This window comes from Bacillus sp. OTU530 (assembly GCF_038440375.1).
Map to the genome: position 1 here is coordinate 57,672 of NZ_JASATP010000012.1, position 57,671 is coordinate 115,342.

The 57,671-nt window shown below is 41.1% G+C and carries 52 protein-coding genes, 1 pseudogene and 1 other annotated feature (1 of these 54 only partly in view); of the genes and pseudogenes, 18 read left to right on the plus strand and 35 right to left on the minus strand.

The genetic code is table 11. The features are described from left to right. The 4 genes from pepF to mecA all read right to left on the minus strand — a co-directional run. Positions 1-1,124, minus strand: the 5' portion of a protein-coding gene (gene pepF / locus AAHB12_RS11330) for an oligoendopeptidase F (RefSeq protein WP_129729057.1). The gene continues 700 nt to the left of window position 1, outside the view; only the first 1,124 of its 1,824 coding nucleotides appear in the window; its start codon is at positions 1,122-1,124; its stop codon lies beyond the left edge, outside the window. A 120-nt stretch (positions 1,125-1,244) separates the two neighbouring features. Further along, positions 1,245-2,417, minus strand: a complete 1,173-nt coding sequence (locus AAHB12_RS11335) for a competence protein CoiA family protein (protein WP_165350831.1) — start codon at positions 2,415-2,417, stop codon at positions 1,245-1,247. Positions 2,418-2,479: 62 nt separating this feature from the next. After that, entirely contained in the window at positions 2,480-4,018 is a 1,539-nt protein-coding gene (cls, locus tag AAHB12_RS11340) for a cardiolipin synthase (RefSeq protein ID WP_129729059.1), read from the minus strand. Between the two features lie 262 nt (positions 4,019-4,280). Next, a complete protein-coding gene (gene mecA / locus AAHB12_RS11345; RefSeq protein ID WP_342045391.1) occupies positions 4,281-4,952 on the minus strand; it encodes an adaptor protein MecA in 672 nt (223 codons plus the stop codon). A 396-nt stretch (positions 4,953-5,348) separates the two neighbouring features. Here mecA and AAHB12_RS11350 point away from each other — a divergent pair, with 396 nt between their 5' ends. Beyond that, positions 5,349-6,023: a TerC family protein gene (locus AAHB12_RS11350; RefSeq protein WP_342045392.1), complete on the plus strand. Its 675-nt coding sequence runs from the start codon at positions 5,349-5,351 to the stop codon at positions 6,021-6,023. A gap of 117 nt (positions 6,024-6,140) precedes the next feature. Here the strand turns inward: AAHB12_RS11350 and AAHB12_RS11355 are convergent, their stop codons facing one another. From AAHB12_RS11355 to AAHB12_RS11370, 4 genes are all read right to left on the minus strand, one after another. Beyond that, the gene (locus AAHB12_RS11355) at positions 6,141-8,372 is read right to left on the minus strand and encodes an alpha-galactosidase (protein ID WP_342045393.1); all 2,232 of its coding nucleotides are present in this window, start codon (positions 8,370-8,372) and stop codon (positions 6,141-6,143) included. A gap of 139 nt (positions 8,373-8,511) precedes the next feature. Continuing rightward, entirely contained in the window at positions 8,512-9,327 is an 816-nt protein-coding gene (locus AAHB12_RS11360) for a carbohydrate ABC transporter permease (protein ID WP_342045394.1), read from the minus strand. Continuing rightward, a complete protein-coding gene (locus tag AAHB12_RS11365) occupies positions 9,327-10,199 on the minus strand; it encodes a carbohydrate ABC transporter permease (RefSeq protein ID WP_129729101.1) in 873 nt (290 codons plus the stop codon). The genes AAHB12_RS11360 and AAHB12_RS11365 overlap by 1 nt, the downstream gene beginning before the upstream one ends. 272 nt (positions 10,200-10,471) lie before the next feature. After that, on the minus strand, positions 10,472-11,746 hold the full coding sequence (locus AAHB12_RS11370) for an ABC transporter substrate-binding protein (protein ID WP_342045395.1): 1,275 nt from the start codon (positions 11,744-11,746) through the stop codon (positions 10,472-10,474). Between the two features lie 422 nt (positions 11,747-12,168). Between AAHB12_RS11370 and AAHB12_RS11375 the strand changes: the two genes are divergently transcribed. From AAHB12_RS11375 to AAHB12_RS11395, 5 genes are all read left to right on the plus strand, one after another. Continuing rightward, on the plus strand, positions 12,169-13,908 hold the full coding sequence (locus AAHB12_RS11375; RefSeq protein ID WP_342045396.1) for a cache domain-containing sensor histidine kinase: 1,740 nt from the start codon (positions 12,169-12,171) through the stop codon (positions 13,906-13,908). Then, a complete protein-coding gene (locus AAHB12_RS11380) occupies positions 13,905-15,422 on the plus strand; it encodes a response regulator transcription factor (RefSeq protein ID WP_342045397.1) in 1,518 nt (505 codons plus the stop codon). Before AAHB12_RS11375 ends, AAHB12_RS11380 begins: the two co-directional genes overlap by 4 nt. A 290-nt stretch (positions 15,423-15,712) precedes the next feature. Next, positions 15,713-16,204: a hypothetical protein gene (locus AAHB12_RS11385; RefSeq protein ID WP_129729067.1), complete on the plus strand. Its 492-nt coding sequence runs from the start codon at positions 15,713-15,715 to the stop codon at positions 16,202-16,204. A gap of 217 nt (positions 16,205-16,421) precedes the next feature. Beyond that, positions 16,422-16,535 carry a YjcZ family sporulation protein gene (locus AAHB12_RS11390; protein ID WP_342045398.1) on the plus strand — a complete coding sequence of 38 codons (114 nt, stop codon included), beginning with the start codon at positions 16,422-16,424 and terminating at the stop codon, positions 16,533-16,535. A gap of 452 nt (positions 16,536-16,987) precedes the next feature. Then, the gene (locus AAHB12_RS11395) at positions 16,988-17,188 is read left to right on the plus strand and encodes a hypothetical protein (protein ID WP_129729069.1); all 201 of its coding nucleotides are present in this window, start codon (positions 16,988-16,990) and stop codon (positions 17,186-17,188) included. 96 nt (positions 17,189-17,284) lie between these two features. Here the strand turns inward: AAHB12_RS11395 and spxA are convergent, their stop codons facing one another. After that, on the minus strand, positions 17,285-17,680 hold the full coding sequence (spxA, locus tag AAHB12_RS11400; protein WP_129729102.1) for a transcriptional regulator SpxA: 396 nt from the start codon (positions 17,678-17,680) through the stop codon (positions 17,285-17,287). 411 nt (positions 17,681-18,091) lie between these two features. Between spxA and AAHB12_RS11405 the strand changes: the two genes are divergently transcribed. Next, entirely contained in the window at positions 18,092-18,295 is a 204-nt protein-coding gene (locus AAHB12_RS11405) for a hypothetical protein (protein ID WP_129729070.1), read from the plus strand. Between the two features lie 214 nt (positions 18,296-18,509). On the opposite strand, the gene AAHB12_RS11410 is transcribed toward AAHB12_RS11405, so the two are convergent. The 4 genes from AAHB12_RS11410 to opp3b form a co-directional block, all read right to left on the minus strand. Beyond that, positions 18,510-19,445 (minus strand): ABC transporter ATP-binding protein, encoded by a 936-nt coding sequence (locus AAHB12_RS11410; protein WP_129729071.1) that lies wholly within the window; start codon positions 19,443-19,445, stop codon positions 18,510-18,512. Continuing rightward, entirely contained in the window at positions 19,438-20,481 is a 1,044-nt protein-coding gene (locus AAHB12_RS11415) for an ABC transporter ATP-binding protein (protein WP_342045399.1), read from the minus strand. The genes AAHB12_RS11410 and AAHB12_RS11415 overlap by 8 nt, the downstream gene beginning before the upstream one ends. A 207-nt stretch (positions 20,482-20,688) precedes the next feature. Further along, a complete protein-coding gene (gene opp3C / locus AAHB12_RS11420; RefSeq protein ID WP_129729073.1) occupies positions 20,689-21,693 on the minus strand; it encodes an oligopeptide ABC transporter permease in 1,005 nt (334 codons plus the stop codon). Then, complete coding sequence (opp3b, locus tag AAHB12_RS11425; RefSeq protein ID WP_129729074.1) at positions 21,693-22,622, minus strand: oligopeptide ABC transporter permease; 930 nt, start codon at positions 22,620-22,622, stop codon at positions 21,693-21,695. The genes opp3C and opp3b overlap by 1 nt, the downstream gene beginning before the upstream one ends. 195 nt (positions 22,623-22,817) lie before the next feature. Here opp3b and AAHB12_RS11430 point away from each other — a divergent pair, with 195 nt between their 5' ends. Together AAHB12_RS11430 and trpS are read left to right on the plus strand one after the other, a co-directional pair. Then, positions 22,818-23,192 (plus strand): DUF3899 domain-containing protein, encoded by a 375-nt coding sequence (locus AAHB12_RS11430; protein ID WP_129729103.1) that lies wholly within the window; start codon positions 22,818-22,820, stop codon positions 23,190-23,192. A 45-nt stretch (positions 23,193-23,237) separates the two neighbouring features. Next, positions 23,238-23,448, plus strand: a binding site (T-box leader). A gap of 438 nt (positions 23,449-23,886) precedes the next feature. Continuing rightward, positions 23,887-24,876 carry a tryptophan--tRNA ligase gene (gene trpS / locus AAHB12_RS11435; protein WP_129729075.1) on the plus strand — a complete coding sequence of 330 codons (990 nt, stop codon included), beginning with the start codon at positions 23,887-23,889 and terminating at the stop codon, positions 24,874-24,876. 174 nt (positions 24,877-25,050) lie between these two features. On the opposite strand, the gene AAHB12_RS11440 is transcribed toward trpS, so the two are convergent. Continuing rightward, on the minus strand, positions 25,051-28,203 hold the full coding sequence (locus AAHB12_RS11440; protein WP_342045400.1) for an MMPL family transporter: 3,153 nt from the start codon (positions 28,201-28,203) through the stop codon (positions 25,051-25,053). A 635-nt stretch (positions 28,204-28,838) separates the two neighbouring features. On the opposite strand from AAHB12_RS11440, the pseudogene AAHB12_RS11445 reads away from it, so the two are divergent. Further along, a pseudogene (locus tag AAHB12_RS11445) lies at positions 28,839-29,042 on the plus strand (IS3 family transposase); the annotation flags it as partial. A 34-nt stretch (positions 29,043-29,076) separates the two neighbouring features. Here the strand turns inward: AAHB12_RS11445 and AAHB12_RS11450 are convergent. The 3 genes from AAHB12_RS11450 to AAHB12_RS11460 form a co-directional block, all read right to left on the minus strand. Beyond that, entirely contained in the window at positions 29,077-29,244 is a 168-nt protein-coding gene (locus AAHB12_RS11450; protein WP_165350833.1) for a hypothetical protein, read from the minus strand. Between the two features lie 320 nt (positions 29,245-29,564). Continuing rightward, complete coding sequence (locus tag AAHB12_RS11455; RefSeq protein WP_129729077.1) at positions 29,565-30,311, minus strand: YjbA family protein; 747 nt, start codon at positions 30,309-30,311, stop codon at positions 29,565-29,567. Between the two features lie 307 nt (positions 30,312-30,618). After that, positions 30,619-31,407 carry a DUF2268 domain-containing protein gene (locus tag AAHB12_RS11460; protein WP_129729078.1) on the minus strand — a complete coding sequence of 263 codons (789 nt, stop codon included), beginning with the start codon at positions 31,405-31,407 and terminating at the stop codon, positions 30,619-30,621. 134 nt (positions 31,408-31,541) lie between these two features. Here AAHB12_RS11460 and AAHB12_RS11465 point away from each other — a divergent pair, with 134 nt between their 5' ends. Then, entirely contained in the window at positions 31,542-31,772 is a 231-nt protein-coding gene (locus AAHB12_RS11465; protein WP_129729079.1) for a group-specific protein, read from the plus strand. A 137-nt stretch (positions 31,773-31,909) separates the two neighbouring features. Here AAHB12_RS11465 and fabF read toward each other — a convergent pair whose 3' ends face one another. The 5 genes from fabF to AAHB12_RS11490 all read right to left on the minus strand — a co-directional run bounded on the left by fabF (position 31,910) and on the right by AAHB12_RS11490 (position 36,388). Continuing rightward, the gene (gene fabF / locus AAHB12_RS11470) at positions 31,910-33,151 is read right to left on the minus strand and encodes a beta-ketoacyl-ACP synthase II (protein WP_342045401.1); all 1,242 of its coding nucleotides are present in this window, start codon (positions 33,149-33,151) and stop codon (positions 31,910-31,912) included. Between the two features lie 24 nt (positions 33,152-33,175). Then, positions 33,176-34,108, minus strand: coding sequence for a beta-ketoacyl-ACP synthase III (locus AAHB12_RS11475; RefSeq protein WP_129729081.1), 933 nt, complete (start codon positions 34,106-34,108; stop codon positions 33,176-33,178). 109 nt (positions 34,109-34,217) lie between these two features. Continuing rightward, complete coding sequence (locus tag AAHB12_RS11480; protein WP_129729082.1) at positions 34,218-34,412, minus strand: ComZ family protein; 195 nt, start codon at positions 34,410-34,412, stop codon at positions 34,218-34,220. Between the two features lie 204 nt (positions 34,413-34,616). Further along, positions 34,617-35,474 (minus strand): NAD-dependent epimerase/dehydratase family protein, encoded by an 858-nt coding sequence (locus tag AAHB12_RS11485; RefSeq protein WP_129729083.1) that lies wholly within the window; start codon positions 35,472-35,474, stop codon positions 34,617-34,619. Positions 35,475-35,653: 179 nt separating this feature from the next. After that, positions 35,654-36,388, minus strand: coding sequence for an alpha/beta hydrolase (locus AAHB12_RS11490; RefSeq protein WP_342045402.1), 735 nt, complete (start codon positions 36,386-36,388; stop codon positions 35,654-35,656). Positions 36,389-36,553: 165 nt separating this feature from the next. Between AAHB12_RS11490 and AAHB12_RS11495 the strand changes: the two genes are divergently transcribed. Then, the gene (locus AAHB12_RS11495; RefSeq protein WP_129729085.1) at positions 36,554-36,739 is read left to right on the plus strand and encodes a YjzD family protein; all 186 of its coding nucleotides are present in this window, start codon (positions 36,554-36,556) and stop codon (positions 36,737-36,739) included. 173 nt (positions 36,740-36,912) lie between these two features. On the opposite strand, the gene clpB is transcribed toward AAHB12_RS11495, so the two are convergent. Then, complete coding sequence (clpB, locus tag AAHB12_RS11500) at positions 36,913-39,513, minus strand: ATP-dependent chaperone ClpB (protein WP_342045403.1); 2,601 nt, start codon at positions 39,511-39,513, stop codon at positions 36,913-36,915. 156 nt (positions 39,514-39,669) lie between these two features. After that, the gene (locus AAHB12_RS11505; RefSeq protein WP_129729087.1) at positions 39,670-39,858 is read right to left on the minus strand and encodes a YjzC family protein; all 189 of its coding nucleotides are present in this window, start codon (positions 39,856-39,858) and stop codon (positions 39,670-39,672) included. A gap of 448 nt (positions 39,859-40,306) precedes the next feature. Here AAHB12_RS11505 and AAHB12_RS11510 point away from each other — a divergent pair, with 448 nt between their 5' ends. From AAHB12_RS11510 to AAHB12_RS11520, 3 genes are all read left to right on the plus strand, one after another. Then, positions 40,307-41,116, plus strand: a complete 810-nt coding sequence (locus AAHB12_RS11510; protein WP_342045404.1) for a Cof-type HAD-IIB family hydrolase — start codon at positions 40,307-40,309, stop codon at positions 41,114-41,116. 96 nt (positions 41,117-41,212) lie between these two features. Beyond that, positions 41,213-41,359 carry a competence protein gene (locus AAHB12_RS11515; RefSeq protein ID WP_129729089.1) on the plus strand — a complete coding sequence of 49 codons (147 nt, stop codon included), beginning with the start codon at positions 41,213-41,215 and terminating at the stop codon, positions 41,357-41,359. Positions 41,360-41,361: 2 nt separating this feature from the next. Next, positions 41,362-41,547 carry a DUF3813 domain-containing protein gene (locus AAHB12_RS11520; protein ID WP_129729090.1) on the plus strand — a complete coding sequence of 62 codons (186 nt, stop codon included), beginning with the start codon at positions 41,362-41,364 and terminating at the stop codon, positions 41,545-41,547. Between the two features lie 119 nt (positions 41,548-41,666). Here AAHB12_RS11520 and AAHB12_RS11525 read toward each other — a convergent pair whose 3' ends face one another. Further along, positions 41,667-42,557: a YitT family protein gene (locus tag AAHB12_RS11525; RefSeq protein WP_246040286.1), complete on the minus strand. Its 891-nt coding sequence runs from the start codon at positions 42,555-42,557 to the stop codon at positions 41,667-41,669. Between the two features lie 19 nt (positions 42,558-42,576). On the opposite strand from AAHB12_RS11525, the gene AAHB12_RS11530 reads away from it, so the two are divergent. Continuing rightward, positions 42,577-42,744 (plus strand): DUF3941 domain-containing protein, encoded by a 168-nt coding sequence (locus AAHB12_RS11530; protein WP_205650959.1) that lies wholly within the window; start codon positions 42,577-42,579, stop codon positions 42,742-42,744. Between the two features lie 216 nt (positions 42,745-42,960). Here AAHB12_RS11530 and AAHB12_RS11535 read toward each other — a convergent pair whose 3' ends face one another. Beyond that, positions 42,961-43,818 carry a CvfB family protein gene (locus tag AAHB12_RS11535; protein ID WP_342045405.1) on the minus strand — a complete coding sequence of 286 codons (858 nt, stop codon included), beginning with the start codon at positions 43,816-43,818 and terminating at the stop codon, positions 42,961-42,963. A 147-nt stretch (positions 43,819-43,965) separates the two neighbouring features. Between AAHB12_RS11535 and AAHB12_RS11540 the strand changes: the two genes are divergently transcribed. Together AAHB12_RS11540 and AAHB12_RS11545 are read left to right on the plus strand one after the other, a co-directional pair. Continuing rightward, a complete protein-coding gene (locus tag AAHB12_RS11540; RefSeq protein ID WP_129729093.1) occupies positions 43,966-44,457 on the plus strand; it encodes a YajQ family cyclic di-GMP-binding protein in 492 nt (163 codons plus the stop codon). A gap of 209 nt (positions 44,458-44,666) precedes the next feature. Then, positions 44,667-45,197: a hypothetical protein gene (locus tag AAHB12_RS11545; RefSeq protein WP_342045406.1), complete on the plus strand. Its 531-nt coding sequence runs from the start codon at positions 44,667-44,669 to the stop codon at positions 45,195-45,197. A gap of 274 nt (positions 45,198-45,471) precedes the next feature. Here AAHB12_RS11545 and iolE read toward each other — a convergent pair whose 3' ends face one another. The 9 genes from iolE to AAHB12_RS31765 all read right to left on the minus strand — a co-directional run bounded on the left by iolE (position 45,472) and on the right by AAHB12_RS31765 (position 57,113). Further along, positions 45,472-46,365 carry a myo-inosose-2 dehydratase gene (gene iolE, locus AAHB12_RS11550; protein ID WP_342045407.1) on the minus strand — a complete coding sequence of 298 codons (894 nt, stop codon included), beginning with the start codon at positions 46,363-46,365 and terminating at the stop codon, positions 45,472-45,474. 18 nt (positions 46,366-46,383) lie between these two features. Beyond that, positions 46,384-47,406 carry an inositol 2-dehydrogenase gene (gene iolG, locus AAHB12_RS11555; protein WP_342045408.1) on the minus strand — a complete coding sequence of 341 codons (1,023 nt, stop codon included), beginning with the start codon at positions 47,404-47,406 and terminating at the stop codon, positions 46,384-46,386. A gap of 474 nt (positions 47,407-47,880) precedes the next feature. Next, positions 47,881-48,879, minus strand: coding sequence for an ABC transporter permease (locus AAHB12_RS11560; protein WP_342045409.1), 999 nt, complete (start codon positions 48,877-48,879; stop codon positions 47,881-47,883). A 123-nt stretch (positions 48,880-49,002) separates the two neighbouring features. Next, positions 49,003-50,493, minus strand: a complete 1,491-nt coding sequence (locus tag AAHB12_RS11565) for a sugar ABC transporter ATP-binding protein (protein ID WP_342045410.1) — start codon at positions 50,491-50,493, stop codon at positions 49,003-49,005. A gap of 78 nt (positions 50,494-50,571) precedes the next feature. Next, the gene (locus tag AAHB12_RS11570; RefSeq protein WP_342045411.1) at positions 50,572-51,558 is read right to left on the minus strand and encodes a sugar ABC transporter substrate-binding protein; all 987 of its coding nucleotides are present in this window, start codon (positions 51,556-51,558) and stop codon (positions 50,572-50,574) included. 279 nt (positions 51,559-51,837) lie between these two features. After that, positions 51,838-52,836, minus strand: coding sequence for a LacI family DNA-binding transcriptional regulator (locus tag AAHB12_RS11575; RefSeq protein WP_342045412.1), 999 nt, complete (start codon positions 52,834-52,836; stop codon positions 51,838-51,840). A gap of 1,170 nt (positions 52,837-54,006) precedes the next feature. Beyond that, a complete protein-coding gene (locus AAHB12_RS11580; RefSeq protein WP_129731676.1) occupies positions 54,007-55,035 on the minus strand; it encodes a LacI family DNA-binding transcriptional regulator in 1,029 nt (342 codons plus the stop codon). Positions 55,036-55,265: 230 nt separating this feature from the next. Then, positions 55,266-56,804 carry an alpha-amylase family glycosyl hydrolase gene (locus AAHB12_RS11585; protein WP_342045413.1) on the minus strand — a complete coding sequence of 513 codons (1,539 nt, stop codon included), beginning with the start codon at positions 56,802-56,804 and terminating at the stop codon, positions 55,266-55,268. Between the two features lie 141 nt (positions 56,805-56,945). Continuing rightward, positions 56,946-57,113 carry an AraC family transcriptional regulator gene (locus AAHB12_RS31765; RefSeq protein WP_446715551.1) on the minus strand — a complete coding sequence of 56 codons (168 nt, stop codon included), beginning with the start codon at positions 57,111-57,113 and terminating at the stop codon, positions 56,946-56,948. Between the last annotated feature and the right edge of the window lie 558 nt (positions 57,114-57,671).

Below are 57,671 nucleotides of genomic sequence, written 5' to 3' on the forward strand. Positions count from 1 at the left end.
GTGCCGTATGTACCCGAGGAGTACGCACCGCTTCGTTTCCCTCTGTTTTCGTGTACATCCACCCAACGGTTTTCGTATGCTTCTTTTAAAATTGATACATATTCATCACCAAGCTTCGCAAGCGCCTTTAGCAAAATATCCTGCGCTTCCTCGTACTTAACCTCTATTTTTGCTTCCTTCACAAGCGGCGTGAACAAATCGTACATATGAAGTTCATCGAGCTCAAGGGCACGCTTACGAATCTCAATATACCTATGCAACAAAGGCAGGTGATCATTTACAGTGTTAACAAGCTGATCGTACACAGCTTCTGGGATATTATTATTACTTAGCGCAGCTTGACGCGCTGAATCATATTTGCGAACGCGAGCATAGAAGTTATTTTTCTTTACCGCTCCGCTTAATGTACTTGCAAATGTATTTTTATATTTACCATATGTGTCGTATACCGCCTGAAAAGCATCACGACGCACGCGCTGATCTTCACTTTCTAAAAACTGAATGTAACGTCCGTGCGTGACCTCTACTTCTTCCCCATTTTCATCCTGGATAGATGGGAATTTCAAATCAGCATTATTTAGCATACCAAATGTGTTACTAGATGAGCCTAAAACCTCTGATGCTTGCGCTAGTAACGCTTCTTCACTCTCTGATAACACGTGCGGACGCTGGCGGTTAATTTCATCAAGCGAATGTGAATACACCTTTAGCTCTTCATTTTCCTGTAAAAACGCTTGGATTTTCTCTTCTGGAACTGAAAGAATCTCTGGAACGATATAAGCCATTTCACTAGATGCCTGTGCATACAAGTTTCTTGCTCGATCGTTATACGCTTGATAGAAGGAGTTTGTTGTATCTTGATCGTATCGCATATGAGCGTATGTATACAGCTTACCGAGGCGCATGGTCACTTCATCCTGATATTGAAAAGCTGCAAGCAAATCATTTGCAGAATTGCCAAGCTTCCCTTTAAACTCGCCAAGCTTTGGAAGCATCTCTTTAATTTCCTGAAATTCAGCCTCCCATTGTTCATCCGTCGCAAAAATATCCTCGAGACGCCATGTCGATTCTACAGGTACTTCGTTACGCGCTGGCAATTGCTTTGCTGTTTTTTGTTCCGCCATGTTGATTCCTCCTTTTTTAATTAAGAGCCTGTAATAAGTATTCTCTTCTAGCTGCTTCATTCCTTCCGCACGCTTCTATTATATCCGTTTTTCGGCGGCTGATGTTGCAGACTGCTCATTTCAGAAAAGAAGGAGCGCATGCTTCATTGCCTCCTCATCTCTCGCAAATGCTTCCCCTTCTGTTTGCGGCACAATACTTACCTGCTTTCTTCGATATGTTTGCCCTGACACAAGTTCAATCAGATCGCTGGCGCACAAAAAAGCCATATATTCCTTTAACGTCCTTTTAAAATAGGAAAACGGATAATAAGGGAGAACACGCCTTTGAATAACACTGTGCTGTTCAACATAGCGGACGATTTGCCAAAAGGGGAGGCTCTCTCCTGCTCGCATCGGTTCAATAAGATCAAACAAAATAAGGCTTTGCCAAATGATAGCTGGCGTTTGAATCGCAAGGAGTGAGGGCAGCGGGACACCCGCTTCTGCTGGAAGACGAGACGGAGAAATTCCTTTCGTATACATGTATTGAAAAAATTCTTCGTAGCCGCGGCGCATATGTAAAAACTGGCCCATACGCCAGCGCTTTTTCTTTTGCAGCCATTGCTGCTCCAGCTGTTCAAAGGAAAAGAGGGATGGAGAAAAGATAGAAGAGATGGTGGCTGAAGATATACGATGGACAAATGTATGAGCAAATGATGTGGAAGAGGAAAACGGCAGAAGAGGAGAGCATTTGAAAAATGAAGCATGATCCGGACAGAAATAGAGAACATATGGAATTCTATTCTGTGCAAATAAAGCAGGAAAAGAAGAAAGCCGAAGCCAGTGGGCCGCATAGCGCTTATACTGGTTGCCACCCAGAATCCATAATACGCGTAAGCCCTCGCGCCAATACGAATGAGTTCGTTCCAAAAATCTTTTCGTAGGAATAGGGGAGCATTGAAACTCAACCGCTGCTTGTACATCAGCACGAGTAAGCAGTAAATCAGGACGCTGGCGAATCGAGGGCAAATATACTTCAGGTTCCGTTAAAAAACCTTGGGTCTTAAACCAATGATACAGCATTTCTTTTCCGGCGAGATGGTATGCTGATTCCGGCTCTAAGTCGAGCTTGCACACCATCGTACGCTTATGGGCAAAATGATATTTTTTCCTCGTGCCCAGCTTCAGCTGTACCTCACTTTCACAAACAGGGCAGAAAAACACCTCGCGTTCACGCATCTCCTGCAGCAGCTCCTTGCCAAGAGGCTGCAGTAAGTTAAGGCGTTCTCCGTTTTGTTTTAAGGCTACAAACAAAATACCACACTCCTTTCGCTTGTTAATTTCTATAAACAAAACGAAGAGTCCTTCTTCTTTGATTATAACAGCGGTGACAGGAGGCGATATGTGGATTCAACAATACGCATCACAAGACGTCTCTTGTTAAACTGATCCATATGAATTTCCTTTGAAACGGTCAAATCTTCTTCAAAGTCTTGTACAAGCTTATGAATGCTTGCTGTGTCATATAAAAATGCATTGATTTCAAAGTTCAAATGAAAACTCCTCATATCCATGTTGGCAGTGCCAATAGAAGCGAGAGAGAAATCAACTATTACGATCTTGCTATGCAAAAAACCTCTTTCATATTCATAAATCTTTGCCCCTGCCTCAAGAAGCTCTGGAAAATAGGAACGGGACGCATAAAAAACAGTTCGTTTGTCAGGCTTGCTCGGTACGAGTAAACGCACATCGATCCCGGCCAGTGCAGCTACCTTTAATGCGGCCAGAATATCATCATCTGGAATAAAATAGGGTGTAGCAATCCAAATGGACTTACGCGCTGAAGAAATCATCGCAAAGTACAAATGCTTAATGGTCTCCCATTTACTATCGGGTCCCCCTGCCACAAGCTGCACACCTCCAAGTCCTTCTCCTTCGATGCGCTCCGTACTAAGCAAGATAGAATCCAGAGCTGCTTCACCAGTCATATAAAACCAATCCTGTAAAAAAATCATCTGCAGACTTTGAACTGCCTCGCCGCGTAAATACAAGTGAGTATCTCGCCAAAAGCCGAAATATTTATCTTTTCCTAAATATTCATCCCCGATGTTTAAGCCCCCGACAAACCCTTCTTTACCATCTACGACGATAATCTTCCGATGGTTTCGATAATTAATCTTGTCATTTAAAATAGGGAAACGAACTGGGAAGAACGGAAGCATTTCCACTCCGCCGCTTCTCAGCTTCCCCACATAAGCTTTAGAGAGGCGGAAGCTGCCAACAGCATCATACAAAAATCGAACCTTCACCCCTTCCGCCTGTTTACGAAGAAGAATCTCTTGGATTTCAGTTCCAATTTTATCATCACGAACGATATAATACTCCATATGAATATGATGCTGCGCCTTCTCAAGCACCTCTTTGATAGAAGAAAATGTCTCTTCTCCGTTTGTTAACACCTTGGTTTCAGTCTGGAAGGAAATATTCAGTGAACCAAGACGCGACGCAAGGCGAAATAACAGTTCCTGATGCGTATGCTCCGCTAAAAACTGCTGTTGCCTCTCGTTTTCTTTATATTGTAAAAATGCCTGTTCATCCAGAAGCGCTTTCTTTTGAAACATTCGTTTCCGGCGAAAATTTTGTCCAAATAATAAATAAGCAAAAAAGCCGAAGACCGGGAAAATACCGAGAACAATGAGCCATGTCAACGTTTTAGACGGTTGTCGATTTTCAAGAAAAATCACAAAACCGATAAAAAAAGCCGACAAGGTAAACAACACGCTCAGTACACCAAATACTGAAATGTTTTTATGTATCAAATCTGAATAAAACGTCGCATCATTCACGAGACGAAGAGTAAGAAAAACTGCAAATAATAGAATAAAAAACAAGATAAGTTTTAAAACATTCTTCATATCGTGCCCCCTTTCTAAAGGATAGATTTCCTAGCGTTACTTTCTCTTTTAGGAGTACAGTATAAGGACAATTACGCGTCTGTCTTCGCCCAAAGGCAAAGCTTGCCAATCGGCGAGTTTTCTTTAAAGTGTGTTCACATTTCTCATTGCCTGGTCTCTGTAGTATACTCTCTATGCGGAAAAGCTCCCGCCTGATGAAGCAATCCATTTTGCTTATTATATGCGACAATGAAAAAGCCGATTTCAGTATAAAGAAATCGGCCTACGCTTTTAAAGAAAAGTTTTTGCGGATGACAGATAGGGCACTTTCAGAGATTACGGTTTTACCGTACTCCTGCACACGATGAATGGTCATAGCAGATTCTTCGCCATACTCCATAATAATGCTTAAAATGCTATCCATTTCCTCTTCATCGTGTAACTCTTCATCAAATTCTACATATAAATAGTATCGTCCGTCAAAAACATATAATTCATTTTGAATGTCCTCAAGCGCGATACAATGGCTTAATGAGATGACATCTTCAAAATCTTGAAACTTCACAAGAAACCCTAATGTTCCATCCTGACTTAAGTACGTATAGTCTTCCTGCTCAAGCTGCTGCTCGAATAGAGATTCGATCCGTTCATCAAGCGGAATATCAATCACTTTATCAAGACCAATTGGTAACTCAAGCTTTTGACCATCCTTTGAGATTTGAGCTCTCGTTACAATAACCTCAATTCCTTTTTCAAGCGCCTGTACCTGGATCCAAAGCGGACCGTCGACAAAGAAGTCATCCTGGTCGCGTACTTCGTCCATCATCTCCCAGAATAACTGTTCGCTTTTTTCACGGTTATACCAAATTTCCTCCCGGTTAAAGCCGCGTTCCTCTATATCGATGTATGATATATAAAATTTGACTGTATGATCGTTAATTCTTTCAATATCCAATTCTGCTCTCTCCCTTCCTATTTGGCATATTTGATGAAGGGACCCCCCCTAGACTATGGTGCATTTGTACTATCATATCACGATGCTGGAAAATCCTCTAGGAAATCTTGTACTCTCATTTTATGATAAGAAGCGTCGAAATGGAAATAAAATTACCGCTTTTTTAAAAAACAGACATTTGCCCTACAAAAAACAAGCAGAAAAGGCTGCTCTAGCCATTTCTATGAATCGTTTTTGACATTTCTCTAGCATTTCTACGCCTTTTCTCTCCGCTCGGTTAGCATAAAATTCTTCGACAGACTTAGATCATTTCCTTTTCTTGACAGTTCGTAACGTTGTCCCTTATATTGATTAAAAGTACTGAGACAGAAAACTAATAAACGGGGGACTATACATATGGATTTTGACTTTCTTATGTCGATCCTTATGATTGTAGGCATCGATATTGTTTTAGGAGGAGACAATGCGATTGTCATTGCCTTGGCGAGCCGTAATTTGCCGGAAACTCAACGCAATAAGGCCATCTTCCTCGGCACAGGTTTAGCCATTATTGTTCGTATTTTATTAACAATTATTGCCGTATACCTGCTTGTGATTCCATTTTTACAGCTGATTGGCGCTGTTTTGCTCCTATTTATCTCCTATAACCTGCTTACAGGTGAAGGAGAAGATCTCTCCAAGATTCAAGCAAGTCCTACCTTAATGGCAGCCGTCCGTACAATTGTGTTTGCTGATATCGTAATGGGGTTTGATAATGTCCTCGCAGTTGCCGGTGCTGCACACGGAAATATTATTCTTGTTGTGTTAGGATTAATTGTTTCCATTCCTATCATTATATGGGGCAGCAAGCTCATTTTAGTACTAATGGAAAAGTTCTCTATTCTCGTTTATGTCGGCTCTGGAATTTTAGCATATACGGCCGGCAAAATGGCAACCCATGAAGAAAGACTAGCCAGCTTCCTTGAGGAAAACATCTTTCTGCAGACGGGAATTCCAGCAGCGGCAGTTGTCGGTGTGTTGGTAGCTGGGTATATCGCCAATCAAATTAGGCTAAAGAAAGCGCATAACTGAATGAAACAACATAAGGAATGAACATGTAAATATCCATAATGGCTTAATCCGCACAAAAGAAGGAGAGGGTGTCCCAGAAGATAGCGCATTGCTAGCCTCTTAGGACACCCTTTGTCGTTATTTCACTTTTCTAAGTGTAAATATTTTGGAATCAAAATCTCGTTTATTCATAATAGCTGTATCATCAAAGCCCAATTCTCCCCTGATTGGCGGTGTTAATACAATTCCGATGTTTTCTAGCTCACTGCCTGTATACTGCAAGCCATTTTCTTCAATCTCATATAGAGCACTAGGATCTAATCCTGGAACCCTTACTCTTCGGTAGCCATCATTGGGAATAGACAGCACTTGGAACCATGCTACGATTGCCTGTTCTTTATCTTTTGTTTTTACCATCCACATGGTTTCGTTTTCTTCAAAAGGACTAGCTAAACGGGTAAACTCTCCAAATAATAATAGTTCACGATTTCTTTTGTAGTATTTAATTTGTTCTTTGATTTCTTGCATTTCTTCCTCTGTTAATTTATTTGGATCTAATTCATATCCAAATACACCAAAAAACGCTACATTTGCACGAGTATCAAGTGGAGTAATTCGTCCAACTTGATGGTTAGGAACAGCAGATACATGTGCTCCTATAGAACTAACCGGATAAACCATTGAGGTACCGTATTGAATTTTCAGGCGTTCGATTGCATCACTATCATCACTTGTCCATGTTTGTGGAGCATAATAAAGCATTCCAGGATCAAATCGTCCGCCGCCTGATGCACAAGATTCAATTAGTAAATTAGGGTGCCTTTCCAGTAATTTATCATATAAAGTGTAGACGCCTAAGATATAACGATGCATTAACTCCCCTTGTGATTTTGAATCTAAATAAGCTGAATATGCTTCAGAAATATTCCGGTTCATATCCCATTTAACATAAGAAATGTTCGCATTACTTAAGATGTCATCCATCATTTCAAAAATATGTTCTACCACTTCTGGATTACCATAATCCAGTACATATTGAAAGCGAGCCGGTTTTCTAAAACGCCCTGGTGTCCCGATAATCCATTCAGGGTGTTCCTTCATTATATGAGAGTCACTGTTAGACATTTCTGGTTCGAACCACAGGCCAAACTCCATTCCTAAATCGTTTACCTTCTTCGCTAAACCATCAATTCCGTTGGGAAGCTTTTCTTTATTCACATACCAGTCACCTAATGATGAATTATCTAAATCACGCTTTCCAAACCAGCCATCATCTAATACAAATAATTCCACACCTAACTCACTCGCTGTTTCCGCAATACTGATGATTTTGTCTTCCGTAAAATCCAAGTAGGTTCCTTCCCAGTTATTCATGACCACAGGACGAGCTTTATGTGCCCACTTAGGATTAATTAAATGATTGTTATATAAATCGTGATAAGCGTGACTCATACCATTCAAACCTTTATCTGAAAATACAAGCACTGCTTCTGGGGAATAAAACTCACCATGTGGTTTTAATTTCCATTGGAAGCGGTTTGGATGGATACCAATCATTAAACGATTGACATAGTAGTTATCCACATCCACTTGAGCTAGAAAGTTCCCACTGTACACTAAGTTCATACTATATACATTGCCATGATTTTCTGTAGCTTCTGGATGCGCCAACGCAATAAAAGGATTATGGTGGTGGCTGCTTGCCCCGCGAGTTGAATATACTGCTTTAACTCCTGGTTCAGCTGGAGAACGATAAAAATGTCTTTCCCTGCCCCATAAGCCAGATAGGTGAATGACATCATATTTTTGATCCGGAATATCCACACTGGCGCTTAATAATCGTTCAATTGTAATATTTTCATTACCATTGTTGTGCAGGCGTACTGATCTTGTAATAACAGGAAGAGTATTGAATATCGTATAGTTCAATTCTACTTCCAAACCTGACAATTCATCCTTCATAAAGATAGTTAACGTTTCGCACTCATCTTGATTGGCAAAAGTTGCTGGCATACCAAGAAGCTTTGTTTTTCCCTTAGCTGTTTTATACGAATTATATTCTAGCTCTAATATATGAGAACCATTCTCAAAAGAGACATCAATAGCAGCTTCTCTGAAATCGCCGCCACCACTTGATGGAAATTCTTGTTTAATGCTATCCAAACAAGTAGTTAAGTCATTATCAAACTCGACAACAGATACAGGACGGAAACTTCTTTCAACTAAGCGACTAACAGAATCAGAAAAAACGATTTTACTTCCATAATAAATATGTTCTAACTGCTTATTTTCCATAACACGGAAAATGTAACTAATTTTATCATTCGTTAAGTGAAACGTCTTTTCTTGTTCATTAATAAATATACTCACTTGCTATTCCTACCTTCATGATTTTTTGCACTGTAGAAACGTATAGCCGAATTGAAATATCTTCGCTTGGTATCCTGCAAAACTTAGCAGATACCAAGCGAATTTACAATTCTCACCCATTTAATTGGACAGCCGCATATTATCCTTTTACCGCTCCAGACGATAAACCGCTAATGAAATACTTTTGCAGGAACAAGTATAAAACGATAATTGGCAGCGCTGCTAGAAGTGACCCTGAAGCCACCCAGCCAACATTGTTCGTATATTGAGAGAAGAACGCCGCTAGGGAAACTGTAACCGTCTTTGCCTCTGTGCTTTGCAGGAAAAAGACGGAGAATTGGTAGTCATTCCAAACATTAACCCCTGTCAAAATAGTTACCGTTGCCGTAACTGGTTTTAAAAGCGGCATAATAATTCGGAAGAATAGCCCGAATCGGCTCATTCCATCCATCATCGCTGCCTCATCCAGCTCCTGTGGAATCGTGCTAATAAATCCAGTAAATAAGAAGATTGTCATTGGTAAATTGAAGGTTACGTGCAGGAGGATAATCGCCCAGTACGAGTTCATTCCCCCAATGTCAACGATAAACTTGTAAAGCGGTACTAAAATAGTAAGCGGCGGTACAATGAGCGCTGAAATAAAGATCAAATACATGCTTTTATTCAAACGAGTTTTGTATCTTGCTAACGGATAGGCCGCAAATGATCCTAGAATAATGACAAGGACTACAGAAACCGCTGTGATAATGACATTATTGAAAAAAGCTGACTGCAGATGCGCTTGTTCCCAAACTTCTTTAAAATTATCGACAGACCACGAAGAAGGGAGAAGCCATTTTGAGCTTGTATCCCCCATTCCCTTTAGCGAGGTTGTAAGCAATAGATAAAAAGGAATGATATGGGCAATGCTGATTACAATCATGAGGGGCAGCATCCATGTTTTATTTTTCTTCATCACGCAATCTCCTTTTTTCTTAAATAAACTAATGCTGACATGCTAATGACGGAAATAAGTACAAACATCAGATTCCCTAGTGATGCAGCATAGCCAGCATCCTGACTGGCAAAATAAATTTTATACATCATTGTCGATAATGATTGTGATGCATATCCCGGACCTCCATTTGTTAACGCCACAATGACATCAAATAGCTTCAAACCGCCAATTAAGTTCAAAACAACGTTAATCGTAATCGATGGCATTAATAACGGAAGGGTAACATTCCAGAACTGTCCAAACTTAGAAGCGCCATCTAGTTCAGCTGCTTCATAATAATCGCTTGGAATCGATTGCAAACCAGCTAGATAAATAACCATTGCAATCCCCATATACTGGAATGTGTTTACAAATGTTAAAATCCAAACATTCAGCTTAGGATCTGCTAGTAGGTTGAGAGGTTCATCTTGGAATAGCAAAACAATATCATTCAATGCTCCACCTTTGAATTGAAAGAAAAAGTACCAAATGAATCCCATAATAAGAGGACTGATAATAACTGGCAAATATACAATCGTCCGTACAATTCCTCTGAATTTAATACTTTGATTTAATAAAAGCGCATACAATAAACCGCACACATTTTGGAACAATGTACTTCCGACCCCATAAATGAGCGTATTCTTAATAACTGTTAAAATATTAGGATCAGAAAACATTCTTTGATAGTTCTCCCATCCTACCCAACTGAAGGTTTGCGAATAACCATCCCAGTTTGTAAAAGAAATTTTAAGCCCATTTATGAAAGGGTAAAAAATGAAGACACAAAACAAAAGCAAGGCTGGTAAATACATCAAATTTAACCAGAAAGGGGAGCTTCCCTTAAACATTTTGGCAAATGAGCTTTTCCTCTTTGCCTTTGGCTGTATATAACGTTCTCTAACAGCAATTTTTTCCTCCACTTCTCCCACACTCCTATTTTTAATGTGAGGGTTACCCATCTAAGCAACCCTCACAATTTTTTATTCTATATCCTATCAGCAGGATGAAGACTTCCTTTACACTGTAAGAAAGCATAAATTTCCAGCGAGAAGCGAATTCGACGTAGTCGGAAATTTTAGGAATACAGTATAAGTAGGGCTTGCCAATCGGCGAGTTTTCTTTATTTTTGCTGCTGGCTGTGCAAACGTTCCACTTCTTTCTCCATTTTTTCGGAGAATTGCTTAGGCGTAATCGATCCTGCAAGTAGTTCTTGTCCTTGTGTGCAAAGAACATCCCACATACCGTTTGGCAGATATACACGGTCAAAGTAAGGGAATACACGTGTGGAAGCATACTCTTGATAATATTTTGTCAAATCGCCTAAATCCTCATTAACACCCTTGATGCCTGCAGGTAAGCCTGTAGTTTCTGCCATTGTTTTTAAGTTTTCAGTCTTAGCAAAGTACGCTAATAGCTTTTTAGCTTCTTTAACATGCTTGGAATCCTTCCATACAGCCATCGTATATCTTTCTCCGCCTGAGAACGCTGGTTCATCGCCTGCAACCATTGCTGGTACCGGCATATATCCAACTTTCACCTTCGGATTCATTTCCTTAGCTTGTGTGACAGATTGAGGTCCATCAAATAGAAAGGCCACTTCTCCGTTAGCAAACATTTGAGGTATATCGCTTCGTTTTGCCGTAAGGACGTCTTTGTTAATTAAACCTTTGTCATTCATTTCCTTAAGCTTTTCAGGAAGAGCTGTCCATCCGGACCAATCAAACTTGCCATCTAATAGAGCATCCGCGTAGTTCTTTTCTGGACTAATCAATAAAGGTGTTGCAAAGTAATCAAAGAATTGTCCAATTGTTGATGAATCGATTCCGGAGAAGAAAAACGGTGTAACTTTTCCGTTACTTTCTTTTTTAATTTTCTCACCAGCTGCGATGAGTTCGTCCATTGTTTTAGGTACTGAAATTCCGTATTTTTCTAAGATTTCCGCGTTATAAGTGATGCCATCCTTCGCTTCATTTAACGGTAAAGCATAAACTTTTCCTTGTTCATCAGTAATAACCGGTTTTATTGAATCCGTCAATTGAGATGCCCACTCCTGATCCTTTAAATCAGCTAAATACTTACCGTAGCGGATTTTAGACCAGCCATGCGTGTCGAACACATCTGGTAAATCATTTGCTGCCATTTTAACCTTCATCATATTTTCATAATCCTGGCCTGGGAATTGAATCTCTACATCAATGCTTGGGTTTTCCTTTTCAAAGCTCTCTGTTATTTTTGTCATTGCGTTTTTTGTTTCCTGCTCACTTGCTGAACTGAAAACGGTCAATTTCACCTGATCACCTTTCGCTTCGGTGGATGATTTTTCTCCGCTTGAGCAGCCAAAGAGTGTAACTGCAGATAACATTGTTACGAGAGTAGTAGCAACCTTCTTCTTCATATGAATCCCCCTTAATATGTTTAAGCCATAACGTCTGATAAGGAACGTTTCACTAACTGTAACTTTTTTTCTTTACATCCCCCTATGCTACCGTAAATGCTGCGTTCATTCCATCCGTTATCTCTTGCTTATCTGTATTCTATCACCTTTGAACGCGTTTTCATGTGACGTAAAACTACAATGAAAGCGCTCTTTTCTCCACTCTTCCTTTTCCATCCTTTCCTCCGATGCTCTTGCTATTCTTCCCAATATATGTTTATATGATGGAGAAATTAAATTCCATTTCAATGTAAATATTTACAAATAATTGTTAACATTAATACTATTCTGCTAAACTTATTAACGAAAACGATTTATCACATTTACGCATTTAGGCGGCATAGATACAACCAAACTGGTAATAGGAAGGTGCAGCAGCAACTATGAAACTCGCTTACTCGTTACGATTTAAGCTATCTACATTCTACTTAATCATTATTGTAATTCCTGTTCTTATCATTTCCATCATCATGCCTTATTATTACCAATATTTGATTTCAAAGGAAACAGAGAAGCTGACTGAAAGCACATTGGCATCTTTAAGCAATAATATTAATACTTACCTGGATGACCTATCACGCATTACGATTATTCCTTACCTGAACGAGAATATTATGTTTGCTCTGCAGCAGGTAGCCAGTAATCAATATGAAACAGCGGAACCCTATACGCAGCTCATGGTAAACCGTGCTCTCTATGAATCTCTTCCAAAATATTTACAATTTACAAGAGAAGACATTCTTTCTATGATCATTACAACACGAAACGGTTCTTCCTTTGTCCATTCGCGAAACAGTGGAACCGAGGTTGCTGACTACCCTTATACGGAGCAGGATTGGTATAACCGGGCAAAAGCCAACAATGGCAAGGTTACATTCATTCCAACACATGTCCAGGATTACATCACGAACTCCAAACCAGTTCAAGTATTTTCTGTGGCTCGGCTTATTAAGGATCCGGAGACACAACGCCCTTTAGCTGTAATAATGGCTGATGCTGATATGAGAGCCTTTGAAAAAATAATTAAAGGCATAGATTTAAACAATAAAAGCTCCATTATCACGATTATGGATGACCGTGGGGATTTATTTTTTTCCAGTAAAACTCTATCAGAATCATTGCGTGAGCAAATTCAAGACGAGCCTGAGGTTGTAAAAGATGGCCGTGACTCCTATGTTGTCGTTTCTAAGGTTATACAGCCTTCCAATTGGAAGTTGGTTGTTTTGCTGTCAAAGTCAGAAATTGCCGCTAAAGTTCATTGGATGTTCACCATCGGTATTTTATTTGCCGTAAGCGGAGTTTGCATTACTTTCTTTCTTTTCTTTGTGCTGTCACGTTGGATTCTCCGTCCTTTTCAGGAAATGGTTCGAGTCATGAAGCAAGTAGAGCGTGGTCATTTTGATGTACGTCTGCAAACCCACGGGCAAGATGAAATTGCCCTGCTTGGGAATGCATTCAATACAATGATTTCAAAGGTGAACGACTTGATTGACAGAGAATATCGCGCGGTTCTCAATCAACGAAATGCTGAATATCGTGCTCTGCAATCACAAATTCAACCCCATTTTCTGTATAATACCTTAAATGGATTTATTGGGTTGAACCGGCTGGGAGATCGTAAAACATTAGAAAAAGCAATTTTATCATTAAGCTCCATGCTGCGGTATACTTTAGATCAGGCTGATTGGTCAACCCTTGGTGAGGAGTTCAAGTTCTTAGAAAAATATTGTCATCTTCAGGGAATGCGCTTCCAAGAGCGGATGACAACTCATATCCATTTGGATGATACTGTTTCTAACTATAAAATACCGAAATTACTTCTACAGCCTCTCGTTGAGAATGCGATTATCCATGGCTTGGAAGCATCAGAGCACCCGTGTTCCATTCATATCTCTGCTCACCTAGAAGAGCAAGATGGTCAAGCATTTTTATGCATTTCTGTTAAAGACGATGGAGCTGGGTTTGATATGACAAAAAAGAAAGAAAAAATAAGTGTGGGTCTTTCTAACATTCAAGTGCGACTAAAGATGGCCTATCCCGGCTCTACCTTTACAATCCACAGTCAAGTTGGACAAGGAACAGCTGTTGTAATTCAAATCCCAAAAAAGGAAGTGACCATATGAGAGTTGTGATTGCGGATGATGAAAGTCTAGTAAGAGCCAGTCTTCGAAGCATGCTAGAGGAATTAGAACTTCCCGTATCTATCGTCGGAGAAGCAGCTAATGGTGAAGAAACCCTTGCATTAGTGCAGGAGTATGAGCCTGATCTCGTGTTCATTGACATCCAAATGCCAAAGCTAAACGGCCTAGGAGCGATTGAGAGCGGCAAAAAGCTCTCGCCCCAAACGAGCTGGATTATTCTGACCGGTTTTTCCGAATTCAACTATGCACGTGAAGCCATTCGCCTTGGAGCTGACAACTACTTATTAAAGCCTGTAAGCCCTGAAGAATTGGAAGAAGCCCTGCAAGGATGGCTGAAAAAACATGAAAAACACAAATTATTTCGTAACTCACAGTTTGAGAATCAAATGATAGCTCTCGCCCACAGGCTAAGCTCCATTGAAGATACAAATAATCAAGACACACTCATGGACACCGCTTTTCTTTGTGCTACTTTCTTTATAGATAGTCACCTAGAGGAAAAGCAAAAAGCAGACATACTCTTACAATTCTCTCTAGCTTTAAGACAGTGTGCTTACAGACACATCGGAGGAGACGCAAAAATAGCGATTTATACACGCCCTACAGGAGAGGTATTTACCGTTGGCTGTTGGAAATATACGAAACAAACAGCAGGAAAAACAAAAATCCAAGAGTATTTTGGTGAGATTAATGAGATGATCATCCATTTCTCTAATGAAAATGCGGCCATTACAGCCATCCAAAGTGCCGACTGCTCCTCATTTGAAGATTTTCAGCAGCAAATAAACAAAATACTAGATTTATCTGCCCTTCGAACTATCGGAGGAATTCATAAAAAGTGGGGTATTGAGCAGCTATCCGCTTATCAGACAGACTCACATATAACTGAACTGAGCTGCATTCTCATTCAACTGTCTGACTACTATAAAGCGGAAATCTACCTCAACTATATGAAGACAGTAACTGATTTCGAAAAGGCACTTCTAAATGCAAAGCTGAGCAAACAAAGCAAAGCACAAATTTGCCTTTTTCTTCATTATGCGCTTGGCTGCTCACTCCAAGCAGAAGAAGACGTGAATACCTGGATTCAAAAGCTCCAACATCACGGCAGTCAGCTGCTTGCCCAAAACCAAAAAAATGAAAATCGTCAAACAGACCTTGTAGATCAAGCTATTGCATTTATCGATCAAAATTATATGAACAATATTGGTGTTGGCCAGATTGCAGAACAGCTAAATGTAACGCCTAATTATTTAAGCACTCTTTTCCATAAAAAAACAGGTATTACATTTACAAAATACATTATGAAGACACGTATTCTGAAAGCGAAGGAGTTATTATTAAACGATACTATGCAGGTTCAACAAGTTGCAGAAGCAGTTGGGTATTATAGCACCCGCCACTTTACTAAGCTTTTCACAGAATTCGTCGGCTGCTATCCTTCCGAGTTCCGCAATCAGTTTAAAATGGAGAATACGTCAACTACCACCACTTAAACGTTAACACGTTTTTCCCACAAAGGGACTTCTTTCCGGAAAATCTGTTAAAAAATAATAAAACTTATGAAAAATAAAACCCTGACTTCTTTCTCTACTCTAAAGTGGAAATCAGGGTCTTTTTTGTTCGTATGAGCCCTTACTCTCACTATATACAAGATTTTCATAACGTTTATGGGCACCCGCACAGTCATATAGGTTTTCAGCTACATATTGTACACAAAGTAATTACCTACTGTTTTTGGGGGATAATCGGTCCACACTCGCCTTAAAGCAATGGAGGTATGAAAATGATAAAATTTTATTCCTTTCATGGGACTGTCACCATGATTAGTGATTTTGTTATGGGGCAAAATGGCGAAGGAGAAGGTTGTTATAAATTAATTTCTGTAGAAGACGGGTCGGGAACAATAGTAAATTTCGTGGTTTCACCCACCACTTACTTTGTAGACCATGTAATGGTGGCAGTAGGAGATAGAGTAACTGGATATTATGATGGGAATGCACCTGTTCCTCTTATATACCCACCACAATATCGAGCACTTGTAATGGTGAAAGATAGCCCTTATCAGAATGTAAAAGTAGATTATTTTAATAGTCAGCTGGAGAGCAGTGATGGACAATTACGATTAAATTTATCCCCCTATACCCAAATAGTATTAACAAATGGGCAACCCTTTTCAAGAAGCCTTACGAACCGAAATCTAATTGTTATCTACGGACCTGCCACAACAAGTATTCCCGCTCAAACCACCCCCTATAGAATAGTAGTTTGGTGTTAGCGTTTATTATAGAAAATGCCTGTTACACATAACCTAATAATAGTTGCTATTATGTACACAAAGTTTTATACACTAAACCTAAGAAGCCTATTTACAGTGTGACCTAGCTCAATAATTACCAAAAAACATAGGATACATTATTCACTGCTCTATCTGGTTGTAATGATGCTTCATTACATTGTTCTCAATATATTCATTGTGAAGGAGGAATAAATATATGAGTGGATATGCTCATGGTAATAGCTTCGCTTTAATTGTTGTATTGTTTATCTTATTAATTATCGTTGGCGCAGCTTGTTGGTGTGGTCACGGATACGGATACGGTTGGTAATAAAAAACTATTAAAAAGCTCCTGTGAACGCCAGGCCCCTGTCTCAATAGCAGGAGCTTTTTGTTTGCAAAATAACAAAAATAGCCTTCTCTATAAAAATTGAAGAACTATACTTTAAAAGCAAAAACAGCCCTATTTGGAGACTGTCAGTGGTCGCTTCATAATATTTTAGCAAAACTGCCGAAAACGGCAGATTGCAATAATGCATAAAAACGAAAAGCCTATTAAAATCCATCTGTCAATATTCATACGTTTTCACCCTAAAAAGGAATTAATGTTTATATTATCTTCCTTCTTTTGAAATACATAACTTTCTGTGAAACAAGAAATTAAACATTATTTCTCATTCACATTAGTTTATTTAAAATGGAATTTCTCAGTACCTCGCCATATAATAAGTGATTCTCCCGGGTAACCTAAGGCATGAATATAAAATGAGAGGAGCTATTCAATTGACAGATTTTACGGCAAATGACTCAGCAACAATGAAATCAAAGGTACAATCTAAGGCATCATGGAGCGGAGAACATAGCATTGGAACGGGGCATATGCAGAAGAAACAGGATCAAGAGTTACATAAAGGTAATCCTGTTGTCGAAGCACAAAAACAAATGTCTTCACAACAAACAGTAGGTCTTCCGCCACAGGAGTGAAGCTACGTCTCTCAGCTTGCTGACACTGCTTTAACAGTCTCTTTTTCACCAACATAAAAAGTCGCTTGTCGATTGACAAGCGACTTTTTATGTTGGTTAATTCACAAGCTTTTGAGCTTCACGCAATTGAAACGTTCTTACCGTACGAGGCAAGAAACGACGAATTTCATCCTCGTTATAGCCGACCTGTAATCTCTTTTCATCAATAATGATTGGACGGCGTAAAATGCCTGGGTAATCACGAATAATTTTATATAAATCTTGAAGCGGTAATGATTCTACCTGAATGTTTAATTCCTGAAAAATCTTAGAACGTGTAGAAATAATCTCATCTGTTCCACTCTCTGTCATGCGAAGAATCTCTTTAATTTCTTCAATTGTGAGAGGCTCAGAAAAAATATTCCGCTCACGATATGGAATATGATTTTCCTCTAACCATAGCTTTGCTTTTCTGCAAGATGTGCAGCTTGGCGAACTATACAAAGTTACCATCATTTACTCACTCTCCCTAAGATGAGTACAGTTTTTAAATATTTTACCTAAAATCAGTATCCTGAACTGAGACTCGTTTTCAAATAACAATTACTTTAAATAAGAAACTCTATACACATTATACAATACATAGCCACAGAAATACACATGAAATTCTTTAAAAAAAACGAAAATAACTTATACAAAAACTATACAAATGAGTAGTAATATGAATTTTTTGTAATCATTTGTCACAAATACCCGTGCAGATCTGCATTTTTTAACTCATTTTCCAGAAAAGTTCCCACTGCAAAACTTGCTGGTGTTTAAATGGTGAACCGTTAGCAGTTTCCCCTTAACATTTCTTCCCTTCGCTCCTCATTTCGACTACAATAGAAGAAAGGGATTACATTCAAGCAAGGGGGAATGAAGATGATAGCATACTTCTTTGACTTAGCCATTGTAGCTGTCCTTATTATCGGTATTACAGCCATGATTGGCGTCATCACAAACGGAATTGGCGAAAAAGTATTCGGCGGCAGAAAACGTCGCGAGTTCGTTGACCAATCCGCAAAAACACAAACAGGTTGGAATGCTGTTGGAGGAAAAGGAATTTACCGAAAACGCACCTATTAGATCGTTGTAAAGCCTCTTTCATTCATTGGATAGCAATCCTATAAGGCTTCACGTGACCTGCTTTTTAAATGTTGTCACACAAAAAGGAAAAACTTACTATTATTAAAATTCTATATTTTACCAACCAATACCTTTTTATAAACGTATAAATTCTATGGGGATACGATAATATTGCTGGAAAAGGAAGCCCTCTGACTAAGGGCTTCCTTTTCTATTAGCTATGTATCTCTTGATATTTTCTATACTCCGCTTCTGAGCATAGCACCCAGTGATTGGGGCAAATCTCTCTCATACTCGGTTCTTCACTTCCATAATTATGCTGCGCCGGATCATATACAACACGTTTACGGTTGCGCTCATAGTCCGGATCTGGAAGCGGAATAGCAGATAAAAGCGATTGTGTATAAGGATGAACCGGGCTTTTATATAATTCTTCACTTTCCGCAAGTTCCACAATTTTACCGTGATACATAACCCCAATGCGATCACTAATATATTTCACCATAGACAAATCGTGAGCGATAAATAAATAGGTTAACTCCCTTTCCTTTTGTAGCTTTTTCAATAGATTGACAACTTGAGCTTGAATCGAAACATCAAGCGCCGAAATTGGCTCATCCGCAATAATAAATTCTGGTTCCACCGCTAAAGCACGGGCAATGCCAATCCGCTGTCGTTGACCGCCTGAGAATTCATGCGGATAGCGGTTCGCATGCTCACGGTTCAATCCTACCGTTTCTAGCAGCTCATATACGCGCTTCATACGATCTTCCCTCGATGTTGCTAGACCGTGAATATCAATGCCTTCTGCGATAATATCAGCTACTGTCATCCGCGGATTCAAGGATGCGTACGGGTCCTGGAAAATCATCTGCATCCTGCGGTTAAACCGTTTCAGGTCCGCTCTTGATTTCTTGCCATGCACATTCTCGCCTTTAAACAAAACCTCACCTTCTGTTGCGTCATATAAACGGATGATGGTTCGACCCGTAGTAGATTTACCAGAACCAGATTCTCCTACAAGTCCAAATGTTTCACCTTTATAAATATGAAACGTAACATCATCGATTGCCTTTATAACAGCGCCGTTCGTTTTAAAATATTGCTTGACGTTTTTTACTTCAATTATCTTTTCACGCTTATTATCCATTTCGGTTACCTGCTTTCATCTGACGAATACGGTTTTGAATCATCTCCGGAGCTTCTATTTTGGGAGCATTCGGATGAAGCAGCCATGTTGCGGCATAATGCGTATTACTCACCTGAAACATAGGGGGCTCTATTTCGAAGTCAATTTTCATTGCATACGGATTACGCGCCGCAAATGCGTCACCCTTTGGCGGTTTAATCAAGTCCGGAGGCGTTCCTGGAATCGCATATAACTCCTCATCAGTACCATCTGGACTAGGCATCGATGCAAGCAATCCCCAGGTATAAGGATGCTTCGGATCGTAGAAGATTTCATCAACAGTGCCTACCTCTACAATCTTTCCTGCGTACATAACAGCCACACGATCTGCTACATTCGCTACAACACCAAGATCGTGAGTGATAAAAATAATTCCAGCATCTGTTTTTTTCTGGATATCCTTCATTAGCTCTAAAATTTGAGCTTGAATTGTTACATCAAGCGCTGTCGTCGGTTCATCCGCAATTAACAGTCTAGGATTACACGCAAGCGCCATCGCGATGACAACACGCTGTCTCATCCCTCCAGAAAACTGATGCGGGTATTGATTCACACGTACATCCGGATCGGGGATTCCTACAAGAGCAAGCAACTCCTTCGCTCTTGCATGAGCGTCCCCCTTATTCATCTTTTGATGCTTGCGTAAGCCTTCCATAATCTGATTGCCTACTGTCATCGTCGGGTTTAAGGATGTCATCGGATCCTGAAAGATCATTGCAACCTCTTTTCCGCGAATGCCTTGCATGTCCTGCTCAGCCAGCTTTGTTAAATCACGGCCATCAAATAAAATCGCTCCATTTTTAATACGCCCTGGAGGATTAGGAATTAACCCCATTAAAGCCTTGGAGGTAACAGATTTACCAGATCCCGACTCCCCTACAATCGCTAAGGTTTCTCCCTTTTCCAATTCGAAGTTGACTCCGCGAACCGCATGAACCTCGCCCCCATGCGTATCGAAGGAGACATATAAATCCTTTACTTCAAGTAATTTTCCCATTATATTTTCTCCTTTCTTTTCAGAAAAGCATATATTGGTTTGTTTTCTTAGGAAATTGGGCCGTGTCCGCTTTTCTTGCACTGCAAGAAAGTCTAACTTTTCGGGGGATGTCTAGCTCCCAAGGTCCAAAATGGCAGACTCCGGGCTGAACCTCCGCAAAAGGCAAAAAGCGCCTTTTACTCCGGCCCACCCCTACGCTTTTCTTAATTACTTACGCATTTTTGGATCTAGTGCTTCGCGCAACCCATCTGCCAATAGATTAAAGCTTAAAATAAGCAAACTAATTATAACTGCCGGAATAAACATCGTATGCGGATACGTTTGGATGGACTTATATCCGTCGCTTACAAGAGAGCCCAAGGATGCAAGAGGCGGACGAATTCCAAGACCAATGAAGCTAAGAAATGCCTCTGTAAAAATTGCGCTCGGAATTGTAAACATCGCCATAACGATAATGGAGCCCATTACATTAGGAATCAAGTGTCTCGCAATTAACTTGCCGTTTGTTGCACCTAATGTACGGGATGCTAGTACATATTCTTGATTCTTCAGCTTGAGCACTTGACCGCGTACAATACGGGACATGTTAATCCATCCCGTTACAACCATGGCAAGTGTTAATGGAACAATGCCGGAACCTAAAATAATCACGAACAAAATCACAATGATTAAATACGGAATTCCGTTTAATACTTCGACGAAACGCTGCATGATCGTATCAACTCTGCCGCCATAGAAGCCAGAAATCCCGCCATATGTTACACCAATCAGCATATCGATGACTGCCGCTAATAACCCAATGTAAAGGGAAACACGTGTCCCCTCCCATGTTCTCGTCCAAAGATCACGACCAAGGTCATCTGTACCGAACCAAAAGTCCTCTTTTATGCTGCGCTTTTTATACTGGTCTACTTCGTTAAAGTCCTTACCGTCAAACCAAGGGATAAACTTCAATACTTCGATTCTGGGAGGAAGCTTCGCGCGTCCCAAGTCTTGATCCTTATATGAATACTTGCTCATCGCAGGTCCAAACACTGCAAAAAAGACAACAATAGCGATGATAATCAATCCAAAAATAGCACCTCTATTTTTTATTAAACCACGTCTTGCATCCTGCCAAAATGTTAAGCTGGGACGAGCAATACTTTCATTATCAATCACGCTTCTGTCCGCGGGCTGAAACAAGTCCAGAGACAGGTTTTTTATATCCATCAGTGCTCCCCTCCCGCCAAACGGATACGCGGATCAATTACCCCATACAATAGATCCACAATAAAAATAACAAAAACAAACAATATACTATAAAAGATCGTTGTCCCCATAATAACTGTATAATCATTCAATACAATCGAATTCACAAACTGCTCCCCTAATCCAGGAACTGCAAAAATCTTTTCGATTACAAGCGTACCTGTCATCAAGTTCACCATCATGGGTCCTAAAATCGTAATAACCGGTATTAGAGCGTTGCGCAGCGCATGCTTTACCACAATCGCCAACTGACTAATCCCCTTAGCCTTTGCGGTTAAAATATAATCCGAATTCATAACCTCTATTAACTCTGTGCGCGTAAAACGGGCTACATTCGCTGTTACAAACACAGAAAGAGCAATCGTCGGTAAAATTGTAAATTCAAAGCCCTTCCAAAACGCAACTGGAAGCCAACCGAGCTTAACCCCAATATAATATTGCAATAGTGCAGCGAATACGAATGAGGGAACAGAAATTCCTAGTACGGAAATAACGGTTGCGCCGTAGTCAACACTCGTACTGCTGCGCAGCGCAGCCAAAATACCGAGCAGCAAACCCATTAATGTACCGAGCACTAAAGCTTGCAATCCTAGCTGTGCGGATGGAATAATTCGAGCACCGATCAAATCTGTTACCGGTCGATTATCATATTTAAAAGATATACCTAAATCGCCTTGCATTAGATTCGTCATATAACGCACATATTGCACCGGTACAGGTTCATTGAGTCCATATTTTTCTAAGATGATTTCCTGCTGCTGCTTAGACAGCTTTTCCTGATTCTGGAGCGGAGAACCCGGCAGCAGCTTCATTAAGAAAAACGTAAAGGTTGTAATTAAAAACAAAGTAATGAGCATGTAAACGAAACGTTGAAATATATAACGTCCCACACCAGCACCTCCATATCTTTACGAAATTCCTTGCCTTAAAGAAAATCTTGTTATTTTCTAGTATTTCTCTATTCAATGCAGAACAAACAATACACAAAAATATTCACTAATCTTCGTATGGGAAGAGTTACTATTTGTACAATATAATAGTATGAATATTTTTTAGAATGCTCGGAGGGAACACTTTTGAACCGAATGATAGCTTCGACAAGTGTTATAATAGGAGTGTCTGTTGGCATTTCATGTATAGTCGCGTTGCTTCAACACCAACACTCCTTTTTATTGCCTTTTGTAAACAGCCTGTTTTATATCGCCCTTCCCTTCAGCGTCATCGGGGGATTTCTTTTCCTGCTTGAACGCGGATGGTTTAACATTACAAGATACGCGTTCCGTAAAATGTTTTGGATTGCGCATGCAAAGGAAGCAGCTCTTTTAGAGGAAGAACACCCCAGAGCAGATCGAGAGCTTTTATACCGAACCTATTCCTTTCGTCTCACATACCCTTTCCTTATTACAGGTTTGATTCTTGCCGTTTTATCTATAGGAATTAGCTTTGCTGTATTAGTGTAGCTTGCATCGTATTGGATATTTGCTATAATAAATAGAGAATCTTATAGTCTTGCGATGAGAAAGAAGAGTACATATTGAGGTCATTTCAGAGAGCTTGTGGTTGGTGCGAACAAGTAATGATGCGGTATGGAATGGGCTTTTGAGCACCGAACCGAACTTGAAGTAGGCTTCGGCGTTTCGTCCGGCGTTACCGGATTTAAGTGATTTTGCGTTTGCAAAATAATTAGGGTGGCACCACGGTCCATTCGTCCCTATGTTTGTTAGGGACGAATGGGCCTTTTTTGCACTGTAGGAAAATATAAATTTCCCGCTGGAAGTGAATTCAACGTAGTCGGAAATTTTCGGAATACAGTATAAGGCAACTACACCTCTGTCTTCGCCCAAGGGCGGGGCTCGCTAGTCGGTGAGTTTTCTTTACAGTGTAAGAAAATATAAATTCCCGGCTGGAAGTTCATTCGACGTAGTGGGGAATTGCAGGAATACAGTATAAGGGCAACTACGCCTCTGCCTTCGCCCGGGAAGCAGGGCTTGCCAATCAGCGAGTTTTCTTTATTTCCTAATTAAAAAGGCAGAATCGGCTGCTTACTGATAGAGAGGAAATTCCCCAAAGTAAGCAAGCCAAGCTAGACAATGCCCTGAAACTTATACTTTCTTAAATTCAAATGAAATTTAGGACATAGGGAGGAATTGCAACATGTCAGTTATTTTTTCAGGTATTCAACCAAGCGGCACGATTACAATCGGCAATTACTTAGGCGCTATGAAGCAATTTGTGGAGCTGCAAAATGAACATGATTGTTATTTTTGTATTGTCAATCAACACGCGATTACGGTTCCACAGGATTCGGTAGAGCTTCGCAAAAACATCCGCAGTCTTGCTGCTTTATATGTAGCATGTGGAATTGATCCAGAGAAATCTACATTATTTGTGCAATCAGAGGTACCAGCGCACGGGCAGCTTGGCTGGATTATGCAGTGTATCGCCTATATTGGTGAATTGGAGCGTATGACACAGTTTAAAGATAAATCAAAGGGCAAGGATGCTGTCTCAGCTGGTCTGCTTACTTACCCACCGTTAATGGCAGCTGATATTCTGCTATACAATACAGAAATCGTACCTGTCGGCGATGACCAAAAACAGCATATTGAGCTAACTCGTGATTTAGCAGAGCGCTTTAATAACCGTTACCGTGAAGTATTTACCATCCCAGAAATTCGCATTCCAAAGGTTGGCGCCCGCGTCATGTCTTTAACAGAACCGACGAAGAAAATGAGTAAATCTGATCCAAATCAAAAATCAATGGTGAGTCTTCTTGATGACCCGAAGGCCATCGAGAAAAAGATTAAAAGCGCTGTTACTGATTCTGAAGGTATCGTAAAATACGATAAAGAACAAAAACCAGGCATTTCCAACCTGCTTACTATTTATTCCTCGTTCTCCGGCAAAACAATTGAGGAGCTGGAGGCGCAATACGCAGGAAAAGGCTACGGCGATTTTAAAGGTGACTTAGCGCAAGTTGTCGTGGATGCTATAAAACCAATCCAAGAGCGCTATCATGAGCTGATTGGTTCTCCTGAGCTTGACGAAATTTTAGATCGCGGCGCTGAGAAAGCAAACAAGGTTGCCATGAAGCAGCTTCGAAAAGTGGAAAACGCGATGGGCTTAAGCCGTAAAAGACGATAGTAAGAAAACAATACGAAGAAAACTAAATAACAAAAAAAGGCACAGTCATTTCTGACGTGCCTTTTCTTACATTGTAAAAAAGTATAACTTTTCGGGGTGATGTGTAGCTCCCAAGGTCCACAATGGCAGGCTCCGGGCTGAACCTCCGCAAAAGGCTTGCCTTGTTCGCTTTTCTTACATACGTATATCGCGCTTGCTTTCTTCTCTGTTTAAATTCCGTTCAAACGGGAACCAATTTGCCTTGCCAAACAACTTCACCATAACCGGCACGAAGAACGGCAGAAAGACAAATACATACAGCAGCAAGCCTGAAAGCACAATTGTCGCGATTTGCATTAAGGATAATACACCCGACGGATACAGAGCCGCAAACGTACCTCCCAAAATAATAACCGCGGAGAAGATAACCGGTCCCATGTTGCGCATCGCAAGTAGAATCGCTTCATTTACCGAAGTTCCTTTATACTCGTTGAAGCGGTCCATAAGGAAAATGCTATAATCTACACCAAGAGCCATCAGAAGCACGAAGCCAAAGAATGGCATTGTCCAGTTAATGCCGTCATAGCCAAGAATGTTCACGAAGATAACCTCGTTAATCGCCAGGGAGCTGAAGAAGCAAAGCGCGAGCGATACGATGAGGTACAATGGCATTACGATAGAGCGAAGCAATACAATCAGAATAAGTGTGATACCAATCAGCATGTAAATAACTGTTTGCTTGTAGTCACTGTTGGATGCAGCCAACATATCAGCAGCGCTGGCTGATACACCGGAAACCCCAACTTCTGCATCCTTTAAATCCGTATCTGCCAGCGTACGCTTTACCACCGCTTGGATATCCTTTGTTGCGTTCTGTGCTTCAGCTGAATACGGGTTGTATTTTAATACCACATCAAACTTTGCGACTTCTTTATCCTTGGATAAGTAATTATCGAAAACCTGCTGAAGGTCTCCACTTTCGAGCGCTTCGCTTGGAATATAGAAACCCGCCATTTCTTTATCAGGCGCTTGCGCTAAGCCGCCTAGGTAGCTTTGTGCAGAATGTAATCCGTTTGAAATCTGTCCTAGTCCATCTGTACTTTGACCGAGGCCGCTTTGAAGAAGGGCAAGCTTTTCATTGACTGACGCAAAGCCATCTTTGAGCTGACTCTGTCCATTTTCCAGTTGCGCGAGACCGCTCGAGGCCTCCGGCAATTTTCCAATGACTTTGTTTTGGGCGTTCACTAACTCTGCATTTCCGCTCTCAAGCTTTGCTGCTCCTTCTTCAAGCTTTTGCAAAGCCTGTGCAAGCTGCTCTTGTTGAGCAATTGCAGATGAAATTATTCGTTCACTATCGTTTACTTGGGCAACAATAGTGTTGATCTCTTCGTTCAACTGCTTCACCACATCTTTGATTCCAACAGCTGAACCCAACACTTGTTTCTTTAAATCTTGATATGTCGGGTCCTTCCCTAAATCCTCATAATTTTGTTCGAGGGCTGCAAACATTACCTGCAATTGCTCTACATTCAAATTAATTGCGGCTTGATCTAACATCTCATAAATTTCATTGTATGTACTTCCTAATTGCCGAAGGGCCTTCGCCAGCTTTTGAAACTCTTCAACTTGCTGCTTCGTCTCTGATTGGGACTTTTCTACCTGCTGACGCAGCAGTGCAAGATTGTGCTTTATTTCACTTACTCCTATAGAGCCTTTGCGCATCCCATTCTCTATTTGGCTTAATGCGGTTTGAATCTGTCCTACACCATTTTGCAATTGCCTTGTCCCGCTAATAAGCTGATTTACACCTCCTGCCGCAGAATTCAACTGTGGTGTCGATGCTGCAAGAGAGCTTTTTGCTTCCACCAAACCATCTTTAATTTGATTTAAGCTCTCTGTTCCTTTCCCGATCCCATCATTCAACGTTTTCGCCTGATCCGCCACGTAGAAATTTTCCACTGGATCGCCAAGCGGACGTGTGGCACTTTGGACTTTTTCCACAGAAGAAAGTTTCATGATCTCGCGGCTAACTTTTTCAATTGTCGTCAATGCTTCTTCTGAATCAAGCTTTTCCTTGCCCTCGACAATGACTTGTACAGGCATGACTTTGCCGGGTCCGAAGCTATCTGCAATCGTGTTGAAACCTTTTACAGAGCCATACCCTTCTCCGATTTCATTCAATGAGTTAAAAGAAAGCCTTCCATCATAGCTGACCACTAAAGGCACAACAACAACTATAACAAGCAATAAGGCGTGGAGCGGCTTACGGATCGAAAAATTCCCAAATGCCCCCCATATTTTACTTTCACTATGGCCGCTTGCGGATTTTACTGGCCAGAATAAGCGCGGTCCCAATGTATACATAAATGATGGAACAATTGTCACGAGCGCAACGAGCAGGACAACAATACCAATTGCAACGCCTGTTGCAGATTGATATAAAGAAAATTTTGATAGTGCGATAGATACAAAGCCAATTAAAACAGCCAATGCGCTGAATAAAACGGTTCTTCCGGCAGTTTGATACGTTTTAATGATTGCCTCAGTCACTGTTTCATGCTTCGGCAGCTCCTCCTTAAAACGGCTGAGCAACAAAATACAGTAATCCGTTCCAATTCCAAACAGGGTTGCTACCATGAATATTTGCGTAAAAGTGGAAATCGGGAAATTGAACCAATTTACTAAATATGCCACAATGGCCGCACTTGCTACATAAGATACGCCTACTGTCAAAAGAGGAATAAGCGGTGTCACAATCGAACGAAATACAAGCACTAGCACGAACAAGATAAATATTATCGTAATAATCTCTGCTTTATGTAAGCTATTTTGGGAGCTAACCATAACATCCTCTTCGATAAAGTGTCCTCCTGTGAAATAGTGATCAATCTTGGGGTTTCCGACGGCCTTTTCTAGGTCATCACGAATTTCAGCAATGCTGCGCCCTTTTCGATCTATCTCTATCGAGGTAATAATCGTTTTCTTATCTTTAGAAACGAGCTGCTGGCGAACCTGTTCCCCATCTCGATATGTAGTTATTTTGGCGATACCAAGCTGTTTTTGTTTATTTTGTAATGCATTCAATACTGTATCGACTTCTTTCTCCTTACTTGCGCCGATCCCCTTTTTATCATGAAAAATGAGCACTGCCGAAACTGTATCAGCACCCTCTGCATGATGACGGTCTAAAATCTCATTTGCGATCATGGAGGAATACTTATTCGGGATAGTAATGTTTCCTTTATCGCGGACAAGCTGTTCCATATCTGGCACAAACATCAGGAGAACCGTTAATAACACAGTCCATAAAGCAAGAAACACCCAGCGCATTTTCAATAAAGCCTGCATAGTGTTATTTCCCTTCTCTCGAGTTAATAATTATCCAAAGTTTCTCGTAGTTGCACTTATACTATATTCTTAAAGTTTCTGACTACGTCGAATTCGCTTCTAGCTGGAAATTGATACTTTCTTACAGTAAAATCAAGCTTCCAATTCCTCTAAGTAGAAACGTACGAACCGGCACGCATTTTTCTATCCGTTGCCAATATCGGTTCCTCCTTCTCTGTCGTTCACAATAGGGTAACGTACCGATCCCACAGGCCGACCGTACGAGTTACATATCCTTTTGCGACGAGGCAGTCAACCATTACAGTCTTTACACTGTGATTTACATTATTCCATTCTGACAACAGACTAGAATCACAAAAAATATTATTTCTTAATATAAGGAATTTGAGAAATTGTTTCGAAGTGATGTCTACCTTAAGCTGTTCAGATAGAAGGACCCTTTATTTTGCAAGTTGCGAAAATGAAAATTACTTCATATCGTCGTATTAAGCGCTCAAGTTTTCTCATCCATGGAGTCTGCTCCTTTTTATTGAAGTACAAGATAATTCAATAGTTAAATTAGGCAGCAGTTAAAGTATAAAGATAATTGGTATTTTTTTCAACAAAAAATACCAATTATCTTTGAATTGCACCTCAATTTTGTAGCCAATGGGGGCATAAAGAATTTCTTTGGCCTATTAAAGAATGAGTTACTGTACCTTAGAGGATTTGAAAGCGTGGAGCATTTCAGATAAGAATTGGAGAACTACATTCACTATTACAATCGCAAACAAATTAAGAAAAAATTAAAGGGCATAAGTCCAATATTGAACCGGACTCATACCCAGAAAGCTGCCTAACATTCATGTCTAACTTTTGGAGGCAGTTCGCTTTTTATTTCTTCTTTTTTAGTTCTTGCATAGATTTAATCAAGGCATCGCGTTCACCCGCATCAGATAGCTCTTCGGAAAATTCTTGGTCCTCACGGCGCTTTGCTGCGAACTTGATTTGTCCGGCAGCCGCATTATTATTTGGTGCCGCTTGCTTATTCCAATCTCCCATATTGTCTCACCTCTTTTCCTTTTTCTTAGTATGGGACAACAGAGTAAAACCATTCCTGCTCCATAAGAAAAGCGGGCCTTAGGAGCTAGACACCACCCCGAAAAGTTACACTTTCTTACCTTGCAAAGAAAGAAAACTCACTGATTGGCGAGCCCTGTCTTTGGGCGAAGACAGAGGCGTAGCCCTACTTATACTGTATTCCTAAAATTTCCGACTACGTCGAATTGATTTCCAGCTGGAAATTTATACTTTCCTACAGTAATATAAAAATCCTCCGAAACATATTAGGTTTGTTTCGGAGGATTTTTATTTTTGCTTTTCTAGTTGACTTTCGGCTCTTTTTCCATTTCCCATAGCTTTTCGAAAAATGGTTGTCCTTTTACAAGGCGCGCGCAAAGCTGTTCATGCTTCTCGCTCCAGCCGCGCTGCGCTTCTTCAAACAGACGTCCCCATACTTCTTCAAAGGACATATGCTGCACATCTTGATACGCTGTTGGCTCCCATTCTGTATACCAATAACGAATTTCTGCTGGGTTTCTTGTTGCATATAGCTGATCTAATGCCATAAATAACAATTGCTTTAATTGTCTCTCTTTTCGAGTCAGTCCGCTCATCATATACGGTGACGGAGACAAAATGTGGTGCTCTTTCTTTACGGTCGCTGAATTGAAGGAATAGGATTCCGTTTGTGCATTCGCAATCATGTCATATACCATTTGTTCTTGTCGAGGAATAAGTCTGCTTTTGCGGATTGGTATATTGTAACCGATTGTATCTACCGCGAGAATGCAGTTGCCGTCAGAAACAACGAAGCAATAGTCTAGCTGCGTGCGCTCGTGATTTTTTCGAATATACGCTTTCTGATGTACGTCTTCTAACAGTTTGGACGGAAGCTCGAGTAGTTCATTTTCGATGTAATGATACAAGGCGGAATCTACCTTCAATAAAGGAACCTGATCCAACAATTCGATCGTGTCGTCTTTGCGCCACTCATAGAAAGGACAAACATTATAGCCGTTTTCTTCACCCTCAAACCAATTTACCCATACATCATGCAGATATAACATTTCTTACCCCTCACTTCACAACTGTTTGTTGATACCATTATGGTCATGAGAACAAGAATTTATTCCAGTTTAGGAAAGATATTCAATACATAGTTTATAAATTCTGCATTTCTTTTCTGTTTCATTCTAAGCTTGTTTCTTTTCGTTACTCATCTTATGACAAAAAATGCTAAATACCACAAGGAAGGAAGCGTTTTCTTGCCTGTTCTGCTGATAATATGTCTAGTTTACGTGTATCAATGTCGTTCTAGCAACAAACTATCATGTGTTCTACACGCACAAAAACGCCTCTATGTTCTAGAGACGTTCATATTGAAAAGGAACGAGCCTCCTGCAAAATTTCTTTTGCGTCCATCGTTAGCAGCTGCTTTGTTGTTAATTTTTTGTGTGCAATACAATCTTGCACAAGATGGAAGCCAACTGCATAACCAAGCATGTCTGGGTATAGCCTCAGCCCGTTCAACAGCTCTTCATGCTCGGCCGTTCCTCGATAGACAGTTATTTTGTCGTTGACATACCTATGCCAAAACTGGACTGCCTCCTGTTTCGTATAATACCGTGTCCATGGTGCATGATAGGCCTTGGAATAGCGCTCAGCCACAGCTGCTTCTGCTAAACCTTCTAGTATCATTGTATCTAAGAGCGTGTAATCCTCTTCTTTTTTTTGGATGGTAGCCAACCTGCATATATGATGATATTCATGCGTTAATACCGCTTGTAACTCTTCTATCGTATTGTGCGGCGAAACAAATAGAAATAAGCATTTTCGAAGAGCAAGACCACTTTTTCCATCGTACTCTCGTTGTACACGCCTGTTATACACATCCGATGGAAAAATAAAGATAGGAATATCCGGGCCGTTTAGCCAATGGCGCAGCTGCTCCAGCTCTTTCTCAATTTCTCCCCACACATTTTGCTGCTGAAGCTTTTCAACATCCTCCTTGCCGCCGCGCATAGGACGATACATGCCGCGTGAAACAAGATAACGATATATATAGCGCGGCGGCAATGGTATATATTCCTTTAAATTTTTACATATTTCCTCCGGCTCTTCATAATGCGCAAGCAGCCATAGGTCTGTCGCAATCACTCCCATAACATGCACCCTTTTTCACCTATATTATGAAAAAGCATGAGGGGAGTTTCCTCACAGAGGCGTTGATTTTCCCTCTATTGAATGCTACGGTTACATAGTAGATACATATAATGACTAAGCAAGAGGTGATACAAATGGGAGCATGTAATCTTGATCATTCATTGGAGGATGTACGTAATAAGCTTGAAAGTCAGCAAAGCTTTTTACCTGCACTTTTATTTGCGGATGTACAGCGCTTTTTACAAGACGAGCAGCCACAGGCCGTATTAAATGAGCTATTTCATCTTTTGAAAAAGTACGATCTAGTATCAAGGGAAGAACAAGAAGAGCGAAACGAAGGCTTGCAGCGCTTGATTAAGCTGTAAAAAACACGCAGAGGATAACCTCTGCGTGTTTTTTGTCCAGCTCCATGGAGCTTTCTCACCTTTTAAAAATAAAGTATAAGTGTAACTACGCCTCTGTCTTCGCCCAAGAGCAGGGCTTGCCAGCCGGCTAGTTTTCTTTACGCTTCATACTTTTTGAAAACAAGTGCTGCGTTATGACCGCCAAACCCTAAGGAGTTGCTTAGGACCGTGCGTACTTCTTGCTTACGTGCTGTATTTGGCACATAGTCAAGGTCGCAATCTGGATCTGGCGTTTCGTAGTTAATCGTTGGCGGAATAATGCCGTCCGTAATCGTACGCACTGAGAAGATTGCCTCCACAGCTCCAGCTGCGCCAAGCAAATGCCCCGTCATCGATTTTGTAGAGCTCACTGCTACTTTGTATGCATGGTTACCGAACACTTCTTTAATTGCCATTGTTTCATACTTTTCATTTGCTTCTGTGCTCGTTCCATGCGCATTAATATAGTCCACATCATCTGGCTGAATGCCCGCATCTGATAATGCTTGGCGCATTGCCCGAACACTGCCTTCTCCGCCAGGCGCTGGAAGCGTAATATGGAACGCATCGCCAGCTGCACCGTAGCCAACAATTTCGGCATAAATTCTCGCACCGCGCTGCAAAGCGTGCTCTAAGCTTTCTAAAATTAAAATTCCGGCACCCTCGCCCATGACAAAACCACTGCGATTTTTATCAAATGGACGACAAGCTGTAGCCGGATTCTCATCAAATGACAATGCTTTTGCCGAGCTAAAGCCTGCAAAGGAAATGCTTGTAAGAGGGGCTTCTGTTCCTCCTGTAATCATTGCATCTGCGTCACCGCGCTGAATCACCTTAAAGGCATCGCCAATCGAGTTTGCACCGGAGGCACAAGCTGTGACAGAGCAGGAGTTGATTCCTTTTGCCCCTGTTGCAATCGATACTTGTCCAGCTGCCATATCGGGAATCATCATAGGAACAAAAAACGGACTTACGCGACGAGGTCCTTTCTCCAACAATGTTCTATACTGATCTTCGTATGTTTCCATTCCGCCAATACCCGATCCAACCCAGACACCAATACGCGGCGCATTCTCGTCATTAATCGTTAAATTTGCATCCTCTACAGCCATTTTTGCAGCTACTACTGCATATTGCGTAAAACGATCCATTCTGCGAGCATCTTTTTTATCAATGTGCTGCTCTACCTCAAAATCCTTGAGTTCCGCTGCCACCTTTGCCGGAAACAAATCGGGATCTAAGCGTGTAAGACGACCGATTCCCGAGACGCCGTTTATTACATTTGTCCATGCAGTTTCAACATCATTTCCTACTGGCGTTATAGCGCCTAATCCTGTAATTACAACACGCTTTTTTTCCATTGCTATGACACTCCTTCTTCGTAATTATCTGCCCCAACGAAGCGCTACCGCACCCCACGTTAAACCGCCGCCAAATCCAACTAGCACAATGAGATCGTCGTCTTTAATGCGTCCATTCGTGCGCTCCTCCACAAGGGCAAGCGGAATAGATGATGATGATGTATTGCCAAATTTTCGAATCGTTGTGCTCATTTTCTCCTCCGGCAGATTTAAACGCTGACGAGATGATTCCATAATACGAATATTTGCCTGATGCGGAACGAGAAAATTAACATCTTCCTTCGTTAGTCCCGCTTTTTCAAGCACGCGCAGGCTTGAATCTCCCATTTGACGCACAGCAAATTTAAAGACTTCTCTGCCATTCATCGTAATATGTTCGCCTTGGTACAGGTGCATTCCTCCACTGCCATCTGCCCCTAGTTCAAACGATAGAACACCTCTTCCTTCCGAAACAGGACCCATAATCGCTGCTCCTGCTCCATCCCCAAATAACACAGCTGTATTTCGGTCATTCCAATCGACAATCTTTGAAAGCTTTTCGCTTCCGATTATAAGTACATATTTATAAGCGCCAGTTTGGATAAATTGCTGTGCCGTAATCATTCCGTACATAAAGCCAGCGCAGGCTGCACTAATATCCATTGCTGCTGCATGCTTTGCTCCAATTTGGTCTTGTACCATGCAAGCAACAGAAGGAAATGCATAATCCGGAGTAACCGTTGCTACTAAAATCAAATCTAATTGTTCCGCAGCAATTCCCGCATCCTCTAATGCTTGCTTCGCAGCTTCTGCTGCCATATGCGATGTATCTACATCATCAGAAGCAATACGTCGCTCTTCAATGCCAGTTCGTGTGCGGATCCACTCATCGGACGTATCCATCATTTGTTCCAAATCATAGTTTGTTACAATTCGTTCTGGAACATAGCTGCCGATTCCTAAAATTCCTGCATTCATGCTAATCCCCCACTTTATATCAATTATTAAGACTTGGTACTAATTTTAATGTATGATGATTTGTTTGTCCACTATGAGGAGATAGAAAAAAGCCGGTATCTCACCGACTTTATTCTCCCTTTTCCGCTAGGGCCTCTTGTCTGCCAAGCTCATACGCATCATTCATAACCTTCATGAGCAACTCAAGCACAGGCTGAGCTTTTGCCAAATCAAGTTCTACCCCGCTTGACTCAAGCATTCCCTTAGCTTCCGGCAAATATTGCATCGCCATTTGTAAAAATTGCATATTACGTCCTTGATCCATGTTCTTTCTTCCTTTCAGCCTCAAACTTATCCCTTTCACCCTTTCAGAAAGTGTCAATTTCCAGCTAGAAGCTAACTCGACGCAGCAGGAAATTTTAGGGATAAAATGTAAATGTAACTACGCTTCTGTTTTTGCCTAACAGCTTGCCAATCAGCGAGTTTTCTCTATTATATCGGTAAAAAGGAAGAAAATTCAATAGATGTGCTATTTCATATCCTTATATAACTGTTTATACTTATTTACATGCAAAATCTGCTGCTCGAGTCCTTCCTGCAAAGAACAACTTGGACGGTACAAATAGCGTGTTCCTATTTTCAATTGCGATTTACTTTCTACTGTCCCGATGTTTCCATTGCCACAAAGAAGCTCAATCCCCTTTTTCCACTGTCCAGCTTCTTCACTTTCAATATAGTACGTTCCAGAAATACGCTCGGCGCCAAAACGATATAAGCATTGGGCTACATCCTCTACATAAACAGCATCATTACTATTTTCCTGCACTTCAACATTTGCTTCCTTCGATATAATCAATTGATGGTAGATCATAAAAGACGGCTGCCACGGACCATATACAGTCGGGACACGCAAAACAGCGAAGGATGGTGCAAGCTTCTCCAGCTTCTTTTCCAATGTATAAAACCATGCACCATTTGCTGTTCCAGATGATTTCTCTATATCTGCTGAAGCAACGGAAGCGTTTAGGGATGATAACATCACAAGTTGTTTCTCATGCTTTCTACAGAAGGAAATTGCTTCATCTAATGTACGCTGTACAAGGGATTGCTCAGGAAATTCTATCATCTGGTTTGGCTCACATAAGCAGAAATAAACAATATCCGGTGCCTGCTCACACGCCTCCCTCCAAGTTTCGCCACTTTCGATAGAATCGTATGAAAAATTCGCATGTCTGCCAATCAGCAGCAGTTTTTCTTCATTCAGTGGTGATAGCTCAAGCAAGCTTTCAATATCAAGAGCAATCACCTCCGTCCCCTCCAAAAGCAGCTTTTGTACGAGATGATATCCGACAAACGACAGTGCTCCTACTACAACTGCCCTCTTCATCTTCTTACCTCCTTTATCAAAGGCTGGCCAAGTAATGGGTATTCTTTACACTGTAAAAAAGTATAAATTTCCAGCTAGAAGTTCATTCGACGTAGTCGGAAATTTTAGGAATACAGTATAAGGGCAACTACGCCTTTGTCTTCGCCCAAGGGCATGGCTCGCCAATCGGCGAGTTTTCTTTATAAATCTGCTTCATGCGTATGAAATGCTTGAAGGATTGGACGAACGACTTTATACTTGGCATCCTGTACATGAAACGAAAGTGAGATGGGGGATCCAGATTGAAATTGAAGCTGCTCATATTCCCGCACAATTATCTTTCGCTCCTTCCGCTCACTCGTTGGAACAAACATTCTTATCGGTATATGCGAGGAAAAGCCCCGGAATGTTTTGGAGCGAATCATCGCTGGTAAATCCTCCTCACTCACCTCATATGCTGCCATGAGCTCGCGCAGCAGTCGTTTATAAAAAAACTTATGCTCACGCTCCAACTCCAAATGTCTCGGTAAGTCGAGACAAGGGTGCAGCATCACAGCCGAACGGATAGATTCCGGCATTGTGGCCATCATGTCAAGCGCAACAAGAGCGCCCATTCCTTCTGCTATAATATGAATTCTTTCATTCAAAATTTCCTTTTTCATCACAACATGATATAAGCGCTTTGCCAGTCGCACTGCTTTGTCATTCCCCCAATGTCGACCGTACAAGTTGGAAGTAAACACGGTGTACCCCTCGTTGCGCAACTCCTCCAAGAGATGCGCCTTCCCAACATGCTGCATCCATAAACTTGTACCACTCTCAACAAAGTGATTATAATCCCCCAGTATAAGCACTCCAAATCCATTCGGCTTTTCCGGAAGATGAATGACGCACGGCTCTTGTTCTAGAAAAAAGAAACGCTCCCTGATCTCCATTGTTCTCCCGCCTTAAAATGCCATTGTAAATGTTTCTTTTTTATAATGTATGTGTGCAGGGAGAATTTGCCTTGCAAAAGGTGTAAAAATATTTTCTATTTTCTATATCAATTTGTGTTAGAATAAGAATTGATTGAATGAAGAACGAATAGGAGTGTGAAAGGAATGCGTTTACTTTGGACGTTTATTTGGTCGTTCCTGCTTATGCAAATGATGAGCTACATAATCAGCTCTATGACAGGCAGTACATATGACTCAGGACAAGCAACTATCATGTCTGTTGTCGTGACTGTTTTGATTTTTATCATTTCCGCAATTCTTCCAAATGAGCCTGCTGGACAGCATCATTGATGTAGGAAAAGGGAACTCGATCTGTCGAGTCACCTTTTCTTCTAAACAGACAGCAAAGCCTGTCCAGATGTATTTCGATACATCTGGACAGGCTTTTTTACGAGGTAAGAAAGTATAACTTTTTATGGGGACACTGCCCGCTTCGGGAGCAGAGCAGACCGTGTTCGTTTTTCTTATATAGTCTTTAATACAAGCTCTCCCGATTGTTCGTCAACGATAACCGTACTATGATCTTGAATGTGACCTGCAATGAGTTCTCTTGCCAGTTTGGTTTCAATTTGACGTTGCATATAGCGCTTCAGCGGCCGCGCCCCATACAATGGATCAAAGCCCGCTGCTGCGATAAACGCCTTCGCGCCTTCTGTTAGCTGCAGTTCAATATCACGATCTGAAAGCCTTCTTTGCAATTCCACGCTCATTTTATCAACAATTTTTGTCATTTCCCTCGTGGTGAGCGGCTTAAATAAAATGACTTCATCAATGCGGTTGACAAACTCTGGCCTAAAGTGATTGCGAAGCAGGCTCATCACCCGTTCTCTCGTCTCCTCACCGATTGCCCCTTCTTCCTGCACATCCTCAAGCAGAATATGCGAGCCGATATTCGACGTCATAATAATAACCGTATTTTTAAAATCCACCGTTCGTCCTTGTGAATCTGTAATGCGCCCATCATCGAGTACCTGCAGAAGCACGTTAAATACTTCAGGATGTGCCTTTTCAATTTCATCAAGTAAAATGACAGAATATGGCTTGCGACGCACCGCCTCTGTTAGCTGTCCGCCTTCCTCGTAACCAACATACCCAGGAGGTGCTCCAATTAAACGAGAAACAGCATGTTTTTCCATATACTCAGACATGTCGATACGGATGATCTGCTCTTCGCTATCAAATAACGCTTGTGCAAGCGTCTTTGCGAGCTCTGTTTTTCCAACGCCTGTCGGTCCGAGAAACAAGAATGAACCAATCGGTCGGTTTGGATCTTGGATGCCGGCTCGAGCACGCAGCACCGCATCAGAAACAAGCTGCACTGCTTCCTCTTGTCCGATAACACGCTCTGCCAAAATATCTGTCAGACGAAGCAATTTTTCTCGTTCCCCTTCCACAAGTTTTGTAACCGGGATTCCTGTCCAACGCGAGACAATCGCTGCGATTTCTTCTTCTGTCACTTCCTCGCGCAGCAAGCGATTTTCCTGTTTGTTTTCCTTCTCCTCTGCTTCCTTTAAGGTGCGCTCGAGCGCTGGAATACGACCGTGCCGAAGCTCCGCAGCCTTATTTAAATCATAGCTTCCTTCCGCCTCCTCAAGCTCATGACGCAACCGTTCTAGCTGCTCACGCAGGCTGCGAACACGCTGAATTTCATCCTTTTCCTGCTGCCACTGCGCACGCATCACAGTTGTTTGCTCCTTTAAATCAGCAAGCTCACGACGCAAAGTTTCCAAACGCTCCTTGCTTCGTTCATCTGTTTCTTTTAGCAGCGCAGCCTCTTCAATTTCAAGCTGCATCATGCGCCGCATAACTTCATCTAGCTCCGTTGGCAGCGAATCAATTTCCGTTCGAATGGTTGCACATGCTTCGTCCACCAAATCAATTGCTTTATCTGGCAAAAAACGATCGGAAATATAACGATCAGATAGTACAGCCGCGGCAACAAGAGCACGATCGTGAATATTCACACCATGATGAATTTCAAACCGCTCCTTTAAACCGCGCAAAATCGAAACGGTATCCGTGACAGTCGGCTCTTCGACAAGCACCTGTTGAAAACGGCGCTCGAGTGCTGGATCCTTCTCAATATATTTTCGATATTCATCAAGCGTTGTTGCACCGATGCAATGTAACTCGCCTCGCGCTAACATCGGCTTTAGCATATTACCCGCATCCATCGCCCCCTCTGCCTTACCCGCTCCAACAATCGTATGCAGTTCATCAATAAACAACAAAATGCGTCCTTCGCTTTTCTTAACCTCATTTAATACCGCCTGCAGACGCTCCTCGAATTCACCGCGAAACTTTGCACCTGCTACAAGAGCGCTCATATCAAGCGCAAAAACAATTTTATCCTTTAGTCCTTCTGGTACATCCTTACGCACAATACGCTGCGCTAGTCCTTCGGCTATTGCTGTTTTTCCGACTCCCGGCTCTCCAATTAAAACTGGATTATTTTTCGTTTTGCGTGATAAGATGCGGATCACACGGCGAATTTCACTATCTCGTCCAATCACCGGATCCATTTTACCAAGACGCGCCTGTGCCACAAGATCTCGACCGTATTTTTCCAATGCTTCATATGTCGCTTCCGGATTTTGACTTGTCACGCGTTGATTCCCCCTTATATCCATCAATGTACGCAGCAATCGTTCCCGTTTTAATTGAAATCTTGTGAAAAGCTGTCCAATTGCTGTCGATTCCTTTTCATCGCTCATCACAAGCAAAATATGCTCTACAGACATATAATCGTCTCGCAGCCGCTTTACTTCCTCCTCCGCACGTACAAACAACCGCTGAAGCCCTTGTGTAATATATACCTTTCCAGCCTCTGCTCCGCTTCCTGTCACACGAGGTTTTCGTTCTAAGAGCTGCTGCACTTCTTGTTGAAACTGTTCTATAGAAACACCAAGCTTTTGCATAACCCTTGCCGTTAAACCATCCTCCTGCTCCAGCAATGCTGCGAGTACGTGAACGATATCTACTTCCTGATGAGAACGTTCAACTGCAATAGATTGTGCCCGCAGCACAGCTTCCTGCATTTTTTGCGTCATTTTATTCAAATCCATTTCTATCCCCTCACTTCTTTGACTTATTTTGACCTTTATTTTTATTATAGGAAAAATTCATGATTTTATAAAGTAAAAGCAAATGACTTAAACAGAGTTATGTATAATCCCCAAAAAACCATCTCCCGCAATGGAAGATGGTTTTTTGGTAAAATGTTAGCGTGTTTTAGGCGCGTATGTCCATTGACGGTCATCATTTGTATTTTCAGGAAAACGATCTCCAGCTTTCAGCTTGATCTGTTTCGGATCCTGAATGCCGCTGCCGTTGCCTGTTTCCCCGATTTCAATATAAACTCCGTTATTTGGCGCCTTTTGTCCTGCTCGAAAACGGTGACTTTGACCCATGATGCACTACTCCTTTCAAAAGAAAAAGTCATTACATCATTATTGTGCCCGAAGATAAGAGTTTCTTTCTGTTATGTTTAGGAATTGAACTCTCCCGCCTCTTAGGTCTGCTTTCCGAAAAAGACTTTCATACAATAATGATTTAGAGCATACATTTGATAAAAGAAACTCGCCAATTGACGAACGGTTAGGCGAAGTTGCACGCATACTTTTCCTAAAACATAAAAAACTGACCCTATCCGGTCAGTAAACAAAGGAGAGTTAACAATTTATACGGGAAGATTACAATGTCATTATACAAGCTTTTCTCTCCTATTGTAGCCCCTTTCACAACCTTTACACAATTCCCAAAAATTCCTAGATCATCTTGACGTATGGAAATAGTAGACAGAAAAAGAGAAAAAGGATTAAAATGGAAGAACACAACTACTCCTAAAAAGGTGAGCCTATGCGAAATCAACATTTAATTGCAATCGATTTAGATGGTACGTTATTAAACGATGACAAAAAAATTTCTGAGCGTAATAAAGCCACTCTCCAAAAAGCACGGGAGCACGGCCATCTTGTCGTCATTTCCACAGGCCGTCCGTATCGGGCAAGCAATCTGTATTATCAGGAACTAAATCTCGATACTCCAATCATCAACTTTAACGGTGCCTACGTCCATCATCCACTAAATCCCTCATGGGGCACATATCACTCACCTCTTGAGCTCTCAACAGCCCAGGAAATCATACAAGCATGTGCAGCATTTGGTGTAAAAAATATGTATGCCGAGGTTATAGACGATGTATATACACACTACCTCGATGAAGGCGTGCAGCATATTTTCCAGTTCGGCTCCCCAAAGATATATACGGGAGACTTGCTTCATATTTTAACAAAAGATCCAACGTGCTTGCTAATTGATGCGAATGAACAAGAGGTGGAAAACATTCAGAAGCATTTAACAGATGTTCACGCAGAAGTCATTGATCATCGCAAGTGGGCAGCACCCTGGCATATTATCGAAATTGTTCGAAGCGGCCTCAATAAAGCAATTGGCTTAAAGAGAGTAGCCGACTACTACTGCATTGGGGCGGAGCATATTATTGCCTTTGGTGATGAAGACAATGACTTTGAAATGATTGAATTTGCCGGAAACGGCGTGGCAATGGGCAATGCGATTCCAGAGCTGAAGTCGTTATCAAATCACGTGACGTTAACAAATGAAGAGGATGGTATCGCTGTCTTTTTGGAGGAATATTTAGGCTTGTAAGTCGTTTCCATTCATAGCCCGAAGCGCAATGTACATACTATAAAGGACACAGCACGTGTCACAGCTTTTCTGCTAATTCAAAAGGGGGAATAGACGATGGGTAAGCGCAATAAGTCCAAACGTTTTATTCAGCAAGGTTCAGATACGGTTTCTAAACATGATGAACAATTCCCTTATCGGTCTACATTAGCCGAAGCAGAGGCTCGAAAAGAGCGGGCTAACTCGACTCTCGGAGGTGTATAACAATGGGCAATCTGTTGTTTCAGCAAGCGAGAGAAGCAGTATCCCTTGCCTTAAACACAACTGGCAGCGGACAGCATGAAATGGTGGAAAAAGCAAAAAATGCTTTAACCTCCGCTTATACGCACTCTTCCACTGCCGAAAAGGCACAACTGCGCGAGATGCAGGAGCAGTTGCAAAATATGTCCTAAATGTAACGGGAGAACCCGATTTCGGGTTCTCCTTTCTTTTTTTCTTCTTTCTTGCATCACGCAAAATGAATCAGATTCGTTTTGCTCTTAATGGAATTCCAGTGGTAGGTGGGGAAGGTTCATTCCTTGCGAAACAAACCTAGTACACTTTCCGTATGAACAACATTTGCAAACGCCTTTGGATCAACCTCATTGATGATACGCTCAATCGCATACAACTCATAACGTGTAATCACAATCATCAGCATCTCTTTTTGCTCATTTGTAAATGCCCCTGTCGCCGGCAGCGTTGTAATGCCTCGTACAAGACAAGATTGAATAGCCTTGCGCAATGCGGCACCGTTTTTCGTTACAATAAACACAGTCAGCTTCACGTGGCGTGTATGAATCATATCAATTACACGCGATGACGCATATAACCCTACAAGAGTATACAGCGCCTTCTCCCACCCATACACTGCGCCTGCCGTTAGAATAATAAGCGAGTTCAACGTGAAAAAGTATGTTCCAAGCGGCCGCTCCTTCACACGCGACAGAATCATGACAATAATATCCATCCCGCCGGTCGAAGCTCCCCACTTCAGGGTAAGTCCAGAACCAATCGCAAGAATCACACCGCCGAACACAGCATTTAGCATAATATCATGAGACAGTGTGAGAACAGGGACCATTTCTAAAAACAATGTCATAAAGGCAATACTAACAAAGCTAAACAGTGTAAATGATTTCCCGATTTTTCGCCAGCCCAATATAACAATCGGAATGTTGAACACAATATACAGCATACCTGTTGAAAGGACAATGGGTGTAAATTTGCTTACTATACCAGAGAGAAGCTGTGCTACTCCGACAAAGCCGCTTGCATATACATTCGCCGGGATTAAAAATAAATTCATCCCAATTGCATTTAACAGTGCACCAAATATAATCACAAACGTTTTCTTACCTATTTCAATGGAACTCATCTTGAGTTTCACATGTATGCTCCTTCCTGCTTGTTCCTTGTACATAGTCTTAACGGAAACGGAAATGATAAACGTAGAAACAGCTAAGGAGGGATATAGGATGCCAAAAACTAGCGATAATGACAAAAAAGCGCATGACAACAATGCAAAGCATATGCAAAAAAATATGCAGGTACAAGAGAATTATCAAGCAGGTAAACATGACTACTCAAAGAAAACTGACCATCGCTAAGACCGGGAAATTTCCCGGTCTTGTTTACAAGATAAGAAAGTATAACTTTTCGGGGAGCAAGGCCCAAAATGGCAGACTCCGGGCTGAACCTCTGCAAAAGGCAAAAAGCGCCTTTTACTACATCGAATTGTCTTCCGGCTGGAAATGTATACTTTCTTACAGTGGAACAAAAAAAAAACAGCACATCTATCAGTGCTGTTCCTTTTACTCCTTTTACTAATCCCTCTTAAAATATGTCCATCCTTCCTCCTGATAGACTTTGCCTTCCTTCATGAGCTTCCCAAGCGCCCTCTTAAATGCTCCTTTACTCATTTGGAAACGCTCCTTAATATCCTCTGGCGCACTTTGGTCGCTAAATGGCATCGCACCGCCGCGGCCTTCCATATATTCATATAAAGCCTGTGCATCCTCATCCATCCCCTCCTGCTTGCGCGGCAGAAGAGATACGTTAACAGTCCCATCGTCTTTTACTGCAATGATGCGGCCCGTTACGCGCTCACCGATGCGGGGCTCTTGTTTGCGTTCTGATTGATGGATAAATCCTAAGAAATGCTCATCCGTTAGAATGAATGAACCCGTACGAATGGCACGATACACGCGGGCACTTACATTTTTGTTAAACATCGACTGCGTAGCAGCAACCGCTAATTCCTTCAGATCCTCATCCTGCGCAGGCAGGGCAATTAAACGATCTCGTCCCGTCAGCTTAAGACGACAATACAATTCGTCTCCCTCCTGCGGCCAAACACCGAAAAAACCAGAAAACTCATCACCGGGAATTAAAATATCCTTTGAAACGCCAATATCAACAAATACACCCAAGCCCTGGGATACTTTCACAACCTCTACCCAGCCGAAATCCTCCGTTGTAATGAGCGGTGTCTTCATCGTTGCCGTTAAGCGTCCTTTATGATCATGATATAAAAACACATCAAGCTCGTCGCCCTCCGCAATCTCACCAGCAACTTCATTTTTATGCAAAAATACCTCATCTTGCTCATTACCTACCATATATCCAATTTCTGTCTCACGCAAAACCTCGACCTGTTCTATTGCTCCTGCTTGCAGCATCATACTTACAAATCCCTTCTATAATAAAAATATGCTATGTATTAGTTTGCCAAACAAAGCCCCATTATACCACGTTTTTTTCTATCATTTGTCCAATCCGCCCATTTTCCTTATAATATAGCATATACATATAGTTTGGAGGGATTATTTATGTCAAAGGAAAGCTCTTTTGATATTGTCTCAAAGGTCGAATTACCAGAGGTTACAAATGCCATTAACCTCGCATTGAAGGAAATTCAAACGCGCTATGACTTCAAAGGAAGCAAGAGCGACATCAAGCTCGAAAAGGAATCTCTCGTTCTGACATCCGACGATGAATACAAGTTAAGTCAATTAACAGATGTTCTCTTAAGTAAGCTCGTAAAACGAGGCGTTCCGATTAAAAACTTAGACTATGGCAAGATTGAAAATGCATCCGGTGGTACAGTTCGTCAATACGTTAATCTCAAGCAAGGCATTGACAAAGACACAGCAAAGGTTCTCAATACGATTATTAAAAACTTAAAGCTAAAGGTGAAAAGCCAAATCCAAGATGACCAGCTTCGTGTCACAGGCAAAAGCCGCGACGATTTACAAGCAGTTATCGCAGCTGTTCGTGAAGCGGATGTGCCGGTTGAATTGCAGTTTATTAATTATCGATAAGGGTAGATTTTTTAGAAAGAATACCGTATTCTATTCCTAGAATACGGTATTCTTTTTACGTAATCCAGTTCGATACTTTCTCCTCTGCTCCTCCGCCAAGAAGTCCTGACATCATAACTACACGACTTTTATACTAATACTGTACAGAAGCTGCTATTTTTTACTACGGCCTGTTTTCGTGGCGAAAGCGTGCTCCTCATATAAACACAATGTCTGTGTTTACATACCATAAAAAAACAAGTGCTATCGCTTTTTATGTGATGCTTATTCACGCTCTCATCATTGAATCAGTCGGTTTTCATTTTCTGCTTCACAGCTGGAACCCGATTGTTGCCCTTGTCGCGCTTATTCTCAATCTGTATACGCTTCTTCTATTTTTAGCAGAAATACAAGCGCTGCGATTAGCCCCCTTTATACTAACGGATAACCATCTTTATTTACAGGTTGGGGTGATGAAGAGACTCAAGGTTTCTTTGCAGGATATAAAAAGCATCCATGCCTATGAAGGACCGGAAAAGCTGTCTAGAAAGGAGGAAAAGGAGATATTCGATGCGGTGCTCGTTGATTTTATGAAAGAGCAGCCGGCCTTTGAAATTACCTTTCATACGCCGCAAACAGCTCAGCTATTGTATGGTTTCACAAAAACTGTAACAAAGGTGCACCTCCGGCCAGATGAACCACAGCAGTTTTATACGGTTCTCACTGAAAAATTAAGTGAAATTTACGAAAATGATCATTAAAGAAAACTCGCCGATTGGCGAGCCCTGCCCCCGTGCGAAGACAGAGGCGTAGTTCCTAAAATTTCTCACTACGTCGAATTGTCCTCCAGCTAGAAATTTATACTTTCTTAAAGTGTAAAAAAATCCCGATGAGGTTGGGGGTTCATCGGGATTTTTCTCCTGTCACTATTTCTTCTCAGACCAAACCTTCGCATGCAGCCCTAATAACCATTTATGCTCTTCTTCCATCATACGGTCAGTCCATGGATTATTATGTTATCGTACAGGACTATAATTACAGCCCTGTTTTTTCATTAATATAACGGCGGGCCTTCACCGCATATTCAAACGGATTCGCTAATGCCGGATCTTGCTCAGCCTCAACAACAAACCAGCCTGTATAATCAGACGCCGCAAGTGTTGTAAATACCTCGTCAAATTCAATGGAGCCATCACCTGGAACAGTGAAGGCACCTGCCTTTACTGCCTGCAAAAAGCTTAAATCCCCTTCCTTCACACGAGCCACCACTTCTGGGCGAATGTCTTTTAAATGCACATGCTTAATGCGAGGCAGGTGCTTTTTCAGTACATGAATTGGATCCTCTCCTGAGAATACAAGATGTCCTGTATCAAACAATAAAGAAACTAAATTTGGATCTGTTAGCTCCATGAGCTTATCAATTTCTGCTGTTGTTTGAATCCCTGTTCCCATATGATGGTGGAATACAATCGCCATATCCCTCTCCGCGGCCAGCTCACCAAGACGATGCAAGCCAGCTACTAATAGCTTCCACTCTTCTTCCGTAAAGACAGGCTTTGCTTTGTAAACAGGTACCGCTTGACCTTGCACACTTTTTCCTTGCTCCGATACAACAATGACCTTCGCACCCATCGTATGTAAGAAATCACGGTGCTCAATGAATGCCTCTACCGTTTCCTCTAGAGGTTTTGTTGTCAAAAATGCGCTAAACCAAGCGCTTGCGATTTGCAATCCCCGAAGCGATAATGCCTTTTTCAGTACATCCGTATCACGAGGATACTTATTTCCTACTTCACTGCCAGTGAATCCAGCTAATGCCATTTCACTTACGCACTGCTCAAATGTATTCTCGCCGCCAAGCTCTGGAAGATCATCATTTGTCCACGCAATTGGTGCGATTCCTAGTCTGATTGTATTTTCTTTAAACATATCTATTCCCTCTCTTATTTACTGTGCCGTTACTGTTTCGTGTTCAATCTTAACAGGGCGTCCCGCTAAGAAGGATTCCTTTGCGGCCTTTGCAATTCTCTCTGCCTGCAAGCCATCATTACCAGTGCACAGCACCTTTTCACCTGCTAGGATCGTCTTTGCAAACTGTGTAACTTCCTCGATATATGCTTGTGTATAGCGCTCAAGGAAGAAATATAATGGCTTGTCCTTTACCACGCCTTCCACTGTAGATACTTCTACCGTTGTTGGACGGCAGTTATCGGCTGTTGCTGCTCCTTTTGCCCCAAAGACTTCCACACGCTGATCATATCCATATACAGCTTGACGGCTATTATCAATCACTCCAATTGCCCCATTTGCAAATTTCAATGTAACAATGGCAGTATCGATATCTCCTGCTTCGCCAATCGCAGGATCAACCAAAACCGCTCCCTGAGCAGATACTTCCACTACTTCACTATTCATTACATAACGTGCCATATCAAAATCATGAATCATCATGTCCATGAACAGGCCGCCTGAAGTAAGAATGTAATCAACGCTTGGTGGCTGCGGGTCTCTAGATGTGATTTTCAGAATATGAGGCTGTCCAATTTCCCCCTGCTGCACAAGGTCTCGTACCTTTTTAAAATTCGGATCAAAACGACGGTTAAAGCCAACCTGTAATTGTACGCCCTCTTCTTCTACTACACGCAGCGCTTCGATTGTCTGCTCTGCAGAGAAGCTGACCGGCTTTTCACAGAAAATATGCTTCTTCGCACGTGCTGCCTCCTGAATAATTTGTGCATGTGTGCTTGTTGGAGAGCAAATAAATACCGCATCAATTTCAGGATCTGCCAATAAATCCTGATAATTTGTTGTTAGAACAGAAATTCCTTTGCTAGCAGCCCATTCCTGTAAATGATCTACCACCACATCTGATACCGCTTTAATTTTCACTTGCGGAACTGATAAAAGGTTATCTACATGTAATCTTCCAATACGTCCTGCACCAATAATCCCCAATGTAACTGTGTTCATATTTCTACCCCTTTTCGACCTATAAAATAGAATAGATTTTTTCAAAAGCATGTGTTATGAATCTAATAATCACATTTTAAGACTGAAACGCTCTGGTGAATTTCTCAATCCAGAAATAACAACATATGCAGAAAGTACATTCACATCTGTTGTCTTAAAGAGCATAATTGCTCTTTGCATTCTCTCCTTTTGAACCAACTCCAACCAGTCTACTCCAAATTGACTGTCGGATTTCTGGAAACTATACAAGATATTGATAAGCTGAAAATATTGCGATAAACAGCCCCTGTAGCTTGTTATATAGCTTGATTCAACAGGAGAAAAAGCAATTTCTTCCGTGCTCATTTTGAACTGAGAGAAGCTTTGCAGGGATTATTGAACTAATTGCACACAATATCCCTGCCTGCTTCGTCAGTGGAAGCAATCTAATATAACTCCCACATTCATCTCGATTTACTGCTTGTCTGTTATTTTTTAAGCTTTCTTATTTTTACGAGAGTCAAGAAGAACTGCTGCTACAATGATCGCTCCCTTTAAAATTTGCTGCCAGTAGGAAGATACGTTCATTAAGTCAAGTCCATTGTTTAGAACCCCGATGATCAAAGCTCCAATCATTGTTCCTGGAATTGTACCGATTCCGCCATTTAAGCTTGTTCCGCCGATAACCGCAGCGGCAATTGCATCCAATTCATACATTAGTCCAAGGCTTGGCTGTCCTGCAGAAATACGTGCTGTTAACATTAAACCTGCAATACCTGCTAAAAGACCTGCGTATGTGAAAATCATAATTTTGTAGCGATCTACCGGAATCCCGCAAATACGTGCAGCTTGTTCATTGCCGCCGATTGCGTATGTGTATTTACCAAATCTCATTTGGCTTAACATGATATGTGAAATGATACCCATGACGATAAAAATAATGATTGGGAATGGAATCCCAGCGATTGTACCTTTTCCGATAAACATGAAGGACTCTGATAAGTTACCAATTGGTCTTCCATCTGAATACAGAAGCGCTAAACCTCTCGCTGCTGTCATCATTCCTAATGTCGCGATGAACGGAGGGATTTTTCCTTTTGCAGAAATCGCACCGTTAATGAATCCAGCTGCTGCTCCAATTGCCATCCCGATTGCAAGCGGAACGAATAATGGATATTCACCCGGATGTGCATAACTTGCAGCGATTACCGATACAAGGGCAATAACCGAACCAGGAGATAAGTCGATCCCCGTTGTAATGATGACCATTGTCATACCCATTGCCACAATACCGATGAAAGAAATTTGTCGTACAACGTTAATCAAGTTATTTACGTTTAAAAAGGCCGGTGATAGAATTGACATTAAAATACACATTGCGATAAAGATGAATACAATTCCGTACTTATTCAATATTGCTGAGATTTGCTTCTTTCTGTTAACCGAATTTGCAAGCACCGTCGGGTTGCTTACAGCACTCTCTTGAGTTTTCATTGCTACTCCTCCTTCAAGGGGTTGGATACTTTCAAGAATTTATAAATTCCCAGCTGTGAAGCAATTCGACGCAGCAGGAAATTGTAAGAACAAACCATAAGTGCAACTGCATGTTTGTCTTCTTTATTGGTATGCCACTTCTAGAATTCTTTCCTGGTTCGCTTCTTCTCTGCTCAGCTCGCCTTTCTGAATTCCTTCATGCATCACAATCACTCTATCACTCATTCCTAACACCTCAGGCAGCTCGGAGGAAATCATAATGATTGCTTTTCCCTCCTGCGCAAGCTTGGACATCACTTTATGAATCTCAGCCTTTGCACCAACGTCTACGCCGCGTGTTGGTTCATCTAAAATCAGCACATCTGGATCATTGAGCAGCCAACGGGCAATCAATACCTTTTGTTGGTTCCCTCCGCTTAGGTTCATAATAAGCTGATTTAAATGCGGTGTTTTTACTCTTAATTTTTCTACCTGCTCATTGCATGCTTTTTTCACTAAACTGTTATTTAAATACCCAAGAGTTGACAGATTGTCGATGTTAGACATAATCATGTTCTCCCGGATCGACAGCGGCAGGAATGCACCCGTCAGCTTTCTGTCCTCTGTTAATAAGCCGATTTTATGACGGATTGCTTCTTTCGGCGAATTGATTTTCACCTGCTTGCCATGCATATAAATTTCACCAGAGGTTGGCGGATCAATTCCAAAAATACTTTCCATAATCTCTGTTCTTCCAGAGCCCATCAGTCCCGCGACCCCAAGGATTTCTCCTTTACGCACCTCAAAGTTGACGTTTTGGAACTTGCCTTCTCTAGACAGGTTTTTTACCGCTAGGACAACATCTGTAATTTCAGATGGCTCCTTATGGAATACTGCTTTAATCTCACGCCCTACCATCATTTGAATCAATGTATCTTGATTCAATTCGCTTGCTGGCTTAGCTCCTACATACTGCCCATCACGGAATACCGTAATATCGTCGCAAATCTTAAAGATTTCATCCATTTTGTGAGAAATGTAGATAATGGAAACACCTTTTTGTACCAAGGAATCAATAATGCTGAACAGATGATCAACTTCCTTATCCGTAATTGCTGAGGTTGGCTCATCCATAATAATTAAATCCGCATTGTAAGAAATTGCCGTTGCAATCTCGACCATCTGCATATTCGCAACGCTTAACTCCCGCATTTTGGTTCGTGGATTCAAATCAATCTGTAAAGATTCAAATAACTTTTCTGTATCCGTTATCATTTTTTTCTTATTGACCCAACCTGTTTTGCCGTACATCGGCTCCCGGCCGAGATAAATATTTTCCGCAATCGTCATGTCCGGAACAGGGCTTAATTCCTGATGAATCATGGAAATCCCTTTGCTTAAGGCATCCTTAGGACCATTAATTTGTACTTCCTGCCCTTTAAACTTAATCGTGCCTTTGTCTGGTGTATATACACCGAAGATAATTTTCATGAGTGTTGATTTCCCAGCACCGTTTTCACCCATTAAAGCGTGAACCGTTCCTTTTCGTACCTTCAGTTGGATATTATCCAAAGCCTTTACACCCGGAAATTCTTTTGTGATGTTATTTAGCTCTAAAATGTATTCCGCACTCATTTCATGCTCACCCCCAATAGATTGGTGAGAAGGGGACTCTTTCGGATAAGAGCCTTAACAGTCCCCCCTCATGTTACATTAGTTAGCTCCTGCGTTTTTCCACTTCTCGATAAATGTGTCAACATTTTCTTGTGTGATCAACTCGAATGGTACCCACACATTCTTGTCTGCTAATTTTTCACCTTTCGCAGCTTGAATAGCTGTCTCGACTGCCTTGCTACCTTGCCCCATTGGGTCTTGGAAAGCAGAAACTTTTAATTTGCCAGATTTCACATATTCTAATGCATCTGGTGTACCGTCAATACCAGCTACGATTACATCATTTAGTTTGCCAGCAGCTTCTAACGCCATAATTGCTCCGATTGCCATTTCATCGTTATTCGCTACAAGCGCATTGATTTTATCGCCAGATTGAATCCAGTTTTCCATTAATTTCATACCTTCAGAACGCTGCCAGTTTCCTGTCGCTTCACGTACAATTTTCATATCTGGATTTTTCTTAACTACGTTTTTATTACCTTCTGTTCTCTTAATCTGTGCCTCTGCACCAAGCTCACCAGTCATAATTGCAACGTTTCCTTTGCCGCCTAACATTTCAGCAATCTTTTCCATTTGCATTGTTCCACTTTGGATAGATTCAGAGCCTACAAACGCGTAAATGTTTTTCATATCATTTTTACTTGGCATACGGTTTACAACAATTACAGGGATGTTTGCATCCTTTGCCGCATCTAACATCGGAGTCACTGCACTCGTATCAACAGGGTTAATAATGATTGCATCTACACCTTGTGTGATAAATGTTTCAACTTGAGAAAGCTGTTTACCGGAGTCGTTTTTCGCATCAACCATTTTTAAATCTACATCTTTATCTTTTGCAGCCGCTTTCATAGCATCGTATAAGTAAGAGAGCCATTTATCATCAAATACTGGCATCGCTGCTCCGATTACGAGTTTACCATCCTTCTTCTCGCCGCCAGAAGTTGAAGAAGAACAAGCTGCCATAAATGAAGACAGTATAACCATTAAAGATACAAGCAACATAAGTCTTTTACGAATTGCCATTAAAAGTCCCCCTAATATGTGTTTTAATATAAAGCGCTTTCGTTTTTGGGTTTACCGAAAAGAAAGTAGAAACCACTTGTTTAATAGCTGAATACAACCTAAAATCTAAGATTTGAAAAACTGCTTTGCTATGTTTCTTAGATTCTATTCATCTATAATATACCTATGTAATCGATTGCAAAAATTGCAATCGATTACATTTCATAGAAACTGAAATGTAATACGTTTTAGCAAAAAAAGATAACGCTTACTTCAAAAGTAAAACATGGGACTTCCGTCTTAATCCTGACAAAAGGCGGTTGATTTTCGGATAACAAGCTGCGGCAACACAAGGATACGCTGTTTCGATGTGCTTTTCCCTTCAATCTCCTCTATTAATAGATCCACCGCTTGAGCACACATTTTGTCAAGACCTTGCTCAACTGTTGTTAGAGGAGGATCACAGCTCTTTGATAATAATGTATTATCGAAGCCGGTAATCGAAAGATCCTTAGGAATGTCTAAACCTATTTCGCGTGCAGCTAGAATCGCACCAATTGCCAGTACATCATTGCAAGCAATAATAGCAGTAGGCTTTTTTGGATGATTCAATAATTCATTTGTCAAGCGTTGCGCATGCTCTACGCTTGAATCACTGATAGCAATCAGATCTTCATGCACTGTCAAGCCGCTTTCTTGAAAAGCCTGCTTATATCCATTAATACGTTGTTGACTACTTGTAGCATCCTCACCAATCACTGCAATTCTTGTATGGCCCAGGGAAACTAAGTGAGAAGCTACTTGATATCCTCCGACGATATTATCAATATTAATGCTGTTTACCGCGAATTGAGGATGCGATTCAGAAAGGAGCAGGACAGGGATATTATCATCCACTAAATCCGCGATAACCCTCCTGTTATTAAAGGCACTAGCTAATATAAATCCATCAACGCTTTTCTGTCTCAGTAATGACACTGAGCGTTCTTCCTTTTCTGGATTTAAATCCGTGCTGCAAATAACAAGGCTAAATCCAAATTCATGTGCACGATCTTCCACTCTGCGCGCCATTTCTGCAACAAAAGGGTTCGCTAAGTCTGGTAATAATAATCCAATAGTGGAGGTTCGTTTTCCTGTTAAGGCTGACGCAAGAACACTCGGTCTATAATTAAGCTCTTGCATAACCTTCAAAACCTTTTGTTTTGATTTTTTCCCGACTTGCTGGTCATTCATGACCTTTGAAACAGTAGATATGGAGACACCTGCCTTTTCTGCCACATCATAGATGGTTGTTTTCATTTTATACACTTCTTTCTATCATGCAGTCTAAGAATTAGATTACCTTACCTAAAGCGCTTTCGTCAATTCGATTGCTTTACTATTTTTTCTATTTTTATAAGTACTTTATCACTCGCTATCAAAATGACTCTAACTCTTATCATAGAATTGGAGAACTTGGCTCCGATAAGCTTTTGTTGCAGCAATGGTAAGGACCCTAAAACTATCATTCGGACTTCACAGCCATCGCAGAATCCCCGCTTTTGGGCGTTCGTCCCGCATATCTAGCCGATTCCTTAAGATAGGGTTTCAGCATGAGAATAGCGAGCATTCTAAAATGAAAAACCATAAACTTGGCTCCTTTTGTAGCCTGAACACACCCTTCCCCTTCACATATCTAGATCTTGTAAAACACTTTAACTACGTTATCCCTAAAGCGCTTTACATTTTTGATTATATATCACATTTAAAACGCTTTCAATACCTTTATTCATAAATTTTAACAAAAAACATTCATTTTTTTGTTATTTTTGCACAAATTTTGTTAAAGCCTCTCGCTATATGTTACCTAAACCGCTTTCCGGTACCCACATTAGTCATTCAACAATGATTCCATATTTAGGAACTCCCTTTAATTCCCCCTGTCTTCCACACCGAAATTGATTTCGTTCTCTAATTGTAATGTTACCTGCGATAAAGCTGGCGCCTCCTGCTCTTTGGCGAAGACAGAGGCGTAGTTGCCCTTATACTGTATTCCTAAAATCCCCCACTATGTCGAATGAACTTCCAGCTAGGAATTTATACTTTCTTACAATATAAATGATAATCAAAAATCCCTTACCAAAAGCATCCAGGAGCTCTTACTGTTGAATATAACCTCATAATCCTCTGGCTTAAACTAGGTTTTTAGTAATATATCATAACAAAAAGCGCTTTCGGTATATTTATTAAGAGGATTGAAACCTATCAAAAAAGAAACAGAGATTATCCCTGTTCCTTTTAAAACCTCTTATATCCCTGACGTCATTTTTGGCTCTCCCCAAATAACATTCAGTCCATTCAAGCACTCTCCTTCTTTTATTCATTCCTGTATATAAGAAAAAGCAGACAACTAAAGTCTGCTTTTCTCTTCTATTCCCCTTCTACTCCAATTGAATTTTTGTATATATCTGCTAGCTCAAACACAGATAGCTAACCTTCTAAATATTCCTTACAGGATTGCCGTTTGACAATTTTATACGGCACAAGAATACTTTTTGGTGGCAGTTCTGGTGACTCGATTTTTTCCACTAAGCTTTTCGCAGCCTCATACCCAAGCTGAAAGATACGCACATCCACAGATGTTAACGGCGGACAAGAAATTTCGGAAAAAATAACATTATTAAAGCTTGCTACTGAGATACGATCTGGAACAGCATACCCTTTTTCTGTCAATGTACTTAAAACACCAAGCGCCATTAGATCATCAGTAACAATAATAGCACTTGGAGGCTGTTCCAAGGAAAGAAGCTGCTCCACCGCCCGCTCGCCGCCTTCACGCAAAAACTCCATATAGACAATATAGTCATCCGACATAGGGAGATCTGCTAGCTTTAACGCTTCTTTAAAACCAGCAAGACGTTCCTTCGTTACCATTAAATCTGGACTTCCCCCAATAAACGCCAATCGTTTATGACCGAGGGAAATAAAATACTCTGTAAGTTCACGTCCGGCCAAGTAATTATCATTATCTATATACGTCACTTCCCCAGTAGATTGATGCGGCTTGCCAATCAACACGAAAGGAAATTGTTGCTCAATTAAATATTGAATAACAGGGTCATCAATACGTGAATACAATAAAACAATGCCATCCACTCGTCTTCCCTGCACCATCTTTACAACACCTTCATAAATCTCCTGCTCTGTTTCTCCGGTAGACATATAAAGAGAGTAGCCCTTTATATGAGAAAAAGAGCTGATTCCTCGTATAACTTCCGGAAAAAACGGATTTTGAAATGCCTTCCCAGCAGAACTTGGCATAACGAGACCAATCGCTTGTGTCGTTTGATTTGCGAGACTGCGCGCATTCATATTTGGATGGTAACCAAGCTCATCCATAATTTTACGAACACGTTTTTTTGTTTTTTCACTTATACGAGAACTGTCGGCAATGACGCGGGATACTGTGGATGGTGCGACATTAGCTTTTTTCGCCACATCCTTAATCGTAACGACCATTCACACCATCCTTTCTTGTTGTTTGTTTCACACTTTATGAGAGTATAAATTTGGCTATTCGACGTAGTCGGAAATTTTAGGAATACAGTATAAGTGCAACTACGCCTCTGTCTTCGCCCAAAAGCAGGGCTCGCCAATCGGCGAGTTTTCTTTATTATACCATTAATATTAATAACTGCTTGTCCCTTTCTATGAGAAAAGCAGTACTTTTTACCTATACCATTTTGATGCTAGGACTTCTTTCTTCTCCTTCTTACAAGGATGAGAAATATCACGAACAACACATTTATGCCAACCAGCACAGAGATAAACGGAATATTCAGTCCTGTTTTCTCCGCAAGCGCATACACATTTGCTGTTTCGCGATCCAATACAAGATAGTAGCCATCCTTCGCCGGGCGAATGATATCTTCCTCCATTAATCCATGCAGTTCCTTATTCGTATCTAGCTGTTCTCGTGTAAGGTGGACCTTTTGCGTCTTTTTCGTATTATTCAAAGCAATGATGGTCGTTTCCTCTTGATACGTTCGCTTGAATACACTCATGCCACCCTTGTCATACACCATTTCAAATGTACCGCGACGCAGCGACGGGAGCTGCTTACGCAATTCACCTAATTTACTAATATATTTTAAAAAATCAGCATCAGTTTTAAAATCCATCAAACGGCGATTATCAGGAGGATCCCCGCCATCTAGCGCAATTTCTGTTCCATAGTACATAATAGGAATGCCTGGTGATGTAAACAGATAAGCCAACGCTAAACGCAGACGTGTTGGCGGATATTGCTTTTCTTCCAAAGCCACACGCGTAAACCGTTTTGTATTTTGATTATCAAGGAAATTTCCAAGTAGGTATGGGTTTGGATATACCACTTGGTCACTCTTCCAATCTTTGTATAATTCATTCGGAGATTGGCCTGTTTGACTGAACACCTTCGTCATGTGCTTATAGGATGAAATGTTCAAAAAGCTATCTATCCCCATGTTCTGATATTCCGCTACACTGCTTGTATCCACAGCAGATACATCGCCAATAAAGAAAAAGTCTTGCTTTACTGCTTTTACTCCGCGAACGAACTCACCCCAAAAGTCCTTCGGGACAGATTGCATATCTTCCAAACGAAAACCGTCGATATCTGTTTGCTGAACCCACCATTTCGCATTATTAATGAGAAACTTTCGCACCTCTTCATTTTCGAAATTCAAATGTGGCAGTCCAGCTAGTGAATTTTCTTCTATTATTTGTATTTGCTCATTCTCCCTCTGCTCTTGCTGATACCACCCTTGTTTTTGCTTATCAAAGAGCCAAGGATTCTTGCTTCCAGTATAACCGGCAACAAAATCAAGAATTACCTTCATATCACGCTTATGGGCTTCTTTTACAAGTTCCTTCATATCCGCCATGGAGCCAAAATGCTCTTCTACCTTGTAAAAATCCTTTGTCCAATAGCCGTGATATCCATCTTCCTCATTATCAACAACAGGAGTAAGCAAAATGGCAGTAAAGCCCATATCTTGGATATAATCAAGCCGCTTGGTAATCCCCTTTAAGTCCCCTCCATTGTAAGCTTGTAAATCTGTTGTGTTTACATCCTTATCATTTTTTGAATCCCCATTGTTGAATCTGTCAACCATCATAAAATAAATCGCTTCATCTTGCCAGCTTCTCTCTTCTTTTTCACCAGCTGCTTGCACACAAGAAAAAAACAGCCCATAAAAAAGAAGAAACGGGATTAGCACTAGTGTTGCGATCACCTGTTTGCTCATCTCCGCCCCCTCCCCCTCACTACTCTTATTCTTCAGCCGTTAGACCGAGAATGGAATATTTTACAATGATAAGAATAGTATACCAATTACAGACATAATCCGCACAAAATTCTCTGCGTACTTTGTCAATCTCTTATTCGCCTACCTTACAATATCCCGTTGCATCATCCTTCGATATTCCTGAGGGCTAATTCCTTCTTGTTTACGAAACAATCTGGAAAAGTACATCTCATCTTGAATGCCTACCTGTTGGGAAATTGTTTTGATCTTTTCCGTTGTTGCTGCCAGAAGCTGCTTTGTTTTTTGCATACAGTGTGTTAACTAATCTGCGTGATAATGCAGCTCTTGCACAATATCGGTCATCTTAAGCTGCCGATTATAATAGCGCTGGATATATGCTACCGCTTGCTCGCAAACTTTTTCTGCTGCACCCGGTATTGCAAACGCTTCCTTTTGAAGAAAAATAAGTACCTGATAAAAATGAAGCGGCTACTTGAGCTTCTCTTCAATAGAAATAGCATCCTTCATTTCCTGCCTTAATGAAAACAGGAAATGGAGGAATCTGAAATGTTATCCTATTCATCACATCATCCAATAAGCTTTTCTCAATGTATACTCTCTATTATAAATCTCCTTTGGCACACTTAATATCGTTCACATGTTATTTTTACAGCTAATCAATCAAACAAATACAGACCCTTATCGTCATACGCTTCACAATGAAACCGCTAACATGTTAGATTTTATTACAACAAAATATGAAAGCTTACATAAACCTCAAAATTGTTTGAATTTTTTATTAGATTTCCTCTTGCCATTTCCCGAAAAATTGAATATAGTATAAAACATAACATACATTGTAATAAA

Bases quoted from the DNA above. Each gene is read 5' to 3' on its own strand.
- cls (WP_129729059.1), bottom strand. From the start codon at position 4,018: ATGAAGAATGTTTTAAAACTTATCTTGTTTTTTATTCTATTATTTGCA.
- AAHB12_RS11350 (WP_342045392.1), top strand. From the start codon at position 5,349: ATGGATTTTGACTTTCTTATGTCGATCCTTATGATTGTAGGCATCGAT.
- AAHB12_RS11360 (WP_342045394.1), bottom strand. From the start codon at position 9,327: ATGAAGAAAAATAAAACATGGATGCTGCCCCTCATGATTGTAATCAGC.
- AAHB12_RS11365 (WP_129729101.1), bottom strand. From the start codon at position 10,199: ATGTTTAAGGGAAGCTCCCCTTTCTGGTTAAATTTGATGTATTTACCA.
- AAHB12_RS11370 (WP_342045395.1), bottom strand. From the start codon at position 11,746: ATGAAGAAGAAGGTTGCTACTACTCTCGTAACAATGTTATCTGCAGTT.
- AAHB12_RS11375 (WP_342045396.1), top strand. From the start codon at position 12,169: ATGAAACTCGCTTACTCGTTACGATTTAAGCTATCTACATTCTACTTA.
- AAHB12_RS11380 (WP_342045397.1), top strand. From the start codon at position 13,905: ATGAGAGTTGTGATTGCGGATGATGAAAGTCTAGTAAGAGCCAGTCTT.
- AAHB12_RS11385 (WP_129729067.1), top strand. From the start codon at position 15,713: ATGATAAAATTTTATTCCTTTCATGGGACTGTCACCATGATTAGTGAT.
- AAHB12_RS11390 (WP_342045398.1), top strand. From the start codon at position 16,422: ATGAGTGGATATGCTCATGGTAATAGCTTCGCTTTAATTGTTGTATTG.
- spxA (WP_129729102.1), bottom strand. From the start codon at position 17,680: ATGGTAACTTTGTATAGTTCGCCAAGCTGCACATCTTGCAGAAAAGCA.
- AAHB12_RS11405 (WP_129729070.1), top strand. From the start codon at position 18,092: ATGATAGCATACTTCTTTGACTTAGCCATTGTAGCTGTCCTTATTATC.
- AAHB12_RS11410 (WP_129729071.1), bottom strand. From the start codon at position 19,445: ATGGATAATAAGCGTGAAAAGATAATTGAAGTAAAAAACGTCAAGCAA.
- AAHB12_RS11415 (WP_342045399.1), bottom strand. From the start codon at position 20,481: ATGGGAAAATTACTTGAAGTAAAGGATTTATATGTCTCCTTCGATACG.
- opp3C (WP_129729073.1), bottom strand. From the start codon at position 21,693: ATGGATATAAAAAACCTGTCTCTGGACTTGTTTCAGCCCGCGGACAGA.
- AAHB12_RS11430 (WP_129729103.1), top strand. From the start codon at position 22,818: ATGATAGCTTCGACAAGTGTTATAATAGGAGTGTCTGTTGGCATTTCA.
- trpS (WP_129729075.1), top strand. From the start codon at position 23,887: ATGTCAGTTATTTTTTCAGGTATTCAACCAAGCGGCACGATTACAATC.
- AAHB12_RS11440 (WP_342045400.1), bottom strand. From the start codon at position 28,203: ATGCAGGCTTTATTGAAAATGCGCTGGGTGTTTCTTGCTTTATGGACT.
- AAHB12_RS11450 (WP_165350833.1), bottom strand. From the start codon at position 29,244: ATGGGAGATTGGAATAAGCAAGCGGCACCAAATAATAATGCGGCTGCC.
- AAHB12_RS11455 (WP_129729077.1), bottom strand. From the start codon at position 30,311: ATGTTATATCTGCATGATGTATGGGTAAATTGGTTTGAGGGTGAAGAA.
- AAHB12_RS11460 (WP_129729078.1), bottom strand. From the start codon at position 31,407: ATGGGAGTGATTGCGACAGACCTATGGCTGCTTGCGCATTATGAAGAG.
- AAHB12_RS11465 (WP_129729079.1), top strand. From the start codon at position 31,542: ATGGGAGCATGTAATCTTGATCATTCATTGGAGGATGTACGTAATAAG.
- fabF (WP_342045401.1), bottom strand. From the start codon at position 33,151: ATGGAAAAAAAGCGTGTTGTAATTACAGGATTAGGCGCTATAACGCCA.
- AAHB12_RS11475 (WP_129729081.1), bottom strand. From the start codon at position 34,108: ATGAATGCAGGAATTTTAGGAATCGGCAGCTATGTTCCAGAACGAATT.
- AAHB12_RS11480 (WP_129729082.1), bottom strand. From the start codon at position 34,412: ATGGATCAAGGACGTAATATGCAATTTTTACAAATGGCGATGCAATAT.
- AAHB12_RS11485 (WP_129729083.1), bottom strand. From the start codon at position 35,474: ATGAAGAGGGCAGTTGTAGTAGGAGCACTGTCGTTTGTCGGATATCAT.
- AAHB12_RS11490 (WP_342045402.1), bottom strand. From the start codon at position 36,388: ATGGAGATCAGGGAGCGTTTCTTTTTTCTAGAACAAGAGCCGTGCGTC.
- AAHB12_RS11495 (WP_129729085.1), top strand. From the start codon at position 36,554: ATGCGTTTACTTTGGACGTTTATTTGGTCGTTCCTGCTTATGCAAATG.
- clpB (WP_342045403.1), bottom strand. From the start codon at position 39,513: ATGGATTTGAATAAAATGACGCAAAAAATGCAGGAAGCTGTGCTGCGG.
- AAHB12_RS11505 (WP_129729087.1), bottom strand. From the start codon at position 39,858: ATGGGTCAAAGTCACCGTTTTCGAGCAGGACAAAAGGCGCCAAATAAC.
- AAHB12_RS11510 (WP_342045404.1), top strand. From the start codon at position 40,307: ATGCGAAATCAACATTTAATTGCAATCGATTTAGATGGTACGTTATTA.
- AAHB12_RS11515 (WP_129729089.1), top strand. From the start codon at position 41,213: ATGGGTAAGCGCAATAAGTCCAAACGTTTTATTCAGCAAGGTTCAGAT.
- AAHB12_RS11520 (WP_129729090.1), top strand. From the start codon at position 41,362: ATGGGCAATCTGTTGTTTCAGCAAGCGAGAGAAGCAGTATCCCTTGCC.
- AAHB12_RS11525 (WP_246040286.1), bottom strand. From the start codon at position 42,557: ATGTACAAGGAACAAGCAGGAAGGAGCATACATGTGAAACTCAAGATG.
- AAHB12_RS11530 (WP_205650959.1), top strand. From the start codon at position 42,577: ATGATAAACGTAGAAACAGCTAAGGAGGGATATAGGATGCCAAAAACT.
- AAHB12_RS11535 (WP_342045405.1), bottom strand. From the start codon at position 43,818: ATGATGCTGCAAGCAGGAGCAATAGAACAGGTCGAGGTTTTGCGTGAG.
- AAHB12_RS11540 (WP_129729093.1), top strand. From the start codon at position 43,966: ATGTCAAAGGAAAGCTCTTTTGATATTGTCTCAAAGGTCGAATTACCA.
- AAHB12_RS11545 (WP_342045406.1), top strand. From the start codon at position 44,667: ATGTCTGTGTTTACATACCATAAAAAAACAAGTGCTATCGCTTTTTAT.
- iolE (WP_342045407.1), bottom strand. From the start codon at position 46,365: ATGTTTAAAGAAAATACAATCAGACTAGGAATCGCACCAATTGCGTGG.
- iolG (WP_342045408.1), bottom strand. From the start codon at position 47,406: ATGAACACAGTTACATTGGGGATTATTGGTGCAGGACGTATTGGAAGA.
- AAHB12_RS11560 (WP_342045409.1), bottom strand. From the start codon at position 48,879: ATGAAAACTCAAGAGAGTGCTGTAAGCAACCCGACGGTGCTTGCAAAT.
- AAHB12_RS11565 (WP_342045410.1), bottom strand. From the start codon at position 50,493: ATGAGTGCGGAATACATTTTAGAGCTAAATAACATCACAAAAGAATTT.
- AAHB12_RS11570 (WP_342045411.1), bottom strand. From the start codon at position 51,558: ATGGCAATTCGTAAAAGACTTATGTTGCTTGTATCTTTAATGGTTATA.
- AAHB12_RS11575 (WP_342045412.1), bottom strand. From the start codon at position 52,836: ATGAAAACAACCATCTATGATGTGGCAGAAAAGGCAGGTGTCTCCATA.
- AAHB12_RS11580 (WP_129731676.1), bottom strand. From the start codon at position 55,035: ATGGTCGTTACGATTAAGGATGTGGCGAAAAAAGCTAATGTCGCACCA.
- AAHB12_RS11585 (WP_342045413.1), bottom strand. From the start codon at position 56,804: ATGAGCAAACAGGTGATCGCAACACTAGTGCTAATCCCGTTTCTTCTT.
- AAHB12_RS31765 (WP_446715551.1), bottom strand. From the start codon at position 57,113: ATGCAAAAAACAAAGCAGCTTCTGGCAGCAACAACGGAAAAGATCAAA.